Source organism: Sinorhizobium kostiense, assembly GCF_017874595.1.
Lineage (GTDB): Bacteria > Pseudomonadota > Alphaproteobacteria > Rhizobiales > Rhizobiaceae > Sinorhizobium > Sinorhizobium kostiense.
The window spans coordinates 564261-621141 of sequence record NZ_JAGILA010000001.1 but is presented as its reverse complement, the minus strand read 5'-3'; the positions used below and the strand labels follow the sequence as shown (position 1 = coordinate 621141).

49 protein-coding genes (1 of these 49 running past the window's edge) are annotated in these 56881 nt (G+C 63.2%); 32 read left to right on the top strand and 17 right to left on the bottom strand.

The window, feature by feature from the left end; translation table 11 throughout:
• The 7 genes from J2Z31_RS02780 to J2Z31_RS02750 form a co-directional block, all read left to right on the top strand.
• Positions 1-767, top strand: the 3' portion of a protein-coding gene (locus J2Z31_RS02780; protein WP_209600352.1) for an AraC family transcriptional regulator. It extends 169 nt beyond the left edge of the window; only the last 767 of its 936 coding nucleotides appear in the window; its start codon lies beyond the left edge, outside the window; it ends in the stop codon at positions 765-767.
• Between the two features lie 69 nt (positions 768-836).
• Positions 837-1898: a LacI family DNA-binding transcriptional regulator gene (locus J2Z31_RS02775; RefSeq protein ID WP_209600351.1), complete on the top strand. Its 1062-nt coding sequence runs from the start codon at positions 837-839 to the stop codon at positions 1896-1898.
• A gap of 89 nt (positions 1899-1987) precedes the next feature.
• Positions 1988-3262 carry an ABC transporter substrate-binding protein gene (locus J2Z31_RS02770; protein ID WP_209600350.1) on the top strand — a complete coding sequence of 425 codons (1275 nt, stop codon included), beginning with the start codon at positions 1988-1990 and terminating at the stop codon, positions 3260-3262.
• A 73-nt stretch (positions 3263-3335) separates the two neighbouring features.
• Entirely contained in the window at positions 3336-4235 is a 900-nt protein-coding gene (locus J2Z31_RS02765) for a carbohydrate ABC transporter permease (protein ID WP_209600349.1), read from the top strand.
• Positions 4232-5050: a carbohydrate ABC transporter permease gene (locus J2Z31_RS02760; protein WP_209600348.1), complete on the top strand. Its 819-nt coding sequence runs from the start codon at positions 4232-4234 to the stop codon at positions 5048-5050. Before J2Z31_RS02765 ends, J2Z31_RS02760 begins: the two co-directional genes overlap by 4 nt.
• Before the next feature lie 8 nt (positions 5051-5058).
• On the top strand, positions 5059-7317 hold the full coding sequence (locus J2Z31_RS02755; protein ID WP_209600347.1) for a glycoside hydrolase family 2 protein: 2259 nt from the start codon (positions 5059-5061) through the stop codon (positions 7315-7317).
• On the top strand, positions 7314-8387 hold the full coding sequence (locus tag J2Z31_RS02750; RefSeq protein WP_209600346.1) for an ABC transporter ATP-binding protein: 1074 nt from the start codon (positions 7314-7316) through the stop codon (positions 8385-8387). The genes J2Z31_RS02755 and J2Z31_RS02750 overlap by 4 nt, the downstream gene beginning before the upstream one ends.
• Positions 8388-9127: 740 nt before the next feature.
• Here the strand turns inward: J2Z31_RS02750 and J2Z31_RS02745 are convergent.
• Together J2Z31_RS02745 and J2Z31_RS02740 are read right to left on the bottom strand one after the other, a co-directional pair.
• On the bottom strand, positions 9128-9979 hold the full coding sequence (locus J2Z31_RS02745) for an EAL domain-containing protein (protein ID WP_209600345.1): 852 nt from the start codon (positions 9977-9979) through the stop codon (positions 9128-9130).
• A gap of 60 nt (positions 9980-10039) precedes the next feature.
• Positions 10040-10732, bottom strand: a complete 693-nt coding sequence (locus J2Z31_RS02740) for a hypothetical protein (protein ID WP_209600344.1) — start codon at positions 10730-10732, stop codon at positions 10040-10042.
• A gap of 273 nt (positions 10733-11005) precedes the next feature.
• Between J2Z31_RS02740 and J2Z31_RS02735 the strand changes: the two genes are divergently transcribed.
• Positions 11006-12406, top strand: a complete 1401-nt coding sequence (locus J2Z31_RS02735; protein ID WP_209600343.1) for a sensor histidine kinase — start codon at positions 11006-11008, stop codon at positions 12404-12406.
• Positions 12403-13059, top strand: a complete 657-nt coding sequence (locus tag J2Z31_RS02730; protein ID WP_209600342.1) for a response regulator — start codon at positions 12403-12405, stop codon at positions 13057-13059. The genes J2Z31_RS02735 and J2Z31_RS02730 overlap by 4 nt, the downstream gene beginning before the upstream one ends.
• A 38-nt stretch (positions 13060-13097) precedes the next feature.
• On the opposite strand, the gene J2Z31_RS02725 is transcribed toward J2Z31_RS02730, so the two are convergent.
• Positions 13098-13559: a hypothetical protein gene (locus J2Z31_RS02725; RefSeq protein ID WP_209600341.1), complete on the bottom strand. Its 462-nt coding sequence runs from the start codon at positions 13557-13559 to the stop codon at positions 13098-13100.
• Positions 13560-13956: 397 nt separating this feature from the next.
• Between J2Z31_RS02725 and J2Z31_RS02720 the strand changes: the two genes are divergently transcribed.
• Both J2Z31_RS02720 and J2Z31_RS02715 read left to right on the top strand, forming a co-directional pair.
• Entirely contained in the window at positions 13957-14520 is a 564-nt protein-coding gene (locus J2Z31_RS02720; protein ID WP_209600340.1) for a hypothetical protein, read from the top strand.
• Positions 14521-14880: 360 nt separating this feature from the next.
• A complete protein-coding gene (locus J2Z31_RS02715) occupies positions 14881-15399 on the top strand; it encodes an OsmC family protein (RefSeq protein ID WP_209600339.1) in 519 nt (172 codons plus the stop codon).
• 25 nt (positions 15400-15424) lie between these two features.
• Here J2Z31_RS02715 and J2Z31_RS02710 read toward each other — a convergent pair whose 3' ends face one another.
• Together J2Z31_RS02710 and J2Z31_RS02705 are read right to left on the bottom strand one after the other, a co-directional pair.
• Positions 15425-15745, bottom strand: coding sequence for a c-type cytochrome (locus tag J2Z31_RS02710; RefSeq protein ID WP_209600338.1), 321 nt, complete (start codon positions 15743-15745; stop codon positions 15425-15427).
• A gap of 283 nt (positions 15746-16028) precedes the next feature.
• On the bottom strand, positions 16029-17102 hold the full coding sequence (locus J2Z31_RS02705) for a class I SAM-dependent methyltransferase (protein ID WP_209600337.1): 1074 nt from the start codon (positions 17100-17102) through the stop codon (positions 16029-16031).
• A gap of 301 nt (positions 17103-17403) precedes the next feature.
• On the opposite strand from J2Z31_RS02705, the gene J2Z31_RS02700 reads away from it, so the two are divergent.
• From J2Z31_RS02700 to J2Z31_RS02690, 3 genes are all read left to right on the top strand, one after another.
• Complete coding sequence (locus J2Z31_RS02700) at positions 17404-18444, top strand: GlxA family transcriptional regulator (RefSeq protein ID WP_209600336.1); 1041 nt, start codon at positions 17404-17406, stop codon at positions 18442-18444.
• A 237-nt stretch (positions 18445-18681) separates the two neighbouring features.
• Entirely contained in the window at positions 18682-19773 is a 1092-nt protein-coding gene (locus J2Z31_RS02695) for a branched-chain amino acid ABC transporter substrate-binding protein (protein ID WP_209600335.1), read from the top strand.
• A gap of 191 nt (positions 19774-19964) precedes the next feature.
• Complete coding sequence (locus J2Z31_RS02690) at positions 19965-22418, top strand: PAS-domain containing protein (RefSeq protein ID WP_209600334.1); 2454 nt, start codon at positions 19965-19967, stop codon at positions 22416-22418.
• A 66-nt stretch (positions 22419-22484) separates the two neighbouring features.
• Here J2Z31_RS02690 and J2Z31_RS02685 read toward each other — a convergent pair whose 3' ends face one another.
• From J2Z31_RS02685 to J2Z31_RS02670, 4 genes are all read right to left on the bottom strand, one after another.
• Positions 22485-24719 carry a xanthine dehydrogenase family protein molybdopterin-binding subunit gene (locus J2Z31_RS02685; RefSeq protein ID WP_209600333.1) on the bottom strand — a complete coding sequence of 745 codons (2235 nt, stop codon included), beginning with the start codon at positions 24717-24719 and terminating at the stop codon, positions 22485-22487.
• Positions 24716-25693 (bottom strand): FAD binding domain-containing protein, encoded by a 978-nt coding sequence (locus tag J2Z31_RS02680; protein WP_209600332.1) that lies wholly within the window; start codon positions 25691-25693, stop codon positions 24716-24718. The genes J2Z31_RS02685 and J2Z31_RS02680 overlap by 4 nt, the downstream gene beginning before the upstream one ends.
• Before the next feature lie 63 nt (positions 25694-25756).
• Positions 25757-26380 carry a (2Fe-2S)-binding protein gene (locus tag J2Z31_RS02675; protein ID WP_209600331.1) on the bottom strand — a complete coding sequence of 208 codons (624 nt, stop codon included), beginning with the start codon at positions 26378-26380 and terminating at the stop codon, positions 25757-25759.
• A 277-nt stretch (positions 26381-26657) separates the two neighbouring features.
• On the bottom strand, positions 26658-27563 hold the full coding sequence (locus J2Z31_RS02670; RefSeq protein ID WP_209600330.1) for a helix-turn-helix domain-containing protein: 906 nt from the start codon (positions 27561-27563) through the stop codon (positions 26658-26660).
• A gap of 348 nt (positions 27564-27911) precedes the next feature.
• On the opposite strand from J2Z31_RS02670, the gene J2Z31_RS02665 reads away from it, so the two are divergent.
• The 4 genes from J2Z31_RS02665 to J2Z31_RS02650 all read left to right on the top strand — a co-directional run bounded on the left by J2Z31_RS02665 (position 27912) and on the right by J2Z31_RS02650 (position 32008).
• On the top strand, positions 27912-28697 hold the full coding sequence (locus tag J2Z31_RS02665; protein ID WP_408022016.1) for a pseudouridine synthase: 786 nt from the start codon (positions 27912-27914) through the stop codon (positions 28695-28697).
• Positions 28698-28855: 158 nt separating this feature from the next.
• Positions 28856-29833, top strand: coding sequence for a tripartite tricarboxylate transporter substrate binding protein BugD (locus tag J2Z31_RS02660; RefSeq protein WP_209600328.1), 978 nt, complete (start codon positions 28856-28858; stop codon positions 29831-29833).
• 197 nt (positions 29834-30030) lie between these two features.
• Positions 30031-30492: a tripartite tricarboxylate transporter TctB family protein gene (locus tag J2Z31_RS02655; protein ID WP_209601042.1), complete on the top strand. Its 462-nt coding sequence runs from the start codon at positions 30031-30033 to the stop codon at positions 30490-30492.
• A 10-nt stretch (positions 30493-30502) separates the two neighbouring features.
• Positions 30503-32008, top strand: coding sequence for a tripartite tricarboxylate transporter permease (locus tag J2Z31_RS02650; RefSeq protein WP_209600327.1), 1506 nt, complete (start codon positions 30503-30505; stop codon positions 32006-32008).
• 85 nt (positions 32009-32093) lie between these two features.
• On the opposite strand, the gene J2Z31_RS02645 is transcribed toward J2Z31_RS02650, so the two are convergent.
• A complete protein-coding gene (locus J2Z31_RS02645) occupies positions 32094-33440 on the bottom strand; it encodes an aminotransferase-like domain-containing protein (protein ID WP_209601041.1) in 1347 nt (448 codons plus the stop codon).
• A gap of 154 nt (positions 33441-33594) precedes the next feature.
• On the opposite strand from J2Z31_RS02645, the gene J2Z31_RS02640 reads away from it, so the two are divergent.
• The 3 genes from J2Z31_RS02640 to J2Z31_RS02630 all read left to right on the top strand — a co-directional run bounded on the left by J2Z31_RS02640 (position 33595) and on the right by J2Z31_RS02630 (position 35556).
• Positions 33595-34455, top strand: a complete 861-nt coding sequence (locus J2Z31_RS02640) for a DMT family transporter (RefSeq protein ID WP_209600326.1) — start codon at positions 33595-33597, stop codon at positions 34453-34455.
• 344 nt (positions 34456-34799) lie between these two features.
• Positions 34800-35300 (top strand): hypothetical protein, encoded by a 501-nt coding sequence (locus J2Z31_RS02635; protein ID WP_209600325.1) that lies wholly within the window; start codon positions 34800-34802, stop codon positions 35298-35300.
• 70 nt (positions 35301-35370) lie between these two features.
• A complete protein-coding gene (locus tag J2Z31_RS02630) occupies positions 35371-35556 on the top strand; it encodes a hypothetical protein (protein WP_209600324.1) in 186 nt (61 codons plus the stop codon).
• A 46-nt stretch (positions 35557-35602) separates the two neighbouring features.
• On the opposite strand, the gene J2Z31_RS02625 is transcribed toward J2Z31_RS02630, so the two are convergent.
• Complete coding sequence (locus J2Z31_RS02625; RefSeq protein WP_209600323.1) at positions 35603-36274, bottom strand: GntR family transcriptional regulator; 672 nt, start codon at positions 36272-36274, stop codon at positions 35603-35605.
• A gap of 475 nt (positions 36275-36749) precedes the next feature.
• Between J2Z31_RS02625 and J2Z31_RS02620 the strand changes: the two genes are divergently transcribed.
• The 5 genes from J2Z31_RS02620 to J2Z31_RS02600 are packed head-to-tail and all read left to right on the top strand — an operon-like array spanning position 36750 to position 42897.
• Entirely contained in the window at positions 36750-37913 is a 1164-nt protein-coding gene (locus tag J2Z31_RS02620; protein WP_234939297.1) for an NRAMP family divalent metal transporter, read from the top strand.
• 11 nt (positions 37914-37924) lie between these two features.
• Positions 37925-38692, top strand: coding sequence for a LamB/YcsF family protein (locus J2Z31_RS02615; RefSeq protein ID WP_209600321.1), 768 nt, complete (start codon positions 37925-37927; stop codon positions 38690-38692).
• Between the two features lie 15 nt (positions 38693-38707).
• On the top strand, positions 38708-39505 hold the full coding sequence (locus J2Z31_RS02610) for a putative hydro-lyase (protein WP_209600320.1): 798 nt from the start codon (positions 38708-38710) through the stop codon (positions 39503-39505).
• A gap of 8 nt (positions 39506-39513) precedes the next feature.
• Positions 39514-41154 (top strand): 5-oxoprolinase subunit B/C family protein, encoded by a 1641-nt coding sequence (locus J2Z31_RS02605; RefSeq protein WP_209600319.1) that lies wholly within the window; start codon positions 39514-39516, stop codon positions 41152-41154.
• A gap of 18 nt (positions 41155-41172) precedes the next feature.
• Positions 41173-42897 (top strand): acetyl/propionyl/methylcrotonyl-CoA carboxylase subunit alpha, encoded by a 1725-nt coding sequence (locus J2Z31_RS02600; protein ID WP_209600318.1) that lies wholly within the window; start codon positions 41173-41175, stop codon positions 42895-42897.
• Positions 42898-43210: 313 nt separating this feature from the next.
• Here J2Z31_RS02600 and J2Z31_RS02595 read toward each other — a convergent pair whose 3' ends face one another.
• The gene (locus J2Z31_RS02595; protein WP_209600317.1) at positions 43211-44488 is read right to left on the bottom strand and encodes an ABC transporter substrate-binding protein; all 1278 of its coding nucleotides are present in this window, start codon (positions 44486-44488) and stop codon (positions 43211-43213) included.
• Between the two features lie 269 nt (positions 44489-44757).
• Here J2Z31_RS02595 and J2Z31_RS02590 point away from each other — a divergent pair, with 269 nt between their 5' ends.
• Positions 44758-44961 (top strand): hypothetical protein, encoded by a 204-nt coding sequence (locus tag J2Z31_RS02590; protein WP_209600316.1) that lies wholly within the window; start codon positions 44758-44760, stop codon positions 44959-44961.
• Between the two features lie 169 nt (positions 44962-45130).
• On the opposite strand, the gene J2Z31_RS02585 is transcribed toward J2Z31_RS02590, so the two are convergent.
• Positions 45131-45718 carry an NAD(P)H-dependent oxidoreductase gene (locus tag J2Z31_RS02585; protein ID WP_209600315.1) on the bottom strand — a complete coding sequence of 196 codons (588 nt, stop codon included), beginning with the start codon at positions 45716-45718 and terminating at the stop codon, positions 45131-45133.
• On the opposite strand from J2Z31_RS02585, the gene J2Z31_RS02580 reads away from it, so the two are divergent.
• The 3 genes from J2Z31_RS02580 to J2Z31_RS02570 all read left to right on the top strand — a co-directional run bounded on the left by J2Z31_RS02580 (position 45717) and on the right by J2Z31_RS02570 (position 48859).
• Positions 45717-45887, top strand: a complete 171-nt coding sequence (locus tag J2Z31_RS02580) for a hypothetical protein (RefSeq protein ID WP_209600314.1) — start codon at positions 45717-45719, stop codon at positions 45885-45887. The two genes, J2Z31_RS02585 and J2Z31_RS02580, sit on opposite strands and share 2 nt — an antisense overlap.
• Positions 45888-46180: 293 nt before the next feature.
• Positions 46181-46639, top strand: coding sequence for a (2Fe-2S)-binding protein (locus tag J2Z31_RS02575; protein WP_209600313.1), 459 nt, complete (start codon positions 46181-46183; stop codon positions 46637-46639).
• A 3-nt stretch (positions 46640-46642) separates the two neighbouring features.
• Positions 46643-48859, top strand: a complete 2217-nt coding sequence (locus tag J2Z31_RS02570; protein WP_209600312.1) for a xanthine dehydrogenase family protein molybdopterin-binding subunit — start codon at positions 46643-46645, stop codon at positions 48857-48859.
• A gap of 62 nt (positions 48860-48921) precedes the next feature.
• Here J2Z31_RS02570 and J2Z31_RS02565 read toward each other — a convergent pair whose 3' ends face one another.
• On the bottom strand, positions 48922-50064 hold the full coding sequence (locus J2Z31_RS02565; RefSeq protein WP_209600311.1) for an RHE_PE00001 family protein: 1143 nt from the start codon (positions 50062-50064) through the stop codon (positions 48922-48924).
• Between the two features lie 507 nt (positions 50065-50571).
• Between J2Z31_RS02565 and J2Z31_RS02560 the strand changes: the two genes are divergently transcribed.
• On the top strand, positions 50572-51408 hold the full coding sequence (locus J2Z31_RS02560) for a glycosyl transferase (protein ID WP_209600310.1): 837 nt from the start codon (positions 50572-50574) through the stop codon (positions 51406-51408).
• A 562-nt stretch (positions 51409-51970) separates the two neighbouring features.
• Here J2Z31_RS02560 and repC read toward each other — a convergent pair.
• From repC to repA, 3 genes are all read right to left on the bottom strand, one after another.
• Positions 51971-53266, bottom strand: coding sequence for a plasmid replication protein RepC (repC, locus tag J2Z31_RS02555; RefSeq protein ID WP_209600309.1), 1296 nt, complete (start codon positions 53264-53266; stop codon positions 51971-51973).
• Positions 53267-53422: 156 nt separating this feature from the next.
• Positions 53423-54424 (bottom strand): plasmid partitioning protein RepB, encoded by a 1002-nt coding sequence (repB, locus tag J2Z31_RS02550; RefSeq protein ID WP_209600308.1) that lies wholly within the window; start codon positions 54422-54424, stop codon positions 53423-53425.
• Positions 54425-54427: 3 nt separating this feature from the next.
• Positions 54428-55621: a plasmid partitioning protein RepA gene (gene repA / locus J2Z31_RS02545; RefSeq protein ID WP_408022015.1), complete on the bottom strand. Its 1194-nt coding sequence runs from the start codon at positions 55619-55621 to the stop codon at positions 54428-54430.
• 492 nt (positions 55622-56113) lie between these two features.
• On the opposite strand from repA, the gene hutC reads away from it, so the two are divergent.
• Positions 56114-56821, top strand: coding sequence for a histidine utilization repressor (gene hutC, locus J2Z31_RS02540; RefSeq protein WP_234939228.1), 708 nt, complete (start codon positions 56114-56116; stop codon positions 56819-56821).
• Positions 56822-56881 lie beyond the last annotated feature (60 nt).

The window sequence follows — 56881 nt, the reverse complement described above, 5'->3', positions numbered from 1 at the left end:
TTACCGTGCTGCAACACACGATCGGCGGCGCCGGAAACTTGCGTTACGAAAACCGCAGCTATCGCATTCGGGCGGGCGACACGTTGCTTCTCCTCGTGCCCCACAATCATCGCTATTGGCTCGAGGAAGACGGTCGCTGGGAATTCTTCTGGATCTCGATGAACGGCGAGGAGGCGCTGCGCATTCACCGTGCCATTCTCGCCGTCACCGGTCCAATCCTGAAGCTGCAGCCGGAAACCATCGAGCATCTCGCCGACTGCAGCCTGCGGCTGATCAGCGGCGGCGAGACCCCGGGCCGCGCTTCGGCGATCGCTTACGAGGCGGCGATGGCGCTTTATGACGACGTCTTCGGTTCGCATCCGGTTCTCAGCGAGGAATATCGACGCATGCAGCATGTCATCGACCACATCCTTGCAAATCTGGAAAAACCCTTGCCCGTCGAGGAACTGGCCGGTGTCTCGGGCCTGAGCCGCGCCCATTTCTCCCGCATCTTCGCCGCGAGTGAAGGCATGCCTCCGGCGGAATTTGTGCTGCAGAAGCGGCTGCAACGGGCGGTGAAGCTCCTGACCAAAACCGCGGACCTGCCGGTAAAGGAAGTCGCGATCATGTCGGGATTCGAAGATCCCAACTACTTCGCCAAGGTCTTTCGCCGCGTCTTCGGCGCGAGCCCGACCGAGTTCCGCACGACCGGCATGTATGCAAGCGTCGCCGCAAACGGACACAGGCCGAGTGAATCCGTCACCACCTTGGCGGCGGCCTGTGATTGAAAAAGCTGCAATAAAATTTTACTAAACGAAAAAGACAATGCAGGCGAGCTTGCAGGCGGGAACGCAGGAATGGTGACAATCAAGGAAATCGCAGCGGCAGTCGGCGTCTCGTCGGCGACCGTCTCGCGTGTCCTCAACTATGATCCGACGCTTTCGATCTCGACCAGAAAACGCCAGGCGATCATCGAAACCGCAGAGGCGCTGAATTATGCGACCCCGCGCAACCGCAGCCGTGCCGCGGCTCAAGGCGCAGGCACCGGGCTCAAGGTCGCGCTTGTGCATTTCCTGGAGCCGGCCCAGGAACTCGCCGATCCCTACTATGTCGGCGTCAGGCTTGGCATCGAAAGCCGCTGCCAGGCTTTGAAGAGCGAGGTCGTCAAGGTGTTCCTCACCGGAAGCGCACCGGAAGCGACGATCCTGGAGGGCGCCTCGGGCGTGGTTGCCGTCGGCCATTATTATGGGGACGAGCTTGACTGGCTGCGCCGTCACAGCCGCCACCTGGTCTTTGCCGATTACGCACCGGCCGGAGATGCGGATGACAGCGTGCTGAGCGATGTCGGGCTGGCGATGATCCGCCTCCTGGAGGCCGTGCACGCCATGGGCTACCGCGACATGGGCTTCATCGGCTGGATCGATCCCTTTTACGGACCGGACAATATCCACTCGGAGCGCCGCTGCCGCGCATTCATCGACTGGATGACGAAGGCCGGACTTTACCGTCCGGATCTGTGCATGGTCGAGAGGATGACGCCCGACAGCGGCTACCGGCTTGCCACGGCAATGCTGTCGAAGTCCGATCGACCGAAGGTCCTGATCACCTGCAACGACAACCTGGCGCTCGGCGCCTACCGGGCGATTCACGAGATGGGCCTCAAAGTTCCCGAGGACGTGGCGGTCGCAAGCTTCAACGACATCCCCGTTGCGCAGTTCCTGGCCCCGCCGCTTTCCACCGTGAAAATTCCCGCCGAACTAATCGGCGAGACCGCCGTCGACCTCCTGCTCGAGCGCCTTTCCGGGCGCGAAGTCGTCAAGAAGGTGATCCTCGGAACCGAGATCGTCTGGCGCGGCAGCACGCCTCAGCCAAACGGACAACCGCTTTCAATCGCGGACAAGGAAGTAAAAATTTACTGAAAATATTGCGTCCCCCGAAATTTTGGGAAATACTCCGATCCCGAGACGGCGAGGACCGTCTTGAAGGAACGAGCTTTTGGGAGGAAAGCATGGACAAACTGGTGCGCACCCACCTGCCGCGGATCGCCGGCCTTGCCTTGGCGAGTGCGAGCTTCTTGGCGGTCACCGCCGCGGAAGCCAAGGAAATCACCATCTGGTGCTGGGATCCGAATTTTAACGTCGCCATTATGAAGGAGGCCGGCGCCCGCTATACGAAGGCGCATCCCGATGTCACTTTCAACGTCGTCGATTTCGCCAAGACCGACGTCGAACAGAAGCTGCAGACGGGTCTCGCTTCCGGTACGGCCGACGCGCTCCCGAACATCGTGCTCATCGAGGACTACGGCGCGCAGAAATACCTCCAATCCTTTCCCGGCGCCTTCGCGCCACTTTCCGGCACCGTCGATCATTCCGGCTTCGCTCCCTACAAGGTCGAGTTGATGACCCTCGAGGGTCAGGTCTATGGCATGCCCTTCGATTCCGGCGTCACCGGTCTCTACTACCGCAAGGACTATCTCGAGCAGGCCGGCTTCAAGCCGGACGACATGCAGAACATCACCTGGGACCGCTTCATCGAGATTGGGCAGCAAGTCGAGGCGAAGACCGGCAAGAAGATGATGGGCCTCGACCCGAACGACGCCGGCATCGTCCGCATCATGATGCAGTCGGCCGGCCAATGGTATTTCGACAAGGAGGGCAAGCCCAACATCACCGGCAATCCGGCACTGAAGGCGGCACTCGAAACGGTCGGCAAGATCATGTCCGCCAATATCTACAAGCCGGCGAACGGCTGGTCGGACTGGGTCGGCACCTTCACCTCCGGCGATGTCGCCTCGGTCGTGACCGGTGTCTGGATCACCGGCACCGTCAAGGCGCAGCCCGACCAGGCCGGCAAATGGGGCGTGGCGCCGATCCCGGCGCTTTCCATCGAAGGCGCCACCCATGCCTCCAATCTCGGCGGCTCGAGCTGGTACGTGCTCGAAAGCTCAGAGGAAAAGGCCGAGGCGATCGACTTCCTCAACGAGATCTATGGCAAGGACATCGACTTCTACCAGACGATCCTGCAGGAGCGCGGCGCCGTCGGGTCGCTGCTTGCCGCCCGCGGCGGCGCAGCCTACGAAGCCGCCGACCGGTTCTTCGGCGGCCAGAAGGTCTGGCAGAACTTCTCAGACTGGCTGGCGAAGGTGCCGGCGGTGAATTACGGCATCTTCACCAACGAGGCGGATCTCGCGGTCACGGCCCAGCTGCCGGCGCTCACCCAGGGAACGCCGGTCGATGAGGTGCTGAAAGCGATCGACGCCGAAATCAGCGGTCAGATCCAGTAACGAAAAGCTGTCCATCAAACGTGCCGTGGCGTTTGCCGCCACGGCCATCCGTCCCTGTTGCTTGAGGTTGACGATGGTTCTCGCACGCCGCGGCGGCATCGGCCGATATTATGATGTCAATGGCTGGCTGTTCGTCGCGCCGGCCCTCGGTCTGATCGCACTGTTCATGGTCTATCCGATCCTCTGGTCGCTCTGGATGTCCTTCCAGTCCGGCCGCGGGATGATGATGAAATTCGCCGGCTTCGCCAACATCGTCCGCCTCTGGAACGACCCGGTCTTCATCAAGGCGCTGACCAACACGATGACCTATTTCGTCGTGCAGGTGCCGATCATGATCCTGCTGGCGCTGGTCCTGGCGTCGCTCCTCAACAACCCGCGGCTCGTCGGCCGGGGCCTCTTCCGCACCGCGATCTTCTTGCCCTGCGTCACCTCGCTCGTCGCCTATTCCGTGCTGTTCAAGGGGATGTTCGCGCCCGACGGCATCGTCAATTCGACGCTGCAGGCGATCGGCCTCATTGCCTCGCCCATCCCGTGGCTCACCCACCCCTTCTGGGCGAAGACCCTCGTCATCATCGCGATCACCTGGCGTTGGACCGGCTACAACATGATCTTCTACCTTGCGGCGATGCAGAACATCGACAGGTCGATCTACGAGGTGGCGCGCATCGACGGCGTGCCGGCCTGGGCCCGCTTCACCCACATCACCATTCCGCTTCTGAAGCCGGTCATCCTGTTCACGACGGTGATTTCGACGATCGGCACGCTGCAGCTCTTCGACGAGGTCTATAACCTGACCGAAGGCAAGGGCGGACCTTCCAACGCGACGCTGACGCTTTCGCTCTATATCTACAATCTCACCTTCCGCTTCATGCCGAATTTCGGCTATGCGGCGACGGTCTCCTACGTCATCGTCGTGCTCGTCGCATTGCTTGCCGTCCTGCAGTTCTATCTGGCAAGGGAGCGCGACCGATGAAAAACCCCGCACGCGCCGCATCGGCTGTCCTGACCTATGGCTTCGTCGGGCTGATGGCCTTCCTCTCCGTCTTCCCCTTTATCTGGATGGTGCTCGGCGCGACCAATTCCTCGATCGATATCATCAAGGGCAGGCTCGCGCCCGGCGAGACACTCGCAGTCAACGTCGCCAAGTTCTTCACCCAGGTGAATGTGCCGCTCGTCTTCTGGAATTCGGCGAAGATCGCGATCCTGGCGACCCTGCTTACCCTCGCCGTCTCTTCGCTCGCGGGTTACGGCTTCGAGATGTTCCGCTCGCGCCGGCGCGACGGCCTCTACCGCGCCATGCTCTTGACGCTGATGATCCCGTTTGCGGCGTTGATGATCCCGCTCTTCATCATGATGGGCAAGGCGGGACTCATCAATACGCATATCGCCGTGGTGCTGCCGACGATCGGCTCGGCCTTCATCGTCTTCTACTTCCGCCAGAGCACCAAGGCTTTCCCGTCCGAATTGCGCGACGCGGCGAAGGTCGACGGCCTCAAGGAGTGGCAGATCTTTCTTTATATCTATGTGCCGGTGATGCGCTCGACCTATGCGGCGGCCTTCATCATCGTCTTCATGACCGCCTGGAACAACTATCTCTGGCCGCTGATCGTCCTGCAGTCGAACGAGACCAAGACGATCACGCTGGTCATCTCGTCGCTCGCCTCCGCCTATTACCCCGACTACGGCGTGGTGATGGTCGGCACCATTCTTGCGACGCTCCCGACGCTCGCCGTCTTCTTCTTCATGCAACGCCAGTTCGTCCAGGGCATGCTGGGCTCAGTCAAATAGGAACGATGATGCGCTCTGTTACTTCCTTCAACGATTCATGGGTCTTTTCCGAAGGCTTCGCCGATGCCGCGACGCTCGGGAGCGGACAGCCGGTAAGCCTGCCGCACAACGCCGTCGAGCTGCCCTTCAACTATTTCGACGAGACGTGTTACCAGCGCGCCTTCACCTACCAGAAGGTCATCGCCTGGAGCCCCGAATTTCAGGGCCGCGAGATCTCGCTCGTCTTCGATGCGGCGATGGCCGATGCCGTCGTTTATCTCAACGGCGAGGAGATCGTCGCCCATAGGGATGGCTACACGCCCTTCGAGGCGCGCCTTACCGGCAAGCTTCGCCAGGGCGACAATCTGATCACGGTCAAGATCGACGGCAGCGAAAATCCGGAAATCCCGCCCTTCGGCGGCCGCATCGACTATCTTACCTATGCCGGCATCTATCGCGACGTCTGGCTGAAGATCGCCGACCCAGTGTCGATCGGCAATCTCAAGATCGAAACGCGCGACGTGCTGAGCGACACCAAGGCCGTTTCCGTCCGCTGCGATCTCGCCAATCCGCAGGGCCTTGCCGTTACCGGCACCGTAACGGCGCTCCTCAGAAACGCGGATGGCGAGCTGATCGCCGAGGCAATCGGCGAGACCCGCGGCGAAAGCGTCACCCTCGAGATGACCGGTCTTAAGGGCATCGCGCTCTGGGATATCGACAATCCGGTGCTCTACCAGATGGAAGTCCAGCTCCGGACCGACCGGGGCCGCGACATCTGCAGCTCGCATTTCGGCTTCCGCACCGCGGAATTCACTGAGGAAGGCTTCCGCCTCAATGGCCGCCCGCTCAAGATACGCGGCCTCAACCGGCACCAGGCATTCCCTTATGTCGGCTATGCCATGGGACGCACGGCGCAGGAGCGCGATGCGGAGATCCTGAAGCATACGCTTCACTGCAATCTCGTTCGCACGTCGCATTATCCGCAGTCGAAATGGTTCCTCGACCATTGCGACCGCATCGGCCTGCTCGTCTTCGAGGAAATCCCCGGCTGGCAGCATATCGGCGGAGAGGAATGGAAACAGGAAGCGATCCGGAACGTCCGGCGCATGATCGAGCGCGACTGGAATCACCCCGCGATCGTCATCTGGGGCGTGCGCATCAATGAATCGCAGGACTCGCACGACTTCTACGTCGAGACCAACCGCCTGGCCCGCGAGCTCGACCCGACCCGGCAGACGGGCGGCGTGCGCTACATAACCGAGAGCGAATTCCTTGAAGACGTCTATACAATGAACGACTTCATCCTCGGCAATGAAGAGCTGCCCGGCTCGAACCGTCCACGCACGCCGCTTCGCGCTCAGCAGGAATGCACCGGGCTTTCCCGCAAGGTGCCCTACCTCATCACCGAATTCGGCGGCCACATGTATCCGACGAAGATCTACGACCAGGAGCAGCGGCAAGCCGAGCATGTAAGGCGGCATCTCGAGGTGCTCAACGCCGCCCATGGCGACCCGAGCATTTCCGGCGCGATCGGCTGGTGCATGTTCGACTACAACACCCACAAGGATTTCGGCTCCGGCGACCGGATCTGCTACCACGGCGTGATGGACATGTTCCGTGAACCGAAATTCGCCGCTTACGTCTATGCCAGCCAGTGCGACCCATCGGAAGAAGTGGTGATGAAGCCTGTCACCTTCTGGGCGCGCGGCGAGCGCAACATCGGCGGCGTGCTGCCCTTGATCGTGCTCACCAACTGCGACGAGGTCGAGCTGAAATACGGCTCGCTCACGAAACGCGTCGGCCCGGACCGCGAGAACTTCCCGCACCTGCCGCATCCGCCCATCGTCATCGACCACCGCCACTTCACCAAGGACGAGCTCGGCGTCTGGGGCATGAAGTGGGAGAGTGCGGAATTCACCGGCTTCATCGCCGGCAAGCCGGTTGCCAACCTGCGAATGGTCGCCGATCCCGTGCCGATGACGCTGAAACTCGAGGCCGACAGCGGCTCGATCCGCGCCGAGGGGCGGGACAGCGTGCGCGTTATCGTCCGCGCGCTCGACCAGGTCGGCAATATGCTGCCCTTCCTCAATGAGGCCGTCGATGTCACAGTCCAGGGGCCGGCGCGCCTCATCGGGCCTTCGCGCCTCGTCTTCCAAGGTGGTTCGACAGGCTTCTGGCTGGAATCGACCGGCACTGCCGGTGACATTCTCGTCTCCGTGGCCTCTTCGCGCCTCGGGACGACGAGGCTCAAGCTTTCCGCCGTTTCCGAAGGAGCGGTAACGGCATGAGCGAATTGCAACTCACCGACGTCCGCAAGTCCTATGGCGGCCTGGAAGTTATCAAGGGAGTCGATCTCGACATCAAATCGGGCGAGTTCGTGGTTTTCGTCGGGCCGTCCGGCTGCGGTAAGTCGACCCTGCTCCGGATGATCGCCGGCCTCGAGGAAATCACTTCCGGCGACCTCACGATCGACGATCTCCGGATGAACGATGTCGATCCCTCCAGGCGCGGCATCGCCATGGTCTTCCAATCCTATGCGCTCTATCCGCACATGACGGTGCGGGAGAACATGGGCTTTGCCCTGCGCTTTGCCGGTGTCCCCAAGCCCGAGATCGAGAAGCGGGTGACGGAAGCCGCCAACATCCTCGAACTCGGAGCGCTGCTCGACCGGAAGCCGAAGCAGCTTTCCGGCGGGCAGCGCCAGCGCGTGGCGATCGGCCGCGCGATCGTCCGCCACCCGAAGATCTTCCTCTTCGACGAGCCGCTGTCGAACCTCGATGCGGAACTGCGCGTGCACATGCGCATCGAGATCGCCCGGCTGCATAAGCAGCTTGCCGCCACCATCGTCTACGTGACCCACGACCAGGTCGAGGCGATGACGCTGGCGGACAAGATCGTCGTCTTGCGGGCCGGCGTCGTCGAACAGATCGGCTCGCCGCTCGAGCTCTATGACGATCCGGCCAATCTCTTCGTTGCCGGCTTCATCGGTTCGCCGAAGATGAACTTCCTCAAAGGAGTGATCGAGAACGCCCACGAGCAGCTTCATGTACGGCTGCCGGACTATGGCGAGGCGACCATTCCGGTGAGCCTCGCCGGAGCCGTGCCGGGAACCACGGTGACGATAGGCATCCGTCCCGAGCATTTCAATGAACAGGGGCCGGCCAGCCTCGATCTCACCGTCGACATGCTCGAGCATCTCGGCGGCGAGACCTTCGCCTATGCCCGCCACGGCAATGGCGAAGTCGTCGTGATCGAAACGAAGAATGGACGCGGCCTCAAATCCGGTGACAGCATCGTCGCTCGCTTCGATCCGGCCTGCGCTCTGGTCTTCGACGAGAGTGGCAAGCGCTTACGGTAAGCGGTAGCCGCGATGCAGCGTCCGGTGTTTGCGCGTCATGGAGTAGGGACCAGAAAAAACCCCGGAGCTTGCCCGGAAAGGGACGGACGGGGCGTGGCTCCGGGGTTCGCGCGGACCGGTCAGCGACGGCGATCTCTTGCCCGCGTGCCTCTTTTCGCAAGCTCGCCCGGGCGATTATTGTTGGCAGCTGACAATCGCCGCAGCCGCCTGGTCGCAACCGGGCCGTGCCGGCGCTCTCGAACTTTCATCAGCCTCGCCGGCGGATCGAGAAGGGTTACCGCCATGAAGCAAACGGGCACGAGCACGTAAGCCGGAATGCCTGTCTGCGCACTCGCGAGAAAAGCAATTGCCACCGCAAAGGCAATGTAGACTCCGAACGTGAACGGGCTGGTGAGCAGTCGAAAGGCGAAGTCGGAAACGCGACCTTTTCTTTCAGTGAACGAGAATACCATTGGGGACTCCAGACCTCGGTTCATCCTCGCCGTTGCCCCCTCGGCGCTGACCGGACAATATGCATCCTGGGATCCGTTGGCAACGAGCCTGGGACCTTTGGCTTCGAGTATAAGACTAAGGTCCTACACGTTTTGGTTGCTCAGCGAGCTATTCGTCGGGATTGGCACAGTTAGGCATGTCGGCATCCGACAAAGGCGCAGAATTATACACGCTGTTTTTGATTCAGCGGCTTCGGAGGCGCTGCAGAAAGGATGCTGGAATGACGCACGATCGTTCAGGCGATGCGGCTATTTTCCTAGATCGAGATGAGCGGCGCAAAGCCCTTGAGCTTGCACCGAAACCACGGAACGCTGCAACCGGCGGTCCGAGTGACGCTCTCTTCGCAGATCCCTGCCTTCTGCGAATGAGGTGAAGCGTTGGGAGAAGACGGGCGGCAGGGTTGGCTCGGACAAAAGAAACCCCTGCAGATGAGTGGCTCCGGCGACCTTTGCTGCTTCCAGCTGCGCGTATGTTTCGATGCCCTCGATCACCACGACCGGTGCCGCGCGGGATGCGCGCGCGACGACGGGACCGAGCTTGGCCGCGCCATGTAGTGCCATCGACCCGTCGATCTTAACGATGTCGACGGGCGTGGATAAGAGGGAGCAAGCGGTCGCGTGGCCGGGTCCGAACGCTTCCATGGCAATCCTGTATCCCAGCGCGCGAGCGCCCTTGAGCAGGGCGGCCGAATGCGCATTCGCCGCAAGGCTGCCCGTCACTTCGAGCACCATGCGCCGCGCCACTGCGCTGTGCTTCAACAGCAGGTCGTATAAGGCCGCTGAGGTTCGTTGATCGGCTAGTGTCGCAGCCGAGATCTTGCAGCCCAGCGCATGCGACGGATGACTTGGCAGCCATTCCAGCGCCAGCTCAAAGAGATGCCGGTCCAAATCCGGAGCGATCCCCGAAGCCCCGGGGATGGCCAGGAGCTCTTCGCTGGTTCGGATCGTGCCGTCCGGCTCGATGAGCCTGCCGAGGCACTCCGAATAAAGGACCTCGGCATGATCGTCGACGGCGTTGATCTGCTGCAGGGAAAACCCGATCCGTCCGTGTTTCGCCTGCCGGGCCCCGCGTGCAAGGTCGAGTTTCTCAACGTCTATCAAGTCGCACTCTTTCGTTCAGAACCACCGACGGCTGCCGTGGTTGGCGAATTGTGCTCAGGATCACTCCGACACTTCGAGCTCGGTGTCGGTCGGTTCGGGAAGCGTCTCGCGTATCTGGTCGATCTTGCCTACTGCCGGTCCGACGCCAAGAATGTCCTTGGCTTCGAGAAGTGCCTCGTCGGTCACGGCGCCTCCCTTGGTGAAACTTTCCAGCGCTTCCCGGAGTGCTTCGTCGCTGAGCGCCGGATCGGTCGGTACGGCGTCGGGGCCGAACTCGGCCTCGAACTCGGCATAGGCGATTGCATAGGCCGAGATCGCCGCCATGCGCGGATCGCTGGAGTTGAGGTAAGCGTGATAATTCCTGTTCAGCGAACTCAGCCCGGCGGTGCCGGCATCAGCGCTCTTAGGTTTGACCGCGGCGACACTTCCGGTCTTCGGGGCCTTCGCCGACTTGATCGTCTTTTTGGTGTTGGTGCCGCGGGTGAAAAGGGATTTCAGGAGATCGCCGCCGCCTCGATTGCTCTTGCTGGCCTTATCCTGCTTGCCGCTTTGGGAATGGCCCTTGCCGTGGCCCCCTCCATTGCCGTTTCCGCCGCCGTTGCCATGACCGCCACCGTTACCACCGCCGTTGCCGCCGCCATTGCCCCCCTTGGCAAAAGCAACCTCCGCAGTGCCGAAGGTGACGCTTGCCACGGGAGCAAGCGCAATGGCCAACGCGACGACGCTACGTCCGATCTTCTTGGAAACTGGCATGCAGACCTCCTCTTAGGAATCACGTGCCTCGCCGTGGAGGCACCGGCAAATTTGTTGAGCGCCACGGTAGCTTGCGGAGTTCCAAGGCGCCATGGCGTTCGGACCATTGAGTTAACGGATAGGACTTAGGTCGAATCGCGCGTCCAGAAAAAGTCCGATCCACCACGCAGGAAATGCCACGCCATTGACCCCATTACTGACGGCGATAGTTTACGCCTTCGACTGAACCTCAGTGCCGCCAGCGAATCGAGCGGGCGATCCCGAGTATTTGTAGTGCGCACCAAGGACCTGATCACAGGCTGGAATGAGCAAGCGCTGGCGAAGCAGTTCCTGCTGGCCGGCGGCATCGTCGCGACTGCGGCGATGCTCGTGGTCGGCGCCTTCGTCACCAGCCTCATTGAGGAGGCCGTCACGCGAAATTCTGCAGCGACGACCGCGCTCTACGTCGACAGCGTCATTGCGCCCCTCCTGCCTGACATGCAGACCACCGAAGTTCTCGACGATACAGTTGCGCGGGCGCTCGACGAGACCCTGGGCCATGGCGCGCTCGGAAATCGCTTGCTGGAATTCCGCCTCTGGCGCGCCGACGGAACCGTGCTCTATTCGAATGAGGGGAACATTGTCGGACAGCGTTTTACGCTCAGCCCTGAGCTTCAGACGGCGTTGTCCGGCAAAATGGTGGCTCAATTGCAGTCACAGGACGGCTTTCGGGATGAGACCGGCCGGTCGGCAGACAAGCCGTTCCTCGCAATTTACAACCCCGTGCTGCAGCCCTGGTCCGGCGAGGTCGTCGCCGTTTCCGAGTTCCACGAAGTGGCCCACGATTTCCAGCTCAGCTTGCGCCGGGCGCGGTTCCTCACGTGGCTCGCCGTCGCGGGCTTTACGCTCGCCTTTTTCATCATGCTTTCGGCAATCGTCATGCGGGGAAGCAAAACCATCGAGAACCAACGTACGGCACTCAAGCAGCGCGTCGACGAGCTCTCCGCACTCCTGTCTCAGAACGAGATCCTGCGCGGACGCCTGCAACAGGCCTCCCAGCGAGCAACGGCGCTGAACGAGAAGCTGCTGCGGCGCATCGGAGCGGATCTCCATGACGGTCCGGCACAGCTGCTGGCCTTCGCCTCGCTGCGCCTGGACAGCGATATGTTGATGAGCCCTTCCACTCCGAACGAGAAACGCGACCGCGAGCTTGCCGCGATCAAGGCGAGTCTCGACGAGGCGATGCATGAAATCAGGACCCTGTGCAACGGCCTGGTGCTGCCGCAGATCGAAACCGCCAGTCTGCCCGAGATCCTCGAGCGCTGCGTTCAGGCGCACAGGCAACGGACCGGTTCGGCTGTAGATCTATCGCTCTCCGACCCGCCAGGCGGGCTTTCCCCGTCTGCGAAAATATGCATATACCGCTTCGTGCAGGAAGCGCTCAACAATGCATATCGCCACGGTGGCGGCATCGACCAGCGCGTCATCCAGAGCTTTGACGGCGAAAGGATCCGGATAGAGGTGAAGGATGGGGGGCCTGGCTTCAATCCCAATGAAATAAATTCCACGAGCCTCGGGCTTGCCGGCCTGAGGGAACGCGTGGAGAGTCTCGGGGGAACATTTGAACTGAACGCAGCCGCGCCGGGCACCGTTGTCCGGATGTGGCTCGACATCAGGGAGATTGGGCAGATATGACGGCTGCAATTCGCGTTGCTGTGATCGACGACCACCCTCTGTTCAGAGAGGGTGTTACGAGGAGCCTATCGGAGATCGAGGGGTTCGAAGTCGTTGCCGAGGGCGGTTCACACGAGGACGCGCTGCGGATCGCCGAAAACCTCAGCCCCGACGTGATGCTTCTCGATATTTCCATGCCGGGTGGGGGATTGGCCGCCGTCCCGCTTATCCTGGAGATCGCACCGTCGCAGAAGATCGTCATGCTCACGGTGTCGGAGGCCGGTGACGATGTTACGACCGCTCTGCAGAGTGGCGCCAAGGGCTATGTCCTGAAGGGCGTCGGGTCGAGAGCTCTGGCGGATATCATCCGGACCGTCGCATCTGGCGAAAGCTACGTGGCACCGACGCTCTCGGCCAAGCTCCTGACCAGCCGCGCATCCGAGCCTGCGCGCAAGTCCGACCTGATCAGCGACCTGACCATCCGCGAGAAGGAGGTCCTCAATCTCGTCGCCTCCGGCATGAGCAACAAGCAGGTCGCAAGGCAGCTCAACCTGCACGAAAAGACCGTCAAGCACCATATGACGCAGATCATGGCGAAGCTCGACGTCGCCAACCGGACGGAGGCCGCGATGGTGCTGCGCGACGCGATTGACCGCCCGCTTGGCACGGGATGAGGAGCGTGGCCTAGAGCCCGCTTTAACCCGGAAAGGCGCTAGTCAATGAAGGACAACAGGCGTTCCTGATCATCCTTTGTCGCGCGACGGTTGACGATCGTGCGGCCGTGGGCATCTTTCATGATGTAACGCCCGTCTTTGATCTCTTCGCTTATTCCTTTGGCGTGGCGCACTCTCAAAGCCGAACCGCGGTTTCCGACGCTTGCGCCTCGCGCGCTCGCCCCGCCCGAACTGCCGCCCGCCCGGCTCCCGCTTGAACTGTCGCGGCCTTTGCCGCTGCCGCCTTCGTTGCCGCCTCCCCGGCCGCTGCCGCCGCCATTGCCGCGCCCGCCGCCATTTCCGTTGCCCTCATTCTTGGCCAGGGCGGCCTGCGGCTCGACCTCAAGCGTCGAGCCTGAAATGGTCGCTTTGTAGGGAAGCGCGACGAAGCCGATCGACGCAGCGAACAGGACCGCGATGGTCTTCCGCCGCGTCGTTTTCGTCTTCCTGTGGAACGTCATTGGCGCAAGCTCAACGTGATCTCGACAAAAATCCAACTCTCGCGAATGCACGCAAGATCTTGAGCTTAACCTTGCTCACGCCCCGCCAGATCGTCAAGCCAAGCCTGCCGCGACCGGCGCTCTTAAGACCTTTCTCTCGATGAGATCAGACTTTCGCCCAGGACCAAGGTCCTAGTTTCCGCAACCAGACCAGAAGGGACTGAAGCGGTCACCATCGGTGCGCGCACCCTTCGCGCAACGGCCGATCGGACCTTCTCTTATGAGACCAAAGCCCCAGACGAAAAGGCAATGGTCTGACCGGCTGTTGCGAACGGAACAACCGCTGCTACGCCGAATTGCAGAAACTGCCGGACGCGATCCTCCATTCTAATCCACGAAGACATGAAAGGATGCGAACATGAAAAGAATAGCCGCGACTTTAGCCGCCACAGTTCTCGCCTGCGCGAGTGTGGCCGCACCCGCCTTTGGCGGTAACGGCGATGAAAACGGCAATGGCAAGGGAGGCGGCAGCGAGAACAGCGCGGCCGACAGGGCTCCCGGGCATACAAAGGACGAAGGCAAAAGCGCCAGAGATTCTGCACCCGGTCAACTAAAGGGCGACGGCGAAAGCGCCAAGGCTTTCGCGCCCGGGCAAACCAAGCGGTCCGACGATGACGACAACGACGGGACCGGCAGCGTGGGCAAGAGGAATCTCGGCACGCTGATCTCCACCATTCGAGCCGGCAAATCTGATTTGAGCGGGGTCGCGGACGATATCGACGTCACCGTGATCGACATCGATGATTTCAGGGTCAATCGTACCGCGCTCGACAACGCCCTCGAGGCTCGCGAGACAGAGATTGCTCGACTGCGCGAGGACCTGGCGGCCCTCGACCTTGACGACCTGACCGATGCGCAGATCGAGGCAGCGGTTGCGGTGCGTGTCGAGGCCGACGGCACGCTCACCGTATTCGTCGATTGAGCGGCAACCCGGTCGAGCTTGGAAGGGTCGCCGCCCTCCAATGCGCAGATCGAAAGAGTTACAGCGCCCTTGCGCGTCCGACGCGGGCGCTGTAATCGCGCTGACGCAGCGGCACGATGAAGCGCGGCATCTACTGCGCCGCGCGTCTTATCACGCGCAAAGGTCGCTGTAGCACTTTGAAATGCTGCATGTCTTTGTCCTTAAATCGCGGTCGATTTAAGGAGACATCCAGTAGCTCTCGAGCTCGGCTGACCTCTCTTCCAATGGCGCCACACCGCCTGTCGTCGTGCGTGGCCGTTTCTCGGCGCCGCGGTTTCCGGTAGGTTTGCGGGATGCACACCGAAGAGGAGGAGAATGTCGATGGATGCCGCCAAGCTGCGCGCCATACAGGCGCCGATCAAGGACCGCTACAGATCCAATCCCGAGGCGGCATCCATAACGCTTCGCGCAAATGGCACGCTCGACGACGAGAGCATCGCCTGCAAGGTGGAAACCGGGCGCGCGCTCGCGGTGGCGGGCCTGCATCCGGCGACCGGCGGCAGCGGTCTCGAGCTCTGCTCGGGCGACATGCTTCTGGAGGCGCTCGTGGCCTGCGCCGGGGTCACGCTCAAGGCTGTCGCGACCGCGCTCGAAATACCGCTCAACTCCGGCACCGTCTCGGTCGAAGGCGACCTCGATTTTCGCGGCACGCTGGGCGTCGCCAAGGACGTACCGGTCGGCTTCGCTGAAATCCGCCTTGCCTTCGACCTCGAAACGGACGCGCCACAGGAGAAGCTGGACCAGCTCCTCAAGCTCACGGAACGCTATTGCGTGGTTTACCAGACGATCCGCAACGGCGCACCGGTCAAGGTGAGCCTGAGCCGAACCGATAGCTGCTGACGCCGCCACCACATGGATCCGGAGCTCACGGTCTTTGCCCTTGGATATAGGCAACCACGTCGGCAATCTCAGAACGCGTTAGAGACAGCGGCGGCATGCGTGAATGCGTGGGGTCGGCCAGAAACGCCCTCAATGCCCCCTCGTCCAGGCGTTCGGCGCTGCCGATCTCGGCAAATGTCGGAACCTGATCCGAGCCGCGACTTTGGCCGGGCGATACCACGTGGCAGCCGGCGCACCAGCGCTCGGCGATCCGCCGACCGTTCGCCCGATCGGCCGCGGCACCTTGCCCAGCCAACGCCGGGACCAGCACCAGAGCGACGGCGAAACATATAAAACGCCTCTGCATGACCCTTCCCATCAGGTTCGCCGGTAAAAGACTGCTTCGAGATGACGATGATTTTAGGTCAGATCGATTGATCAGGAACGGGCGCGGGCGGAAAACCCGCACACTTTTGCTCATTGCGCGCGACGGGGCGGCTTGAACAGGAATGCTCGTGGTGCAAGCATCAGCGAGAGCGGGCGTTCCGCTGCGCTGATGCTCAACATGCTCCTTCCAGGGCGCCATGCGGTAATTCGTTGACCTGCCCTTCGAGCTTTCCGAAGATCGGTTCCGAGTTCCGGCCGATGCGCTAGAGCCGTGCCTCCAGGATCAGGTTGAACGGCGTCGCCAATGCCTGCCGGAAATGACTGAATCCTGCCTTGCGGAAGACATCCGCGAGCCGCGCTTCGCCCGCCTGGGCGCCGAGCACCATACGGCCGCCATCGGAGATCGCATGCGCGCAGCAGATCGTTGTCGAGGCCGAATAGTAGATCCGGGCGACCGGAGAGACATTGTCTTCGACATGGTCGTTGGCAAAGGGCTCGACCAGCATCACCGTTCCGCCCGGCGCGATCGCCCGCGCCGCATGCATGGCGGCGGCAACCGGATCTCCCATGTCGTGCAGGCAATCGAAGAAGCAGATCAGGTCGTAACCCGCACCGGGGTAATCATTCGCCCGGGCAGTTGCAAAATGCGTCCGTCCCGAGACACCCGCTCGCGCCGCTATGGTTCGCGCCTCAGCGACGGACTGCGGATGCGTGTCGAAACCGCGAAACTCGGAAGCGGGGAATGCCTCCGCCATGAGCACGGTGGAGTGGCCGTGACCGCAGCCGACATCCGCCACCAGCGCGCCGGCCTGAAGCTTTTCGACGACGCCGTCAAGCGCCGGCAGCCATTCGGCAACGAGGCTCGCCCTGTAGGCATTGCGGTAGAAGGCGGCGACCCCGCAAAAGAGCCGCCCGTCATGGTCGCCCCAGGCGATGCCCTTGCCGGTGCGGAACGCTTCCACCGCTTTGTCCTCGTCCGACCACATCGATGCAGGGACGGCCCAGGCATTGGGGATGAAGTAGGGGCTGTCCTCATCGGCGAGGACCAGCGCCTGTTCCGGCGTCAGTTCATAGGTGTCGCTGATCGCATGATAGGCGACGTAGCCGCCCGCGACCTGTGAGCCGAGCCATTCGCGCACATAGCGTTCGGCGCAGCCGGTGCGGCTCGCAAGTTCCCGCGAGCTGAGCGGACCGGCCCCCGCCAAACCCCGGTAGAGGCCGAGGCGATGGCCGAGGCTCACCATGACGCCGCCGTAGCCAGCCGAAAGGTCTCCTATCGCGCGCGTGACGATCGCATCGAGTTTCGTCTGATCGACTGTTTTGCTTATCTGATCCATATCCGGCTCCTTGCCGTTCACTGTGCCTTCGACCCTGCGGAGGATCGCAGCCCCCGTCGGCAAAAGGCAGAGCCGAACGGACCAATATCGGGCCGATTGCGCCACACCACCGCATCGGCACCGAAAATCGGAACCGGTTTTCGGAAAACGCGATGCGTGGATTCAAAGGTCACGGCGTCCTTTGTGTGTGTCCTGAAGGACGCACGGCGCTGTACGTGCCCGATCGAGAAAAGCACCATTGATCTGTCGAGGCGGATTCGGCAGGCTTCGCGGGTCGCCCAACCGTCGCCGGGGAAGTTGAATGCCACGCCAAGGAGCCCAGACCGGTTCGCAACCGCTTCATGTGAGCCTCGTTGCCATTCCCGAGGCCGTGCTCTCCACGCTGACCGGCATTTTTGACGTGATGAATGCCTTCACCATCCTGCCGGCGCCCGGGATCAAAGAACCACCATTCAAGGTCGAAATCGTCGGCCTTCAGCAGGGTCCGCTTGAGCTCGCGAGCCGCGTGCCCGTCACCGTTCAGCGCAGCATCGCCTCGCTCGAGACGACGGATATCGTTATCGTGCCGTCCCTTCTCGTCGGACCGGAGGGCTGGCGGAAGGACCGCTATCCGGAACTCGTCCAATGGCTGGCCGCCATGCATCGCCGCGGTGCGCTTCTCTGCTCGGCCTGCTCCGGCCTCTTTCTGCTTGCGGAAACCGGACTCTTCGACGGAGTGGATACGACGGTGCACTTCGGCTACGCGCGCATTTTCAAGGCGTCTTATCCGCAGGTGCCGACGGAGCCCGAGCGCGCACTCGTCGTTTCCGGCCCGCGCGAGGAATTGATTACATCCGGCGCCTCGATGACCTGGCATGACCTGGTGCTCTACCTGATCGCCCGCCATGCCGGCGCAACCGCTGCGCAGGCCGTCGCCCGGTTCTTCGCTTTGCAGTGGCACCAGGACGGGTTGGCGCCTTACATCGTCTTCGAGGGGCGCAAGGATCATGGCGACCGCGCCATCAGTGCGGCGCAGGATTGGGTTGCGTCGCATTTCTCGGTCGCCAATCCCTTGGAGGAGATGATCCGCAGCACCGGGCTTGCCGAACGCACCTTCAAGCGCCGATTCACCGGCGCGACGGGCTTAAGCCCGATCGCCTACGTGCAGCGCCTCAGGATCGAGGAAGCCAAGCGCCGGCTCGAGCGAACGGAAGCCCCGGTCGATGAAATCAGTTGGCAGGTCGGCTACGAGGAGCCCGCCTTCTTCCGCCGCCTGTTCAAACGCATGACCGGCCTCACGCCCGGCAGCTATCGCCGGCGCTTCCGCATCCCCGATTACGCACAGCCGCGGCGGGAAAGGTGAGCTCCTACGCTCACGCGGCGGGATTCGCGCTCGCGCGGTCGATCTATTCATCACGATTTGCAGGCGATCAAGTCGGGCAGAGTGGCGGTCCCCCTTCGCAGGGAGTAAAATCGTCGCGAGATCACGTGGATTTTGGGTGGGATTGGCTTGAACGTGATCGATTCTTAAAAGCTTGCGCGGGACGCGGGCGGAGAACCGCCCGCGGTTTCCTCATTCCGCGCTGGGGAGGGTGCCTCGATGCGCCGTCTGTTCGCAGCCGTTGCTCTTGCACTTGCGCTGGCTTTCCCGGCCCAGGGGGAGGTTCTGATCGGGGTCGCAGGCCCGATGACCGGCAAGCTCGCCTGGACCGGCAACCAGTTGAAGCGCGGAGCCGAAATGGCCGTTGCACACATCAATGCCGCCGGCGGCGTGCTCGGGCAGCAGGTTCGACTGACCGTCGCCGACGATTTCTGCGACCCACAGCAGGCGATTGCCGCAGCAGAGAAGCTGATTTCGGACGGTGTGGTCTTCGTCATCGGACATTATTGTTCCGGAGCGTCGATACCCGCTTCGAGGATATATGCGAAAGCTGGCGTTCTGCAGATTTCGCCGTCGTCGACGAATCCAACCTTGACCGAGCAGGGTCTTGCCAATGTCTTCCGCGTATGCAGTCGCGACGACGCCCAGGGCCTTGAGGCGGGCAATTATCTCGCCGATCACTGGGGCGATAAGAAGATCGCGCTTTTTCACGACGACACGACCTATGGCAAGGGGCTGGCCGACGAGACCAAGAAGCAGTTAAACAGACGCGGTGTCACCGAGGCAATCTACCAAAGCTACACGCCCGGGAAGGACGACTACTCGGCCGAGATCGCAGCCTTGCAGGCGGCGGACATCGCCGTGCTTTATCTCGGCGGCTATCATACCGAAGCAGCACTCATGGTCCGCGCGGCGCGTGATCGCGCCTATCCGGTGCAACTGATCTCGGGCGACGACACGGCAACCGAAGCCTTCGGCCTGATTGCCGGGCCGGCCGCGGAGGGGACGCTCTTCACCTTCGTCGCCGACCCGCGTCGAAATCCTGAAGCGGCTGAGGTCGTCAAGCGCTTCCGGGCGGAAAATTTCGAGCCGGACTCCTGGACCCTGCACAGCTACGGCGCTGGCGAGGTATGGGCGCAAGCGGTTGCAAAGGCCGGATCGCTGGAGCCCGAGGAAGTCATAGCGGCGCTGCGAAAATATCAGTTCGACACGGTGCTGGGGCGGATCGACTTCGACGAGAAGGGCGATCTCACCGTCCAGGGCTGGGTGTGGTATGTTTGGAAGGATGGCGAATACGTGCCGCTGGATTAGATCTGCCCGGCGGCAACCCGGGCGGCTCGCGATTGAGAAGATATCCGCGGTGACGATTTTCAGTGCAAGGTGAGGAAAAGTGTGCGCGGTTCTCCGCTGCATACGATGTCAACTTTGAAGCGATCACGTTCATGATTTAGTCGATCCGACCTGACATCATCGTGATCTGGCCGGAGCGAAGGGTTGCCACGATGTTTGAGCGACTCGGCATCCGCGGCCATTTGCTGCTCGCATTCTTCGGCATCAGCGCCTTCGCGGTGCTTGCCACCGCCGGCGCGTTGTATGCCTTCTTGCAACTCGTCCAGGTGGTCGAACGGGTAACGGAGCACCGGGTCCCCTCCGCACTCGCCTCGCTCGAACTTTCCCGCCATGCCGAGCGGGTTGCCGCCACTGCCCCGGCGGTCCTCGCCTCGACCAGCAAGGCTCGACATGCGGAGGTGTCGGCCGCGATCACCAACGAGATGGAGCGCCTCGAGGAGCTCCTCGGTGCCTTGAAGAGCGCGACCCTGAACCCGGTGGTCGTCGAGATCGAGGACGCGGCCGTCCGCCTCAGACGCAACCTGAACGCCCTTGACGGCCTCGTCACCGACCGGCTCGCCGTGGTCGCGCGCAAGGAGGAGCTGTTGCGCCGCCTGTCGGCGACAACGAATGCCAGTCAGCGGCTAGTCGCGCCCGGTATTCTCGTCATGTACTCGAAGGTACCGCAATGGCGAGCAGCGACAGCTCAATCGGTGACGCCCGAGGCACGAGCCGCGGCCACGACGGACCTGGCGCGCGCGATCGCCGACTATATCCCACAGCAGACGGCGCAGCGGGAAATCGCCGCGATCAACGACACGCTGCTGCAGGTTGCCGCGGTACCGACACCGGGCGACCTGGCGCTACTTTCCTTTCCGCTGCGCCGCTCGGTCGGCACACTGGAGGCCTTAACGCCTGAGTTCGACGAGCAATTGCGCAAGCGCTTCCGTCAGCTCGTGACCGAATTCGACACGCTGATCGACGGTCCCGGGAGCATCCCCGCGGTCCGCGGCGAAGAACTTGCGACACTCGCAGAAGGCAGGAAGCTGGTTGCGGAGAACGAAGAGCTGTCGCGCAGGCTTGCACTTGCCGTCGACCGCCTCGTGGCGGCGGCCAAAGGCGATATCGTCGATGCCAGCGGCGAAGCAGCGAGGGTGCGGAGCTACGGCACCGCAGTCGTGCTCGGCTCCGCACTCCTGAGCCTGCTGAGTTCGATCCTGATTGTCTGGCTCTATGTCGACCGGAATCTGCTCGCCCGCCTTAAAGGACTGAGCCAAAGCATGCTCGCGATCGCAGCAGGCAATCTTCGGGTACCACTGCCGGAGACTGGCCGCGATGAGATCGGCCGCATGACCAGGGCTCTTCGCGTATTCCGCGACACGGCGATCGAGGTCGAGGAGCAGAACCTGCGCGAGGTCGCCGAGGCCCGGCAGCGCCTGATCGACGCGATCGAAAGCATTTCCGAGGGCTTCGCCCTGTACGACCGGGAAGACCGGCTGCTCCTCTGCAATAGCCGATATCGCGAGATTCTTTACCCTGGCATCGATGATGCCGTCGTCTCCGGCACGCGCTTCGAAGACATCATCCGGGCCGCGGCGGGGCGTGGCCTGATCGAGGATGCGGTCGGTCGCGAGGAGGAGTGGATCGCCGAGCGGCTGGAGGCGCACCGCAATCCGGCCGGAACGATCCTCCAGCAGCGCGGTCCTGATCGCTGGATCCAGATCAGCGAGCGGCGGATTTCAGGCGGCGGCACCGTCGCCGTCTATTCGGACATCACCGAGCTCAAGCGCCGCGAACAGGATCTTTCGGAGAAAACGGCGGCGCTCGAGGCACTCTCCGCCAAACTCGCCAAATATCTTGCGCCGCAGGTTTACAGCTCGATCTTCAGCGGACGGCAGGACGTCAGGATCGAAAGCCGGCGAAAGAAGCTGACGATCTGTTTTTCGGACATTGCCGCTTTCACGGAAGCGACCGACAAGATGGAATCGGAGGAGCTGACGCAGCTCCTCAATCAATATCTGACCGAGATGTCGAAGATCGCCCTCGCCTTCGGCGCAACCGTCGACAAATATGTCGGCGACGCCATCCTGATGTTCTTCGGCGATCCGGAGACGCGCGGCGTCAGGGAGGATGCGATCGCCTGTGTCTCGATGGCGCTCGCCATGCAGAACCGCATGGCCGAACTCGGCGATGCCTGGCGCAGCATTGGCATTGAGACGCCGTTGCGATCAAGGATCGGGATTCACACCGACTACTGCACGGTCGGCAATTTCGGCAGCGAAGACCGGATGGACTACACGATCATCGGCGGCGCGGTAAATCTTGCCGCACGTCTCGAGCGAGAGGCGACGCCCGGATCCGTGCTCATATCCTATGAGACATATGCCCAGGTGAAGGACCTGATCCACTGCGAGGAAATGGGTCACATCCGCGTCAGGGGGATAGCATATCCGGTAGCGACCTACCGCGTCGTCGACTTCAAGTCCAATTTGACGAATGCTTCCGACGCAATTCGAACCGAGCTGCCACATCTCAAGCTCGAAGCGGAACCCGAACTCATGTCGACTGTCGAGCGTGAAGCGGCCGTCAGCGCTCTGCGCCAGACGCTCGACCGGCTCCGTCGTTGACGCGCAATGCGGCGCCAGGCCGTCTGCGAGACCCGCCCAGGATGAGAGGCACGGCGCCGGAGCGCATCAAACGCTCAGTACATCCTCGATCCGGATCGGCAGGGTGCGCACGCGCTTGCCGGTCGCATGGAAGACCGCATTGGCGATGGCGGGAGCCATGCCGACGAGGGCGATTTCGCCGAGTCCCTTGACGCCGAGCGGGTTCACATGCGGGTCCACCTCCTCGACGAAATGCGCCTCGAGCATTGGGATATCGAGATTGACCGGCACAAGGTAATCCGCCATGTGGGCGTTGACCGGCCGCCCGTCACGCGGGTCGAGGACGGTGCGTTCCATCAGGGCCATGCCGATGCCGCCGATCATGCCGCCGGTGCACTGGCTTCTCGCGAGGCGCGGATTGACGACACGGCCGATGCCGTAGGCGCCGACGGCACGGCGTACCCGGATCGTACCGACGTCCGGGTCGACCGCGACTTCGGCAAAGACTGCTCCGAAGGCGTGCATCGAATAGCGCTTGGCAATTTCGGGATCGCGTCCGGAGGAGGCTTCCGCCTCGATCGGCGCTCCGGCAATCGTGACGAGCTCGCCATAGGATGGACCCGGCGCAGCATCGCCGCGCCGCCTTGCCCGACCGTCGACCCATTCGACCTCCTCATGCGCCACGCCGAAAACGGGCGAGCGCTCGTCGACGACGGCGCGCCGTGCCGCTTCCGTCTTGACCGCAAGACAGGCGGCACGGATTGCGGAACCGACCGAGGCCATCGTCCAGGAGCCGCCATGGGAAGGCGCCGGGGGATAGTCGGAGCGGCCGAGGCGGAAGTGGACCTGCTCCAAGGTCAAGCCAAGCATTTCGGCTGCGACCTGGGTCATCGACGTATAGGTTCCCGGCCCCATGTCGCTTGCCGCGACCTCGACTTCCGCGCTCCCGTCGGCGCGAAGGCGTACTCGCGCGCTCGCGGGCGCTTGGTAGGCCGGATAGCTCGCCGATGCGACTCCCATGCCGATCAGGAGCCGCCCGTCGCGCATGGAACGCGGCTCGTAGGTCCTGTTCGCCCAACCGAAGCGATCGGAGCCTACATCGTAGCATTTCATCAGCGAGCGGCTGGAGAAAGGCTTGTTTTCGGCCTCGTCGATTGCAGGCTCGTTTCGCCGCCGCAATTCGACCGGATCGATTGCGAGCGCGTAGGCGAGTTCGTCCATGGCGCATTCAAGAGCGAAGATGCCGCTTGCCTCGCCCGGACCACGCATGTGGTTCGGCGTGCCGATATCGAGCGGCCGCAGCCGGTATTCCGTACGCACGTTCGGGCAGGAATACATGTAGCCGCTGGCGTTGGTTAGGGCTTCGATGAACTCTTCGTAACGGCTGGTTTCGCCCGAACCCTCATGGATGAGGCTTACGAGCTTGCCGTCGGGCGCAGCGCCGAGAGCGACGCGCTGCAGGGTGCGTGGTCGATGGCCGGTGGTGAAGAACATCTGCTTGCGCGTGAGCACGAGCTTGACCGCCCGCCCGACCTGACGCGCCGCCATGGCCGCGAGCGTCACATGCGGCCATGTCCTGAGCGACGTGCCGAACGCGCCGCCGATGAAGGGGCAGATCACCTGCACGTTCGCGACGGGAATGCCGAATATCGCGGCGATCTCCGCCTGTTCGTTAACCACGAACTGGCTCTTGCTCCAGAGCGTCAGGCGATCGCCGGCCCAGGCCGCGACCGTCGCGTGCGGCTCCATCGGATTGTGGTTTTCTCGCGCGATATCATACGCCTCGTCGAGCTTGGCCGGCGCGCTCGCGAGCGCCCCGTCGGGATCGCCGCGAGAACTATCTGCATGGACCCAGGAGCCCTCCCGCGTGGCGGCTTCCGGCACGATCGGCTCAACGTTCCGTTCCAATGGATCGACGATCGGTCTCTCCGCCTCATAGGCGATGTTCAGCGCCGCCGCGGCGCGCTCGGCTCGGTCCAACGTGTCGGCGACGACGATCGCCACCGGCTGACCATAAAACCGCACGCGGTCGTCTTGCAGCACATGCAGCCTCTCCCCGACTGCGGGATCGATGTAACTCTTGTGCTCGTCGTAGGCCAGGCGCGGCGCATTGCGGTGCGTGATGACGGCGATGATGCCGGGCATCACTTCAATCGCCGTACTGTCGATGTCGGTCACACGGCCAAGACCGACCGTAGCGCTGACGATCACCGCGTAGACCTGGCCCGGTTGGTTGAAATCGGCAGCGTAACGCGCGCTGCCGCTCACCTTGGCGCGGCCATCGACCCGGGGCAGCGGTTTTCCGATCACACCTGTCGTCATGCGACCTCTCCCGTCATTTCAAGCGCGCGGACGATCGTCCGGGGCAGGAGCTCGAGCTTGTAGTGATTGTGCGGCAGCGGTCGAGCCTCGCGCACCGCCAGTTGGGCGGCCGCTTCGAAGACCTGGCGATCCGGCGCCTTGCCGATCAAGGCCTCCTCGACGGGACGCAGCCGCCAGGGTCGCGTCCCGACGCCACCGGCGGCCAGTCGCGCCTGACGGATCACTCGCCCTTCCATCGAGAGCGCCGCCGCCACGGAGACGAGCGCAAATTCGTAAGACGCGCGGTCGCGCACCTTCAAGTAGCGGGCGCGCCGGCTAGAGCCCCCGGCCGGAACGCGCACCTCCATGATAAGCTCGCCGGGCAAGAGCGTGTGCTCGAGGTGGGGCGTATCGCCCGGCAACCGGAAGAGATCGTCCACCGCGAAACTGCGTTCGCCTTGCGGACCACTCACCCGCATCGTCGCGTCGAGGGCGACGAGCGCGACCGCGAGGTCCGACGGATGCGTCGCAATGCAATGATTGCTCGTGCCGAGGATGGCATGGCCGGCATGGAGGCCGTCTATGGCCGCGCAGCCCGATCCCGGCTCGTGCTTGTTGCAGGGAGCGTCGAGCATACGGAAATAGGGACATCGGACGCGCTGCAGCAGGTTGCCGCCGATCGTGGCCATGTTCCTGAGCTGCGGCGAGGCACCCTCAATCAGGCTCTCGGCGATCAGCGGCTGGATGCGCTGCACGTCGGGATGAGCCGCGACATCGGACATCCGCGCGAGCGCGCCGAGAACGAGCACGTCACCCTCGACGCGGATGTCGGCCAGCGGCAGCGCGTTGATGTCGACGAGCCGCTCCGGCCGCTCCACCTCTTCGCGCATGAGATCAACGAGCGTCGTGCCGCCGGCGATGAAGCGCGCACCCGCAGCCGCGGCCGCAATCGCCTCTTCGGCGGTCTTTGCTTTTTCGAGAACGAAGGGAAGCATGGGGTTACCTCCTCCTGGACAATGAGTGTGAGCGGGTGCGCGCAGAAAACCGCACATTCTTCCTCATCCCGCCCCGGCGGCCTCCGCCATCGCCGCGACGATGCCAGGATAGGCGCCGCAACGGCAGATGTTGCCGCTCATCCAAAATTGGATTTCTTCGGGCGAACCCGCGTGCCCCTCCGCGATGCAGGCCACGCCGGACATGATCTGTCCGGGGGTGCAGAAGCCGCATTGCAGGCCCTCGTGCTCGATGAAGGCCGACTGGAGGGGGTGGAGTTCCTCTCCTTCTGCCAAGCCTTCGATGGTGACGATCTCGGCCCCATCATGCATCGCGGCCAGGGTCAGGCAGGAGACGACGCGACGGCCGTTGAGAAGGACGGTGCAGGCGCCGCAGGCGCCCTGATTGCATCCCTTCTTGGTGCCGGTGAGATCAAGTGTTTCCCGCAAGAGGTCGAGCAGCGATTGGCGCGGATCGAGCTCGAGTTCCCGCGCCTCCCCATTGACGATGAGCCGCACCCGCTGCAGCACCTTTCCCGGATCGCCCGGCGCGGGGGCCGGCTGAGCGGAAACGCCGGGGATTACAGCGAATGAAGCGCTGCCTCCGGCCAATTGAAGGACCGTCCGGCGTGAGATCGCCGAGGGCGGGAGGGGATGCGAACTTCCTGCAATATGCTCTCGGTCAGTCATCGGATCCTCCGTAGGCGGCACCTTCCTGCATTGCAGCTGAGGGTCGGAGCCGTGTAAGGACTAAGCCATGTAGTAATTCAAAGCATTACGGTGAGATTCATGCGTCTGATGAAGCCGTGGCGCTCTGCCGGCGAGCGTCCTTGGCTTCCGAGATGGAACGCTAACCGTTCTTCGTCTGACCGCCAGTGATCAGAGTGCCGTTTTTTGTACGAGAGTGCTGTCCTCAAGCTGCGACGGACGCCGCCGATCTTGCAAGAGAACTTGAGTTCAATGGCGTCTAGGAGCGACGCAGGCGCCGCCACTGGCCGGGCGTCACATTCATGGCGCTGAGGAAGCTTCGGGTGAGATGGCTTTGATCCGAAAAGCCGCAGTGACTTGCGATCTGGTCGATTGGCAGATTGGAATTCAGGAGCAGCTCCTGCGCGCGCTCCAGGCGCCTGGCGAGCAGCCACCGCAGAGGAGAGGTTCCGGTCGTCACCTTGAAAGCGCGGGCGAAATGGCTGCGTGAGAGCCGACAGGCGCGGGCAAGTTCATCGAGCCCCGTCTTTCCGTCCATATTAGCTAGCAGCATCTCCTTCGCCCGCCGTTCCTGCCACGGAGCCAACCCTCCCGCCACCGGGCGAACGACGGCGGGCTTATCTGCGTAGAAGGTCGTGAGATGCGTGAGCAGCGCCAGAGCGACATAGTCGACAAAAAGGCCGCTGGCGGCTTCCGGGCGCTCGAATGCAGGAACCAGGGCTTCCCCAAGACTTCTGATGATGTGATCGCTGAATGCCACGCCATTTGCCGTTCTGAGCGATCCGACGGGTTTCAGGTCGTGCTCCTGCTCAAACTGCTGCACCGCATCTCGCGGTGTGTACATCGAAACGCAGTCCACAGGGCCCCGCGTCAATGAGGCATGCTCCTCGTTCAGATCGAGAAAGAGAAACTGCCCGCGATTAAGCGGCATCATGGCGACAGGCTTGCCGTTCACCCAATAAGGGATGGCTTGCAAGTCGCGCCGCTGGAGGCAAAGCAGATAGCCGTCGCTCGTATCCATCCGTACCGGAGTCGCGCACTCGGCTTCGTCCCAGCGTAGCCGGCTGCCTAGTATTTCCGCCACTTGTATGTAGCGGGTGGAGAGAGTGCGCGGCTCCTCCAGCCCCACGAAGCGACCCAGGCGCTGCCCAAGCTTTCCACTCATTCGCGCCCCCTTCGCGATACGATCTGCAGGCGAACTATACTTTGCCGGTTGTAAAATTGGAACGCTTCCCCAATGCGGCCGCAGATACTGAGCTGTCTCGACTTCGGCTCACGGGCGCTCTCGACCTGGACACCCGCCGGCGTTGCGAGATTCCTCAGCGGCTTTTCCGGGGCGCGGCTGTCGCTGCGAGCCTCTGGGCAAAACGACCGGAGACGCGCCTTTCAGTGACTTCCGGCCCATTCGATTGGAGACGGCGCTTTTTCAGATGCATCGGCGCGATTCATCTCTGGTCCGCCGCCGCGGATTGTGCCAGAGGGACGACTATGCATGCTTGCTGAGACTGAGCGGTTGAAAGAGCGGCGCCCAAAACCAACTAAACGAGATCCGAAGGCGCAGGATGGCGCTCGGACCGGCAAGCGCGTGACGCTTGCGCGCGCGCTGTCGAAGCTCGGCTATTGCTCCCGCACGCAGGCCGAAAGGCTGATCGTCGAGGGCCGCGTCAGCGTCGGCGGGCGCAAGACGACCGATCTTTCCGATTGGGTGGACATCGAGAAAGACAGGATCGCCGTCGACGGCGTCGCAATCGCGGCTGAGGCGAAGATCTATCTGATGCTGAACAAGCCGCGCGGGGTCGTGACGACGCGGGACGATCCGGAGGGACGGCCGACCGTATACGACTGTCTCGGCGCGATCGATGCTCGCTTCCTCTCCCCGGTTGGCCGACTCGACAAGGCGAGCGAGGGGCTTCTCCTCTTCACCAACGACACGGTTCTTGCGCAGCGCCTGCTCGACCCCGAGACCCATCTCGGCAAGGTGTACCACGTGCAGGTGGGCGGCCAGTTCGACGAGGTCTCGGCGAAGGCCATGACCGAAGGCGTGTTCGAGGCTGGCGAATTGCTGAGAGCCGCACGGGTCCGGCCCTTGAGGAGCGGCGATCGCAACAGCTGGATCGAGGTCGAGCTGCAGGAAGGACGCAACCGACAGATCCGCCGCATGCTCGACGCACTCGGCTTCGAATGCCTGCGCCTCTTGCGCGTCTCGATTGGCGAGATCGTCCTCGGCGATTTGCCGAAGGGAGCAAGCCGCCCGCTGACCGACGCGGAAATCCGATATCTCAGACGCCGTACCGGCTAGTGATGCCGGAGCGTGCCGGCCATCCCACTTTGAAAAATACGAAACCGCCGCACACAGCGGTTGTCTGTGCTAAGATCGCGTTTGCTGCTGGATGCCAGCGAGAGCCGGCATGGGAGGTATCTTGACCGGCTGGTAACAACGTCATCCTGGAGGAGAAAATGACGATTCTGAAAGCGCTTCTGGGCGCCGTCGCCGCCGTTTCCCTGTTTTCCGCTCCGGCCAGCGCCCAAACCTATCCGGAGCGCACGATTACCGTGATAGTGCCCTTCTCGGCCGGCGGCCCCACCGACACGGTTACGCGCCTCGTCGCCGAATCCATGTCGAAGGATCTCGGCCAGCAGGTCATTGTCGAGAACGTCGGTGGTGCCGGCGGCACGCTCGGGGCCGGCCGCGTCGCCCAGGCCGAGCCTGACGGCTACACGCTGCTACTCTACCATATCGGGATGGCGACCAGCGCCACGCTCTATCGCAACCTTGCCTATGATACGTTGAACGCATTCGAATATGTCGGCCTCGTCACAGAGGTTCCGATGACCATCGTCGCGCGCAAGGACTTCGAACCGAACGATCTCAAGGGGCTGATCGAATATGTGAAGGCCAACAAGGATACGGTGACGGTCGCCAATGCCGGCATCGGCGCCGCCTCACATCTCTGCGGCATGATGTTCATGAATGCCATCGGCACGCAGCTCACGACAGTACCCTACAAGGGCACCGGACCGGCGATGACCGACCTGCTCGGCGGCCAGGTCGACATCATGTGCGATCAGACGACGAACACGACGAAGCAGATCCAGGGCGGCACGATCAAGGCCTATGCGGTGACCTCGCCGAAGCGCCTCAAGATTTTCCCCGACCTGCCGACGGCGAGCGAAGCCGGCCTGCCCGGCTTCGAAGTGGGGATCTGGCACGGCCTCTACGCGCCGAAAGGCACGCCGCCGGAGGTCACCGACCGCCTGTCCAAGTCGCTGCAGAAGGCGCTCAAGGACGAGAACGTCATCGCCCGCTTTGCCGAGCTCGGCACGGAACCTTCGAGCGAAGCCGATGCGACCCCGGCGGCGCTGAAAGCCAAGCTTGAAAGCGAAATCGCCCGCTGGAAGCCGGTGATCGAGGCTGCCGGCGAGTATGCGGACTGATCCGATTTGCACACCTTCGCGCGTCTGTTCAGACGCGCGAAGGTCGCTGTAGCGCTTTTAAGGGATATGCGGTAGGCGGCGGTTGACAGCTGTCAACCGACGCCTAATGCCGGAGACTCGGGACCGGATATCCGCGCGAGGACCATTCTCTGAGAACCGGCACGCGGGCGGCGGCCGAAAGCAAGATGGGGAACATGATGAAATCCATCTCCTTTGACACGACCAACGCGCTATGCGGCGGCCTCCTCACGGCCGTTGGTCTTTTCTTTGCCTGGCAATCCTTCGGACTCGAACTCGGCACCGCCTTCCGCATGGGCCCTGGCTATTTCCCGCTGGTGCTCTCCGGCGTGTTGACGCTCCTCGGCGTCGTCATCCTGGTGCAGTCGGCCCGGGTGCATGGCGAGCCGATGGGGCCGATCGCGATCCGCGGCATGCTCTTCATCCTGCCGGCGCCGATCTTCTTCGGCTTGACCGTGCGGGGCCTCGGTTTCGTGCCGGCGCTCTTCTTCACGGCGCTGATCGCCTGTTTCGCCTCGCACCGGATGCGTCCGCTCTGGGCGGTCGCGCTTTCGCTGGCCTTGACCGTGTTCTCCGTCCTCGTCTTCAGCTACGGACTGCAACTGCCTTACCAGCGCTTCGGCCCCTGGGTCCGGTTCTAGGAGGTGGACGATGGATCTCGTCAGCAATCTCGCCCTCGGCTTTGCCACCGCCGCCTCGCCCGCGAACCTGCTGTTCTGCCTGATCGGCGTGCTGCTCGGCACGCTCATCGGCGTGCTTCCCGGCATCGGCGCCACCGCTACGATCGCCATGCTGCTGCCGATCACCTTCCAGCTGGAGCCGGTCTCCTCGCTGATCATGCTCGCTGGCATCTATTACGGCGCCCAATATGGCGGCTCGACCACGGCGATCCTGATCAACATGCCGGGTGAATCGTCCTCCGCCGTGACTGCGATTGACGGCTACCAGATGGCACGCAACGGCCGGGCCGGCGCGGCGCTCGCCATCGCCGCGCTCGGGTCCTTCTTCGCCGGCACAGTCGCAACCTTCCTGGTTGCGATCTTCGCGCCGCCGCTCACCGCGATTGCGCTCGAATTCGGCGCCGCGGAATATTTCTCGCTGATGATCGTCGGCCTCGTCTCCTCGGTCGCTCTCGCGCACGGCTCGATCGTCAAGGCGCTTGCCATGGTCGCGCTCGGCCTGCTGCTCGGTCTTGTGGGTACCGACATCTATACCGGCACGCCCCGCTTCACCCTCGGCATTCGCGAATATGCAGACGGGCTGAATTTCGTCGGGCTCGCCGTCGGCGTCTTCGGCATCGCCGAGATCCTGCGCAACCTCGAAAGCGAGAAGACGCGCGAAGTGCTGATGGCCAGGGTCACGGACCTGATGCCGAGCCGCGACGACTTCAAGCGTATGCTCGCGCCGATCCTGCGCGGGACCGTGATCGGCTCGGCGCTCGGCATCCTGCCAGGCGGCGGCGCGATTCTCGCCGCCTTCGCCTCCTATACGGTGGAAAAGCGCATTTCCGATCGTCCGCAGGATTTCGGCCGCGGGGCAGTGGCCGGTGTCGCGGGGCCGGAAAGCGCCAACAATGCCGGGGCTCAGACCTCCTTCATTCCGCTGCTTACCCTCGGCATTCCGGCAAACCCGGTCATGGCGCTGATGATCGGCGCGATGATCATCCAGGGCATTGTGCCCGGCCCGAACGTGGCGGCGGAACAGCCGCGGCTCTTCTGGGGTATCATCGCCTCCATGTGGATCGGCAACCTGATGCTCGTCGTGCTCAACCTGCCGCTCATCGGCCTCTGGGTGAAACTGCTGAAGGTCCCCTATTTCATCCTCTTCCCGATCATCATGGCCTTCTCCTCAGTCGGCGTTTACAGCGTCAATGCCAACGTCTACGACCTTTATGCCGTCGCCTTCTTCGGCCTCGTCGGCTACCTGCTCCTGAAATTGCGCTGCGAACCGGCACCCCTGCTCCTCGGCTTCGTGCTCGGGCCGCTGCTCGAGGAAAACCTGCGCCGCGCCATGATCCTCTCGCGCGGCGACCCGACGACCTTCTTCACGCGGCCGATCAGCGCCACCCTGCTTGCGATCGCGGCCGTCGTGCTCGTCGTCGTCTTCCTGCCAGCCGTCAAGGCCAAGCGCGAGGAGGTCTTTGTCGAAGAAGACTGATCAGGTCGCGCATTTGCGCCCGCTTCTCTAATCGGGCGCAAATGCCTCCCCGCGGCGAGCCTCATAAACTCCGCGGAGGGCTGCCTCAGGCGATAAGCAAGGCGAGTTCCCTGAACAGACGCTCGTCCTGGCACTGCGCGACATTGAAGCGGAGGAAGCCGCTGGCCGTCTGGGCGTGGCTGAAGGCGTTGCCAGGCGCAAGTACGATTTTTTTTGCAAGCGCCCTTCTCGCCAGATCCGCCGCGTCGACGCCGTCCGGCAGCTTGCACCAGAGGAACATTCCGCCCTGAGGCTCGAGCCAGGGCGTAATGCCAATTTGCGTGAGCTTCGTCGTCGTCTCCGCCATCGCCCGCGCCAGCCGCTGGCGCACGCCTTCCATGTGCTTGCGGTAGCTGCCGTCCTTCAATAGTGCGAGCATCAGCGCAGCGGAAAAGCCGGGCCCACCGAAGCTCGTGGCGATCTTGAGGTCCGCCAGCGGTTCGATCCAGGCGCGCGGCGCCACGATGAAGCCGCAGCGCACAGCTGCCGAGAGCGACTTCGAGAAGCTGCCGATATGCACGACCCGCTCGAGCCCGTCGAAGGCGGCGAGCCGCGGCGCCGGCGTCTCCTCGAAATCGGCAAAGATATCATCCTCGATGATCGTCAGGCCCGCCTTGTCCGCGAGCTTCAGCAGGCGATGGGCGACGAGCGGCGAGAGCGTAGCGCCGGTCGGGTTCTGAAGCGCCGAATTGGTGATGTAGAGACGCGGTCGGTGAATTTCGACCGCATCTGCGAAGGCAGCGATATCAGGTCCCGTCTGCGTGTAGGGGATGCCGACGATCTCTGCCTGATGCGCCCGCAACAGCGCATGGAAGTTGAAATAGCAGGGATCGTCGACGAGCACCGTATCACCGGGCTTCAGGAGGAAACGGCAGAGGAGATCGATCGCCTGCGTACCGGATTCGGTCAGCATGATCTGCTCCGGCGAGACTTCGATGCCACGCAGCCCGATGCGGCGCGCAAGAAGCGTGCGCAGGGCCGGGAGCCCGAGAAGCGGGCCGTAATCGACGAGGGTCGAGGCGTTGCCGCGGGCAAGCGCTCGGAGCGCGCGTCGCAACCCCTCCTCCTGCATCCAGCTTGGCGGCAGCCAGCCGCAGCCCGGCTTCAGGACATCGTCACCGCTCTCCAGCGCCTGCCGCGAGATCCAGAGCGGATCGACCTGCCGGTCCAATTTCGGACCGAGATCGGCAAGCGACAAAGGTGCGAGCGGTGCTGCCACGAAGAAACCGGAGCCCGGGCGAGAGCGGATCAGGCCCTCAGCAGCGAGCCTGTCATAGGCCTCCACCACGGTCGATTTCGACACCTTCAGGTTCGTGGAAAAGGAACGTATGGACGGAAGCTTGGCGCCCGGCGTAAGGGCGCGGCTGGCGATCCGGCTCCTGACCGTCGACATGACCTTGGCGATCAGAGTCTCACCCTCGGTGCCCGTGGTCTCCGGTATCAATCTGTACCGCCCTTCTTCCCATGACAGTTTGGCGAAACTGTATCGCACCGTATCTGGAAGCGCCAGCCGCTTCGTCCGATACCGCAGGGAAAAGGAGGATCGCATGGATCGGTCGACGAGCGGATTTGTAAACGGGCTGGTGGGCGTGCTGATCTTCAGCGGCTCATTGCCGGCGACGCGATTGGCAGTGATGGAACTGGATCCGGTGTTCCTGACCGTCGCACGCGCGGCGATTGCCGGCGCACTCGCCTCATGCCTACTCATCTTCTTCCGCGAGCGGCGGCCGGACCGCAGCGATCTCCTGTCGCTCTGCCTCGTCTCACTGGGCGTCGTCGTCGGCTTTCCGTTGCTGACGGCGCTCGCGCTCAAGCAGGTGACTTCCGCCCATTCGATCGTCTTCGTCGGACTGCTGCCGCTCGCGACAGCGCTCTTCGGGGTGATCCGCGTCGGCGAAAGGCCGCGTCCGGTCTTTTGGCTGTTTTCCGGCCTCGGCAGCGCAGTGGTCGTCGGCTTTGCTCTAAGCCAAGGATTTTCGGCCTCGCTCACGGGCGATCTCCTGATGCTTGCAGCGATCCTCGTCTGCGGGTTCGGCTATGCCGAGGGTGCGAGCCTGTCGCGCAAGCTCGGCGGCTGGCAGGTAATCTCCTGGGCGCTCGTCCTCTCGCTTCCGGTGATGATCGTCCTCCTCATCGTCACCATGCCGGCGACGATTGCGCATTCGAGCGCGGCCTCATGGCTCAGCCTCGGTTATGTCTCCGTCTTCAGCATGCTGGTCGGCTTCGTCTTCTGGTATCGCGGCCTGGCCGAGGGCGGCATCGTCGCCGTAGGGCAATTGCAATTGCTGCAGCCCTTCTTCGGCCTCGCCCTAGCCGCGGCGCTGCTCGGAGAAAAGGTGAGCTGGACGATACTGGCGGCCACCTTCGCAATCGTCGCCTGCGTCGCCGGCGCCAGGAAATTCGCTTAGGACGTTAGCGCGGGATACGGGCGGAAAAACGCGCACACTTTTCCTGATCCCGCGCTAGCGCATCGCCCGAAAATCGGAACCGAAACCCAATGGGCAGATTCAAAGAGTTACAGCGACCTGCGCGTCTGAAAAGACGCGCGGCGCTGTAGCGCAACGAAGTTTCGGAACTTCCGGGAAGGCGCCGCGTTTGCCGGTGAGCGACCACGCCCGAAGGGGGCGCCTACTGCATGTCTCCCTAGATCGACTTCGACTTAGGACAAAGAAATGCAGCACATTCAAAGTTCTACAGCGACATTGCGCGTCTGATCAAGTCGCGGGGCTGTAGGTGGGGAAGGAACAGGCCGATGATCGGACGACTTCTGACAGCAGGCATGATCGTACTTGCGGCCGGGGCCGCTCAGGCCGACGAGCGGGCCTTTCTCGGCTCGCTGGAGGGCCAATGGGCGGGCCGCGGCATGGTGAAGATGCGCGCAGACGCAAGGCCCATCAACGTCTCGTGCAATTTCGATACCCAGTCGGCAGGCAGCGCGCTCTCGATGCGCGGGACATGTCGCGGACTTGTCGTCGTTTCCCGCTCGATCGGGGCAGATCTTCAGTCCAACGGCGAGAACTATAGAGGCATCTATACCGGCCCGATGGGCGGCCGATCCGGCCTCGTCGGCAAGCGGCGCGGCGACGCGATCAATCTCACCGTCCGTTGGGCCAAGGAGGTGAACGGCGATCACCGTGCCAATATGACGCTCAGAAAGGTGGGCGAGAACGGGATGAGACTCACGACGATCGACGTCGATCCCAGTTCGGGCAAACGCGTGGTCACGAGCGACATCAACCTGCAGCGGAGATAACGAAACCTTTCGCGGGCAGGAACATTCGCCACCTCACCGGGTTAGCCGTCAACTAAGAGGAGTACCGACCATGACACCCGACCCGCTCAGCCCCGGACCCGGACCGGGACCCGGACCGGGCATAATTCCTCCCAATCCGGTCCCGCCGCTCGGCATTCCCGACCCGCCCACCAAAGAACCACAACCGGACAAATTCCCGGACGAGGAGCCCGTCGCGCCGCCAGAAGAGGAGGAGGAACCTCCGCGTGCGGGCTGATAGATGAGCTGATATCCTGACCACGTGAGGAGCCCCGGGGCGGGGATTATCCTCTTCTCTCTCCCTCACCGATGCGGGCAAAAGCCGCCAATACGGTGCGCTCGGAGCGCTCGAGATAGGTTTCGAGCGCGCCTGCGGCCTCTTGCGCCTTTCCCGCCTTGAGATCCTCGAGAATGGCAGCGTTCAAATCGACATAAGGAGCATGCAGGAATTCCGGGTTCTCGAGCAGTCCGAAGCTCAAGCGCAGTTCGGCAGCGATCTGTGCATAGAAGGCGTTCAGCCTCGCGCTGTCGGCGAGGTCGACGATCGCCGCGTGGAAAGCCATGTTGGCGCTTCCCACGCCGACCCAGTCACCGGCGGCCCGGCATTTCAGCGCCGTGTCGACTGCCCGTTGCATGCGTGCGACCGCAGGATGCTGCGGATAGGCCTGTTCCAGCGCCCGGCACTCGATCATGCGCCGCACCCGGTAGATGTCGATGATCGAGGCCATGCTCGGCGTGGCGACAAAGACACCCCGGTTGGGCTCGTGACGCAGCAGCCCCTCCTTGGTCAAAAGGCGGAATGCCTCCCGGAGCGAGTTTCGCGAGACATCCAGATCGCTGCTGAGCGTCGCTTCCGATAGTCGCTGTCCCGGCTTCAATTCACCCGCGATGAGGCGGCTGCGAATGGAATCGGCGAGCCGTTGCGCGAGCGTTAGTGCTGCATCCTGTGTCGTCATAGGTCTCTCTCGCCGCGCCCGAGCCTGCCGGACATTCGCGGGCGCCTGCTCCTGAAGTCTTTTACATGGGGTGGCGGCCCCGACAGCACCCGTTCGCGAGTCGCTTGACTGGGCAGGGATATCCTTCCGCCGTGCCTGCAGGCAAGGCTGGTGATCGAAACCGGGCACTTAATGGGCAGATGTGGGCGACGCGCTGCACATTTAGAGCGAGCTCGCTCAACGTTTTAGCAGAATGATAGATCGATGGAAATAAAATCGTTCAACAATCTTGACAGATTTGTGAAACGGAGAGACCCTGATATCGTATCCGAGCCAAACGGCTTGGGGGGAGACGTTTTGGTATAGGGAGATTCTCATGGAGCAGCATTCGCTTCCTGCCCGCAGCGCCGCACCGGCTGTCGGGGTTACGGCTTCGGCCTCGCCGTCCAATCCATCGAAGCATCGCCGGGCGTCGCTTACCGCGGCCATATTCCTGATGGCGACCTCGGCCATCGGCCCCGGCTTCATCACCCAGACGGCGACCTTTACCGCCAAGCTCGGGTCGGCCTTCGCCTTCGCGATCCTCGCCTCGATCCTGATCGACTTCGTCGTGCAGCTGAACATCTGGCGTATCGTCACGCTCACGCGGAAGCGTGCCTCCGACATCGCCAATGCCGCAATTCCCGGCAGCGGCTATGCCCTTGCCGTCCTCGTCATCGTCGGCGGCCTGTTCTTCAACATCGGCAATATTGGCGGCACCGGCCTCGGCCTCGACGCCATGATCGGCCTTGACCCCAAATGGGGAGGCGCGCTCAGCGCACTTATCGCCATCGCCATCTTCCTGTCGAAACGCGCCGGCATCGCCGTCGACCGGCTGATCGTCGCCGCCGGCCTGATTATGATCGCGCTTACCGTCTTCGTCGCCTATGTCTCCGGGCCGCCCGTCGGCGAGGCGCTTCGGCAAACGGTGCTACCCGACACGATCGATTTCGCCACCATCACCACCATCGTCGGCGGCACAGTCGGCGGCTACATCACCTATTCCGGCGCCCATCGCCTGCTCGACAAGGGCATGGTTGGCATCGACAACCTCGGCGCGGTCAACCGCGCTGCCCTGACCGGCATCGCCGTCACGGGGGTCATGCGCTACGTGCTTTTCCTGGCGGTCCTCGGCGTCGTTGCCGGCGGCGTGGCGATCGACGTTTCTGGCCAGGGCGCGAACCCTGCCGCCCAGGCTTTCCAGGCTGCAGCCGGCGAGATCGGCATGCGCATCTTCGGCGCCATCCTCTGGGCGGCGGCAATCACCAGCGTTATCGGTGCGGCCTATACGTCGGTATCCTTCCTCACCGCCTTCAAGCAGGACATGAGCGAACGCGCCCGCAATCTCGCGACCGTTGTCTTCATCGGCGTGTCACTGATCGCCTATCTCCTGATCACCACGCCGCCTGCGACCATGCTCGTCTTTGTCGGCGGCCTCAACGGCCTCATCCTGCCGATCGGCCTCACCCCGTTCGTCTATGCCGCCTGGGCGCGCTCCGATCTCATGGGCGGTTACCGCTATCCCCGCTGGCTGCTCGTGCTCGGCGGCGCCGTCTGTGCGCTGACCTGGTACATGGGCTACAAATCCGTCGGCCCGATCTTCGCAATGCTCAACCCGTGAGGAGAAACGTCATGACGGCGATCGATCTCAACAGCGATCTTGGCGAAAGCTATGGTGCCTGGCGGATGGGCGACGACGGGGCGATGCTCGCCATCGTATCAAGCGCCAATATCGCCTGCGGCTTCCATGCAGGCGACCCGGCCGGCATCCTGCAAACGGTGAAGAAGGCGGCGGCAAAAGGAGTTTCCGTCGGCGCGCACGTCTCCTACCCGGATCGCGTCGGCTTCGGCCGGCGCGACATGGACGTGACCAGCGCCGAACTCACTGCCGACGTCATCTACCAGATCGGCGCGCTTAAAGGCGTTGCAGCGGCGGCGGGCACGAGCGTCCGCTACGTCAAGCCGCATGGTGCACTTTACAACCGCATCGCCACCGACCCGAAACAGGGCGCCGCCGTGGTCGAGGCGATCAAGGCCGTCGACCCGACGCTGGTGCTGATGGGACTTGCCAACGCGCCGATCCTCGAGCTTGCCCGCAAGGCGGGCTTGAGCGTCGTCGCCGAGGCCTTTGCCGACCGCGCCTATACGCCCGAAGGACACCTCGTTTCCCGCCGCGAGGCGGGCGCCGTGCTCCATGATGCGCAGGCGATCGCAAGACGGATGCTACAGCTCGCGAAGGAGGGCACCATCGAGACCATTGACGGCAGCGTCATTCGCATCGACGCGCAGTCGATCTGCGTCCACGGCGACAGCCCCGGCGCCGTCGAGATCGCCCGTGAGATCCGCCGCAGCTTCGAGGCGGAAGGCGTGGTGGTGCGCTCCTTCCTGCCCGGCGCGTGACGTGAGGCAACGCTGATGGAACAGCTTCGTACCACATCTGTTGAATTGGCGCGGGCCGCGCGCGCCAGCTACCGCGCCGGCACCGTCGGCCCGACCTCCGGTGTCGCGCCCGGCCTCACCCAGGCCAACCTGATCGTGCTGCCGCGGGACTGGGCCTTCGACTTCCTGCTCTATGCCCAGCGAAACCCGAAACCCTGCCCCGTGCTCGACGTCAGCGATCCTGGCTCGCCCACCACCGTGCTTGCGCCGGACGCGGACCTGCGCACCGATCTGCCGCTCTATCGGATCTGGCGTGATGGCAGGCTCGTGGCGGAGGTGCCGGACGCCACTGCCGCCTGGACCGAGCACCACGACCTTGTCGCCTTTCTGATCGGCTGCAGCTTTACCTTCGAAGCGGCGCTTGTCGAAGCGGGCATCGAGGTCCGCCACATGGCGGACGGCCGCAACGTGCCCATGTATCTGATCGACCGACCCTGTCGACCAGCCGGGCGGCTCCACGGAAACATGGTCGTTTCCATGCGACCTATCCCCGCCGGCCGCGTCGCCGACGCCGCCACCATCTCCGGCCGGTTTCCGGCCGTCCATGGCGCGCCGGTCCATATCGGCGATCCGGAGCTGATCGGCATTCGCGACCTTTCGAGGCCCGACTTCGGCGATCCGGTGCGCATCGAACCCGGTGAGATTCCGGTCTTCTGGGCTTGCGGGGTGACGCCACAAGCTGCGGTCATGGCCTCCGGCGTGCCCTTCGCCATCACCCATGCGCCCGGCCACATGTTCATCACCGACGTTCCCGATTCCGCCTATCACGCTTGAGGACGAAGATGCGCTTTCTTCCCGTCAGCCTGAAAACCTTTCTCGTCGAGCTTGCCGATCTAGACGAGACGCTGGCGCTTTACGCCTCCCTTCAGGCCGTGCCGATCGATGCGATCGAGGAGATGGTGCCGGCCGCGCGCACGCTTATGATCCGCTTCCGGCCGGAACGGGCGACGGCGGCGGCTCTCGCGGGCGAGATCGCCGCCCGGGATCTCTCCGCCCGTGCGGCTCCCTCCGACCGGCTGGTGGAAATCCCCGTTCGCTATGACGGCGAGGACCTGGAGGAGGTTTCGCGACTGACGGGCCTCAGCGTCGATGAGGTGATCCAACGCCACACGGAAAGCGAATTTATCGTTGCCTTCTGTGGCTTCGCCCCCGGCTTCGGCTATCTCATCGGCGGCGATGCGTCGCTGCACGTGCCGCGCCGGCAGACGCCGCGCACGCGCATTCCGGCAGGCGCCGTTGCCCTTGCCGGCGCTTTCAGCGGCGTCTATCCGCAGGCAAGCCCCGGCGGCTGGCAGATCATCGGCGTGACGCCGCTCAAGATGTGGGATACGAGGCGCGATCCGCCGGCCCTCCTGCAGCCCGGCACGCGTGTGCGCTTCTATGACCTTGCCAAGCGGCCACAGGCCGCGACGCCGGCATCAAGCGAAGCCGATTCAATGGTCGAGGAGCCGGCCGACGAGGGCGACCGGACGACCCGCTTCACGGTGCTTGCCGCACCGATGCCCGCGCTGTTCCAGGATGGTGGTCGGATCGGCCAAACCGGCCAGGGCGTCTCCGCCTCCGGCGCGCTCGACCAGGAATCGCTGAAAACGGCAAACCGCGTCGTCGGCAATGCCGCGGAGACCGCCTGCCTTGAAATCACCCTCGGCGGCTTTTCCTTTGAAAGCTCCGGCCGCGCCACGATCGCGCTCGCCGGCGCCCCTTGCCCTGTGACGGTACGCGACCGTTTCGGAAGCAGCTTCGAAGCCGCTACCGGACAACCGATCCCGCTCGAAGCGGGTGACGTGGTGACGTTCGGCCATCCGACGAAGGGCATGCGCTGCTATTTCGCCGTTCGCGGCGGTTTCGAGGTGAAGCCGGTGCTCGGCAGCGCCGCAACCGACACGCTGGCCGTCGTCGGACCGCCGCCGGTCTCGGCGGGTACCGTTCTGACGATCAGCGAGCCGGCGGTGCCGATGGAGAGCGTCTCTCTTGACGAAATTCCAATGGCGGACCTGCCCGCGGCGGGCGATACCGTCACGCTCGACATCGTCATGGGACCGCGCACCGACTGGTTCACCGACGAGGCGCTCGATCAGCTTTGCAATCAGGATTGGCTGGTGACGCCGCAGTCCAACCGCGTCGGCATCCGTCTTGCCGGCGCAACCCCACTTGAACGCATCGACCGGACGGAGTTGCCGAGCGAAGCCACGGCGACGGGAGCGATCCAGGTGCCGCATAGCGGTCAGCCGGTGCTCTTCCTCGCCGATCACCCGCTGACGGGCGGCTATCCGGTTATCGCCACCGTTGCCGAACATCACCTGGATCTCGCCGGCCAGATTCCGGTGAACGCAACGATCCGCTTCCGGCCGATCACGCGCTTTGCCGAGATCAAGCCCGAGAAGCGACCTGCCCAAGGAACGGCTGGCGACGCCAAAAGATAAGAATGTGAGGAGACACCGATGAAGAAAGTGCTGATCGCCAACCGCGGCGAGATCGCGGTGCGGATCATCCGCGCCTGCCGTGATTATGGCGTTGGCTCCGTCGCAATCTATGCCGATCCGGACGTGGATGCGCTCTTCGTGCGGCTTGCCGACGAGGCTTACGGTCTCACTGGAAGCCGGCCGACGGAGACCTATCTCGACATTGCCAAGATCATCGACATCGCCCGCCGCAGCGGCGCGGACGCCGTCCATCCCGGCTACGGCTTCCTGTCCGAAAGGGCGGAATTCGCCCGCGCCGTGATCGAAGCCGGCCTCATCTGGATCGGCCCCGACCCGCATGTGATCGAAGCGCTCGGCGACAAGGTAGAGGCTCGCCGCATTGCCGAGAGCGTCGGCGCACCGCTCGTTGCCGGTAGCGACGGCCCGGTCACAGGTCCTGCCGAGGTCGTCGCCTTCGCGAAGGAGCACGGCCTTCCGGTCGCGATCAAGGCCGCCCATGGCGGCGGCGGACGCGGATTGAAGGTCGCGCGGCGCCTCGATGAGGTCGAGGAACTCTATCTCTCAGCCGTGCGCGAGGCGACGGCGGCCTTCGGCCGCGGCGAATGCTTCGTCGAACGGTTCCTCGATCGGCCGCGCCACGTCGAGGCGCAGGTGCTCGCCGACCGCCACGGCAGTGTCCTGGTGCTGGGCACCCGCGATTGCTCGCTGCAGCGGCGCAACCAGAAACTCGTCGAAGAAGCGCCAGCGCCGTTCCTCAGCAACGCTGAGCGCAACACCATCCATGAATCGTCCCGGGCGATCTGTGCCGCCGCCGGATACACGGGGGCGGGAACCGTGGAGTTCCTGCTCGGCGCCGATGGCACCATCTCCTTCCTCGAAGTCAACACGCGCCTGCAGGTCGAGCATCCGGTGACCGAGGAGACGACCGGCATCGACCTCGTGATCGAGCAGTTCCGCATTGCCGACGGCCTGCCGCTTCGCTTGACGAAATCGCCGGCGCCGCGTGGCCATTCGATCGAATTCCGCATCAACGCGGAGGATCCCGGTCGCGGTTTCCTGCCGACGCCCGGTCGGATCACCGCCTTCGAGCCGCCGGCCGGCCCCGGCATTCGCCTCGACAGCGGCGTCGAAAGCGGCTCGGCCATCCCCGGCGTCTTCGATTCGCTCGTGGCGAAGCTGATCGTCACCGGTGCCACGCGCGAGGAAGCGCTGAAGCGGGCCCGCCGGGCGCTCAGGGAGTTCCGCATCGAAGGTGTCGCGACCGTGCTTTCCTTCCATCGCGCAGCGATCGACGCCGCGGATTTCATCGGCGATGACGGCTTCAAGGTACATACGCGCTGGATTGAGACGGAATTCGCCGAAATGCCTGCAGCCGAAGCGCGTCCCGAACCCAGCGCCGATCCGTCCCTGATCCGCACCCATGTCGAAATCGATGGCAAGAGGCACGAGCTGGCCATCCCTGCGATGCTCTTTTCCGGGCTTTCCGCGCCCGCGCGGGTGGATGAAAAGGCCACCGCGTCAGCCGCCGATCCAACCGTCGTCGCGGCACCCATCGGCGGCACGCTCCAGTCCTGGAAGGTCGCCGACGGCGACAGCGTCCACGAGGGCGATCTCCTGGCTGTGATGGAGGCGATGAAGATGGAGACGCAGGTTCTCGCCGCCCGAGACGGGACGCTGCGCTACGTCGCAGCCGAAGGCAGCTATCTGGAGCCAGGTGCCGTACTCGCCCGCTATGGGGAGTAGGGGTCATAACTGAAATCCGCAATGGGGCGGCGCGGTTACCCCCCTCTGCCCTGCCGGGCATCTCCCCCACAAGGGTGGAGATTGGCAAGTAGCGAACTCTCGCTCCAGCGAGTCAGCTTTTCGTCTGATCAAGGGCATCGGCACCCGCGGGGTCTTGATGCCGGGCGGGGCCGTGCCTTCCGGACAATCTCCCCCCTTGTGGGGGAGATTGTCGGCAGGGCAGAGGGGGGTCCTTGCCATCCGGAGATGCGGCCACATCAAAAACGACGCGCCCGAACCGGGCGCGTCGTGCGACGGCAAGCTGGGAGAGGGCTTACTGCGTCGAAATCGCCTCGTTGATCTTGCGCACATCGTCTTCCAGGACTTCGTAGGTCTCGTCGAGCGACAGTTCCCCGACGATCAGCTGGCTCATGCGCTGCACGATCTGCTGGTAGAGGGCCGTGCCGCCCTTCTTGCGCTCGAACTCGCGCGCCGCCTCCGGCACGTTCTTCTTGTTGTCGAGGAAGACCGCCATCGATGCCTTGGCGTCCTCGCTTGAAAGCTTGTATTGCGGATTGTTGACATCGGCGCCGGTCAGGATGACGTAGTTTTCGGCGATCTCGCGCTGGATCTTTTCGGAGCCGAGAAACTCGATGAACTCGGCCACGACCTCCGGATGCTTCGTGCGCTTGAAGCCGACGATCGCGGTGCCGCCCGGCATGGCGAAGCAGCCGGCATCGGCGCAGGGCGCATTGATCGCCGTCCACTCGAAGGCATCGCCGATCTTGGTCTGGAAGGGGTTCACCATCCAGTTGCCGGCGAGATAGGTCACGACATTGCCGTTGACGAACTCGTCACCCATGTTCTTGTACTGCGAGCCACCGGCCGCGCCCCACATCTCCTTGGGGAAGCTGCCGTCCTCGGCCCAGGCATTGAGATCGGCGATGTACTTCTTCGCCGCCTCGTCCGGGAAGCTGAACTTGCCGTCCTTCACATAGGTCGCGCCATAGGAGAAGGCCGCGCCGGAAAAGCGATGGCCCGAGCGGTCCATGGTGAAGGGGATCTGCACGCCCGTTGCCTTGGCCACGCGCGCCGAGGCTTCGACGATTTCCTTCAGGGTCGCCTTCGGTCCTGGCAGAGGCTCGCCAGCCTCATCGAACAGGGTCTTGTTGACGAAGGGCAGGTTGAGCGTCTCAGACGCCACGTAGCCGTTGATCGAATTCGGATCGTTGACGCCCGGCAGGCGCAACTGCTCGAGGCTTTCGCCATGAAGCTTCAAGAAGGCGTCCGCGTCCTTCATGTAGGGACGCATGTCGAGGTAATAGGGCGCGAGCTGCCAATCGGAAATCTTGGCGACATCCGGCCCCTCGCCGACGGCGAGCTGTACCGGCAACTGCTTGACGACGGCGTCATAGCCGGACGAGACGAAATTCACCTTCACATCCGGATGCGCGGCCTCGAACTCCTTGCTGAGCGCCGCCATGCGTTCGACATAACCCTGGTCGTCATCGGTAAACAGGAATGTGATCGTCTTCGTCTCGGCCTTCGCCACGCCCGCAGCGACGAAACCGGCGAAGACCAGGGCACCCACGCCCGAAAAAAGCTTCGACATGCGCATCTTCCTCAATGAAAGTCTTTCATCAACCAGACCGGAACTCCTCTTCAGGTAGGTTGACCCAAGATCACCGTCACCGACTCCAAGGCGTTGGCGCGGGACCCGGGCGGAGAACCGCACATGCTTTCCTGGTCTGTGCTAAACCGTCACAAACCATAGCAGCGAGGCGCTGCGCAAGTATAAAGCGTCACGCGACGACCAAATCCGCCCGGTTGACAGAACGGTTTCCGAATGAGAACATAACGAGAACAAAAATGGAGGCATCCATGACCCGCACGGAGCAAGTCATCGAGCGCGCAATGGCAGCCGTGGCCGCAGCCCGCATTCAGCGGGAGCGCGACCAGGAGCGCCGCAGAGAGACTTTCGGTCGCATCCAGCTGAGCCCGCCTCTGCCATTGCCGAAGCGAGGGCTGCAGCTTTCGCTGCATTTGAACGGCAGGGTGCAGCGAGGGGGCACCCCCAACGGGTGACCGGAGCCAGCCTCGCCTCAAATGAAGACTGATTTCAGCCTTTGCGCGGATGCGCGCGGTCGTGCTATATTTCCAATGTTCGATCGAGGATGCCGGCACCTGACCCAAAGATCGTTCGCCTGAGCGCGCTTGGCCCAAACAAGCGCGCTTTCATATTTCCGGGGTGGCGTCACGAAGCCGAGGCGCCAAGCTTTTCCAGCTTGATAAGCCATTGCTCGCGCTTCGACGCACTGACCCCTTCGACCATCCCCAACAATGTTTCGCGAACCGGCCTGATACCGACGAAGTTCAGGATGCCTCGCCGCATTCCGGCTATGCCGTGCCCCAGATACCAGAGGCGATAGACGAAGGCCGGCATTCCCATCGTGACGATCACCCGCGCCGACCGCCCGTTCAGCAGCGTCTTCACGAAACGCTCGTTTCCGGTCGGATAATCGAACGCGGTGCCCGGTCGCATGATCTGCTCGAGAAACGCTTTCAAGAGCGCCGGCATCGTGCCGAGCCAAAGCGGAAAGATGAAGACGACATGCTCTGCCCAGAGGACCGCCTCACGCGCTTCCACGAGGCTTTGCGGAACGGCTCCCGCCTCGAACTCTTCGCGGCTACGCAGAAGCGGGACGTCGATCTCCGCAAGATCGATCCGCCGCACTTCATGACCAGCACCCCCGGCCCCTCGCCCATAGGCCTCGGCGAGCGCGCGACAAAACCGCCGCGGATCCGGGTCCGGGTGCCCGACTAGGATAAGGACGCGCGTCATGAAACTTCCTTCCCTTGTTGCTGAGGCAAGCATGGAAGACTTTGCGCGCGGCGCATTGACCGCGGTCAAGAAGAACTACGCCTTGGCCCTGCGTCGACCTGAGGGGGAAGCTGGGCCGGGATTGCGCGCCCTCGGCGTCCTCCACCGCGGCATATCAAAGCGCTGCTGAGGCCATCGATTAGCCCGGCACCGCCGGAGTCCCGGTCTATCACGATCGCGTGACATCGACAGGATTAGGCAATAATCCGGCAGGATTGAGTATACCGGCCGCAGGCATGGTCTTCTAAGCTGCCCCCGCGACTATAGCGCCCGCGCGCCCAATGAGACGCGCAAAGGTCGCTGTAGCACCCGGAATTGCGCATGTCTGCATCCTTGGATCGAGATCGATTTAAGGAGACGTGCAGAGCGCGGCGCGCGCTTTCAAAGCGCAAGCGGCAATCGGCATTACGCGAGGAGAGCACCATGGTGAAAGTTACAATAAACGGCGTCGAACATTCGGTCGATGCCGAAGCGGATATGCCACTTCTCTGGATGATCCGCGACCTTGTCGGGCTGACGGGCACGAAATTCGGCTGCGGCATGGCGCAATGCGGCGCCTGCACCGTCTATGTCGACGGTTCGCCGGTCAGGTCGTGCCAGACCTTCATCGGCGACATCGAAGGCGCGCAGGTGACGACGATCGAAGGCCTGAAGGGCAAGGTGGCCGAAACGGTCCAGGCGGTCTGGGCCGATCTCGACGTTCCGCAATGCGGCTACTGCCAATCCGGCCAGATCATGTCGGCGACGGACCTGCTGACGAACAACCGGAATCCCACCGATGCGGATATCGACGCCGCCATGTCCGGCAATCTCTGTCGGTGCGCCACCTATCACCGGATCCGCGCCGGTATCCACGAAGCCGCGAAGCGTCTGGAGGCCTGACCCATGCTGCCGAAACTGATGCAATCACTTGGTCTTCCCGCCCAGCGGATCGAGACTTCCCGGCGCCAGTTCCTCATCGGCGCGCTAGCCGCCGGCACCGGGATCGCGGTTGGCTACCGCCTGCTTGCCGCCGCCCCGGCCGTTGCGGGCGACGCGCCTGCCGAAAGCGGCTCGCACGCTTTTTCCCCGTATGTGACGATCGACGGCGACGGCAAGGTGACCGTCCTTTCCTCGCAGTTCGAGATGGGCCAAGGCTCCTATAACGGCATCGCCACGCTGGTGGCGGAAGAGCTCGATGCCGACTGGTCGACGATCGAGGTGAAGGGTGTTGCCGGCAATGTCCAGGCCTATGGCAATATCGCCTTCGGCGGCGCGATCCAGGGGACGGGCGGCTCGACCTCGATGTCCACGTCCTGGGAACGCTACCGCAAGGCCGGGGCGGCTGCCCGCGCGATGCTGGTAGCCGCGGCCGCCGAACAATGGAGCGTCGATGCTGCGGAAATAACCGTCGAGAACGGCCGTCTCTCCCATCCCTCCGGCAAGAGCGGCGGCTTCGGCGACTTCGCCTCCAAGGCTGCGACCATGCCGGTGCCTGCGGACGTACCGTTGAAACAGCCCGGCGACTGGAAGCTGATCGGCAATGAGGAGCTGAAGCGTTTCGACAGCGCCCGCAAGACGAACGGGACGGAGCAGTACACGATCGACGTCAAGCTGCCAGGCATGCTGACGGCGGTGATGATCCACCCGCCCTTCTTCGGAGCGAAGGTGAAGTCCTTCGACGCTTCGGCCGCAAAGGCTCTCAAGGGCATGGTCGACGTCGTCGAGACGCCGCGTGGCATCGCCGTTATCGGCGAGCACATGTGGGCGGCGATGAAGGGGCGCGAGGCGGTCACCGTCGAGTGGGACGACATGACGGCGGAAAAGCGCGGCACGGGCGAGCAGATGGCCACGTACCGCGAGCTGGCGAAGAAGCCGCCGGTGGCGACCGCCCGCAAGGATGGCGACACCGAAGCCGCTTTCGCGAGTGCCGCCAAGGTCATCGAAGCAAGCTTCGAGTTTCCATATCTCGCCCATGCGGCGATGGAGCCCCTGAATGCGGTTGCGCGCATGAACGAGGACGGTACGCTGGAGGTCTGGGGCGGTCACCAGTTCCCGGACATCTATCAGCGGCTCGCCGCAGAGATTGCAGGCATCGCTCCGGAAAAGGTGCGCCTCAACGTCATGAAGTCCGGCGGCAGCTTCGGACGGCGGGCCGTGTCGGACGGCGATGTTGTCGTCGAGTCCGTCTATGCGGCCAAGGCCATCGGTTTCCGTGCACCGGTGAAGGTGCAATGGACGCGCGAAGACGACATGCGCGCGGGCCGCTACCGGCCGGCCTATGTGCACAGCCTCAAGGCCGGTCTCGACGAGACCGGAAAGCTGGTCGCCTGGGACGATCACATCGTCGGCCAGTCGATCGTGGCGAGGACGGCGCTCGAGGGTATGATCCAGAACGGCGTCGACCCGACCTCTGTCGAGGGGGCGCATAACCTGCCCTACGCCATTCCGAATCAGACCGTCGGGTTGACGACGACGGAGTTCGGCGTTCCGGTCCTCTGGTGGCGTTCCGTGGGCTCGACCCACACCGCCTTCGCCGCCGAAACCCTCCTCGATGAGGTGGCCGAGGCGGCGGGCCGCGATCCGGTGGAGTACCGTCTGTCGATGCTCGAGCCCAACTCGCGCCATGCGACGGTCCTGAAGCTGGCGGCGGAAAAGGCCGGATGGGACAGGCCACCACCCGAGGGTCGCTTCCGCGGTGTCGCCCTTGCCGAGAGCTTCGGCTCGGTCGTCGCCGAGATCGCCGAGGTTTCGCCCGACGGCAATGGCGGGATCAAGGTCGAGCGTGTCGTGGCCGCCGTCGATTGTGGCCTGGTGATCAATCCCGACCAGGTCCGCGCTCAGGTGGAAGGCGGGATCGGCTTCGGGCTCGGCGCGATCCTCGGCGAGGAGGTCACGTTGACCGATGGTCAAGTCGACCAGGGCAACTTCGACCTTTACACGCCGCTGCGCATCGATGCCATGCCGAGCGTGGAGGTGCACATCGTCGCCTCCGCCAACCCGCCCTCCGGGATCGGCGAGCCGGGCGTGCCGCCGATCGGCCCGGCCGTTGCAAATGCCGCCTACAGGGCGCTCGGCAAGCGCATCCGCGTACTGCCCTTCGCCAAATCGCTGAACGCGTGATCCGCATGCCCGGCCGCGCCTCTCGCCGGCCGGGCCCCTCGCCGGCCTGGCATGCGTGCTTTCTAGAGCACACCCCAGCCGCGATAACGCCCCCTGCCCGTCATCTCGCGCAGGCCGAGCTCGCGCACGAGATTGAGGGCACCGCGCGGGGTGACGCCCAGCTGTCGGGAAATCAGGGCGCTCGAAACGATCGGCCGCGACAGCACAAGCTCGAGGAGCTTGGGGAGATTGCTGTTTGAGCGGCGGTCCCTGAGCCGGATTTCCATTTGCGTCCTTGCAAGCGACAGCCGGTCGAGTTCCTTGAGGCCGAGATCGGCCGTTGCCGAGATCGCCTCGAGAAAGGCATTGAGGCGCGTCAGCCGGTCCTTTGCGCGCCGCCGCTCATGGCGGATCGTCCGCAGCCCGGTATTGAAGGCCAGAACATGCGAAGCCACCTTGCCGCGGAAGCGAAGATAGTCGCCGACGAGAAGCGCGCCGAGCCAGTGCATGCGCCGTAGCGGCTCGATGCGCTCCCACGTGTCGAAGAGGATCGCGGCTCCGATCGACGCCGGCAATTGATCTGCGAGCGGTAGCACCGCGCGCCAGGCATCGAGCCGCGCCCGCTCGTCCCATTCCTCGTCGAAGAGCAGCCCCAGTTGCCCCATGGGTTCCTGTCTCTCCCTCGGCACCGGCGGGGGAGCTATCTCCGGATCGGCGAACGCCTCCCTGTGGCTATCGAGCAGCCGTTGCGAGCGCGCAAGCGCCGCGTCGAGTTCGGCGAACTCGCTCGCGAGCGGATTATCGTCGGTGTCCTCTCCGCCGAACCCCTGCCCGGCCGTATCGAAATGCGGAGGTGTAGGAGCTGGCAGCCCCTGCCCTGTCTGCTCTCCCCGCAGGACATCGAGACCGGCAGCCGAGAGTGCCCAGCCGGGTTCCGCCAGTTCCAACCTTCGCCGCGCCCGCAAGACGGCGTGCGCGATCGTCAGTTCGTGCGAAGGCGCGCGCGCATCCATGTGCGAATCGTGAAGCACCAGATCCTCGACGTGGACGAGCTCGCCGGCAACCCACAGCGCCGCGACGGCATCGAAGAACTGCCCGCGCTCGCGAAATCCTTCGGCGACCGCGTGCCGGGCGGCGCGCTCGTCAAGGCGAGCAAGGCCGTCTTCCGCCGCGATCAGGGCCGGAAGGAGCGTCGGATGCAGCGGATCGGGTAGCTCGTATCTCATTTGAAAGGCGATGCGTTGGCGGCGAAACGGAACGTAACATGCGATATGCTTCCGTCACAGGCGCCGGTTTGCTTTGCCCACTGGAAATGTCCCGGAGCTCTCGCGGCAAAGGAGTGCTCGCAATCCAAAGTTACAGGGAACCATCCGCCAAGCCGAGCGTTACGCAGCGTCGCTTATCCTTAAGCGGCTTCCGCAAAAGGGCAGGTCGGCTCTCCCTCCCATGGTGTCCCCGGTCGACCTGATCATCGGCAGCGCCCCTCTCTCCTCCCCCAAGGGGCGCTGCCAGCCAGATCAAACCTTGATCACCGCTCGCCGCTGCAGTTGACAGCTGTCAACTCTCCATCCTCCCTGTCAGCCTTGCCAGCCGGACGGAAATCCTGCTTTAAGGCATATCGGAGCAACCGAGACCTGCGCATCCTCCCGTTTATCATCACAGCATGAGCTGGGTGAGGGCAGCCCGCGGCATAGCGGCGCTTTGCAGGCAGAAGACGAAAGAAACAAGGGCCAATGGCAAGCGTTCTGGCGGCAAGCGGCGGCGTCAAACAGGTGATCTGCATCAACTGGGGCACGAAATACGGGCCGCCTTTCATCAATCGGCTTTACGCCATGGTGGCGCGCAACATCACGCCGCCTTTCACCTTCACCTGCTTCACCGACAACCGCGACGGGCTGCGCCCGGAAATCCGCTGCGAGGATCTGCCGCCGCTCGACGTCGTGATGCCGACGAACACCAAGGGGATCTGGCCTAAGGCGCGGCTGTGGGGACCGAAACTTGGCGACCTTCAAGGACCGGTGCTGTTTCTCGACCAGGACGTGGTGGTTGTCGGCTCGCTCGACAGTTTCTTCGAGGTCGGCGGGCCGGACGACGTGGTCCTTGCCAAGAACCAGACAACACCTTTCGAGAGGCTCGGCCAGACATCGGTGTTCCGCTTCCCGGTCGGCGGGCTGGTCGAGCTGCAGGAAAAGTTCCGTGCCGACCCACAAGGGATTGCGGACAAATACGAGTTCGAACAGAGGTTCGTGACGCGCAATGCTCCAGGCGGCGCGAAGTTCTTTCCACGGCGCCATGTGCTGCACTTCCGCCAGGACTGCCGCCGACCGTTCCCGCTCAACTACTGGCTCGCACCGCGGCTCCCCGCCGATGCGCGCGTCGTCCTTTTCCCGCGCGGGCTGCTGCCGCAGCACGCCATCGACGGGCAATACGGCAAGAAGGGCACGGGAGGAACGCCGATCGAGCACGTTCGCGGCCTGTTTTCGCCGGATCGACGCGAGAAGAACCCCTTCCGGTACTTGCGGCACTATATCCTGCCGGCTCCATGGGTTGCGGCGCACTGGCGCGAGTGATTGGTTGACAGCTGTCAACAGCATGGATCGAACAGCGGGTATCGGGTTTCGTCTATCGGCAATCGGTGAGGGCGCTACGATTGTTTCACCGCATCGAACGTCAGATGAGCCAGATGGCGATCGCCTTCAATGGCGCTTGAGCTTGACGGTTGACAGCTGTCAACACCTGCACTGCGAGGTGCACGTCCGCACCTGTGGACCAACGCCCTCTGATGCTGAAAATGCCGCTTGGAATGGCTCGATTGGCACCGTCCGAGTGACGGAAATTATCGCCGAGATAGCTTCCGCATTGTCGCCGAGCCGTCTGATTTGCCAGTAGGTTACGATTAGCGCGGAATAGTTAAGAAAGACGAACTGAATGGGGGCGTGGCGAATCCGTGTTGCAATGAAGTTTCCGACATTCGACGGCCCAACGCAACGCCGCGCTTGAACACGCCTCGTTTCTCCACAGCGTTTAGCGAGGCTCTCCATCGCAGGTAGCCTCCCCTGCCGACCGGCCCTAAGGCGCGGAAGTGCAGACGTTGTTGTGGTGCAATCGATGAGGTTGGATCGATGCGCTGCCTCAGCTTGTCATCTGCGGACTTGCCCTCCTGGCGCGGCTCAAGGCGCTGATCATCGGGGCGATCGAGAACGCCTGCTGTTTCGCGCGGCGGGTGAGGTCCCTCAGATAGGCTCCTGGCGAATTGATGTGGTCGGACCGTTCGAGGATGCAGGCGATGACGGTTGCGGCGTTTTCGTATCCAAGCACCGAGCAGGCGTCCTGATAAGCGTCCTGACTGACATTCAGCATGGTCCGGACGACGATCGCGGCCGTCATCAGGTCCTTCCAGTTCGATACGCGGCCCGCCGGTGCATAGTCGGCGATTTGCGGGCAGGCGCTGAGAACCGTCGGCAGCGGAATCTGGCGAGCGCAAGGAGCAGCGGGCCTCGCTGTCAGCCTTTCAATCGGCTGGGAAGGAGCTTGACGATAGTTCTCGAGGGGAACAGGCGGCGCTTCCGGTTCGACACCTCGCTCGCATGCGGGAGGCGTCCCCTCACCACGTCCCAAGCCCCGTTCAGATTCAGATGGGGAGTCTGGTTGTGAATTCTGTATGTGACATCCATTCTGGCGCTCACTGGCGTCCGTTTTTTGCGATTTCAATAATATTTCCAGCTGATTGGTCAGCTCGTCACGCAATGTCGCCAATTTGGCGAGCTGAGTTTCGATCAGCGCCGGCGTGGCTTTGCGCGGCAGGCTGGCGGCGAGCGCCTGGAAGCGCTCTTGGACCGGCTGCCAGCCAAGAGGCGAGGCAGTCTCGCGCAGGAGTTCGAGCAGTTTGAGAATATCGCGCCGGCAGAGGCTCAGGCGTTCTCGCATCAGCCGGAGATGCTGTTTCTCGGCAGCAAGCTCGGCTGCGGCCGCATTGAATTCCTCGGCCCTGGCCAGGAGCGGGGACAGATCGAAGCCGAAGGCCTCGCCGATCGTGCCGCTACGGTTCTTGCGGGCATAGCGCTTGCCGTTCGGGCTGTCGCGCCGGATGATCAGGCCGGCCTCGACCAGGCAGGCGAGATGGCGGCGCAGCGTCGTGCCGGCCATGCCGTGGGTGCGGAGCGCAAGCTGGGCGTTCGAAGGAAAGACGATGAGGCCGTTTTCCCGTGAAAGCTCGGCGCCTGGGGAAAAGCTCAAAAGCGCGTTCAGCACGGCAAGCGAGCGATCCGAGACGCCGATCACCGTCTTCGCTTCACAGATGCTGCGAAACAATTTCCATTTGTCGATCGACTGTTCCGGCCGAACCCGGCCGGCCGTGATCTGACTTGCGAGCATGCCAAACGTCATCGCCCGCCGCCCGAAGGGCGTCGTCACATTTCCACGTTCCATTTTTCTTCACCTTATCCAAGGCAAAAGAAATCCGTTCGCCGAGACGACGCCAAAAACGCTTGACAGTGATTCGCGGAAATGGGAATCTCAAGTTGCTACACGAGAGAAGGGTTTCCGCAGCGCTAGTCGTTCGGAAGCCTTTTTCTTTTGCTCTTCCTAGTCTCCTGTTTCCTGTTGATATTCGAGGTAGAGTGCCTGAAGCCTCTTCCTCACGAAATCACCGAAACCCGGCGCCGCCTTCTTGCTGAAGGCAAGCGTCGTCTCCGAATCGGTGTCGCGAATGCGGACCGCGCGGACGCGATCTGGGGCAAGCCAGGTTTCGATCTTTGCTCGCTCTTTGGCGACGCTCAGAAAATCGAAGAGCTTCTCGAAGCGCTGGTCGCTGTTCAGTGACGAAACCGCCTGCCGCATATGGCCAAGCGCCTTCATCCGATTGCCCTCGCGCTCGAGAAGATCGGCAAGTTCCATCCAGCGTCTGCGGCCGAAGCCAGGCGCGGCGCCTATGGCTTCGATGATCTCGACCGGCAGTCGCCGCACGACAGTGATCATCTTCGAGAGTGCGGCCTTGTCGACGCCGAGCGCCGACATGATGATTTCGCGCGAGAAGCCGCGATCCTCCAGCCGTGTCGCGAAGAGCGAACGCTCGATGAAGGAGAGATCGGTGCGCGCGTTGTTTTCCTGGCCTTGCGAAACGACGAGCTGTTCGTCGCTGAGATCGCGGATGACCGCCTTGACCTTGCCGCCGATCTCGCGGAGTGCGGCAAGCCGTCTGTGGCCATAGGCGACCTGGTAGCGGCCCTCGGCTGTCGGGTGCGGCCTGACGAGGATCGGCACCTGTTGTCCGTGGTCGCGAATCTGCTCGACAAGCGCAGCTTGGGTCTCGGGCGCGACACCGAGACGATCGGCGATGAAGGAGGCGTCGATCAGCGACGGGTCGAGATCGACGATCGCGTGACCTTCGGCCAGCTGCCGCTCAAGTTCCTCGGCGCGCTCGACCTTCTGGGTGATGTTCGACAACGATCTCGTGATGCCGCCGACGAGACCGTTTTGCCGCTGTATCGGCTGACGCCCTGCGATCGGCCGCTCGATAGCCTGGCGCTCACCATCGCCAGGGGCGACAGGACTGTCCGAGATGCCGATCAGGTTCTTGCGCGCCATCGGTTATTTCCTTCCCCAGACCTTGCGGATCATCTCTTCGATCTCCGCATTGACGAGCGAAAGGGATTCCATCGCGCGGTCATAGGTGCCGCGGATGAACTGCGAGCGTTCCACCTCATAAAGGGTCTGTTTGGTGACGCCGGCATCGGAAATGGCGGTCGATTTGACCATGGCGTTCTGCAGCATTCGGTTGCCGAAGATCGCCCGCATGAAGCCGGTCATCTGGCTCTGCGGACCGTCATTCGGTTCGAAGCGCGTAACGAGATAGCGCATCCAATCATAACTCGTGCGCCCGCCGGCCTTCTCGACCACGGCCATGAGCTCGCTCGTCATCGACAGGAACTGCGACATCGACATGACGTCCAGCATCTGCGGATGTACGGTGATGAGGACGGACGTCGCGGCGCAGAGCGCCGACATAGACAGAAAGCCCAGTTGCGGCGGACAATCGATGACGACGATATCGTAGAAGCTTTCGATCTCGGACAGCGCCTCGCCGATGCGCGCGAAGAATAGCGTCTCCGCCCGGCCGCCGATCATCGCCCTCGGCGTTTCGTGCTCGAATTCCATCAATTCGAGATTGCCCGGGATGAGATGGAGATTGGTCGTGTAGGTCGAGCGAACGATGTCCGCAATGGGGCGAGGGGCCTCGTAGCGGATGGCGCCGTAGAGCGTTTCCGCCTCGCCGACGTCCAGTTCCGGCTGATGTCCAAAGAGCGCAGAGAGCGATGCCTGGGGATCGAGATCGATCGCAAGGACGCGATAGCCGCGCAAGGCGAGATATTGCGAAAGATGCGCCGAGGTCGTCGTCTTGCCCGACCCGCCCTTGAAATTCATCACAGAGATGACCTGAAGCTTTTCGCCCGGCCTGCGATGCGGAATGTATTTCCCGGCCTTGCTGCCTTCGTCGAGGACGCGGCGGATGCGCTCGATGTCCTCGACGGCATACATGCGGCGGCCGTTTGACAGGGGCTCCGGCCCGTGGCCTTCTGACGCGATCTGGCGAAGATAGCCTTCACCGATTCCGATGAAGGAGGCGGCCTCCGCCGGGCTGAACAGCCGCATGGTTTTCTGTGCCGTCGGCGAGAAGATCTTCTTTTGATGTTCCTGAAGCTGATGCGCGAGTTCCTGGGCGTCGGCAGCCAGCAAGGAGGGCAAGTGCTCCTGCTCGTCGATACCCTGGATTTTCTGCTGCAACATCGTCATCTCCAAAAAACTGCGCAAAACTGGCCAATAGAGCACTATCTGCGCAGTTACACTATGCGCCGATTCGTTGCCAATTTACAAACGCTTAAGAAAAAACCCGATCTATGCTGCCGGCGCGGCGCGATTCTATGATTATTGCTGATCGGAAGTTGTCCGCGGACAACTTGTTCTGGGTGTTGTCCGCGGACAACTGCTTTCCGATTCGCCGAACTTCGACATTACTCCACCACGTGGAAAAGCGCGCAGCACGGCTGCTACAGCGCCGCGCGTCTGATAAGACGCGCAAAGGTCGCTGTAGCACTTTGAATTGCTGCATGTCTTTGTCCTTAAATCGAGGTCGATTCAAGGAGACATGCAGTAGGGCTGTCGTAATCGATAGAAATGGGTAAGCTGCGGCGTCGGTCGTCAAGCGAGGTACCCATCATTTCCAACGATCATCCCTCAGACGAGAAAGCCCGCCCCGAACCATCCCGCGAGCAACCCTTGTCGCTGCACCAGAAGATTCTTGGCGAGGTGGAGGCGCATATCCTGTCGGGCGACTGGCCGCCGGGCTATCGCATTCCCTTCGAGCACGAGCTGACGGAGCAATATGGCTGCTCGCGCATGACCGTGAACAAGGCGCTCTCCGAGCTCGTCAAGCGCGGGCTGATCGAGCGTCGGCGCAAGTCCGGGAGCTACGTGACCTTTCCGCAGGTCCAGTCGGCCGTCATGGAGATTCACGACGTCAAGCTTGAAGTCGAATCGCTCGGCCTCGACTACGCCTATTACCGCGACGCTCGCTCGGTGCGGCGGATCAACGCCGGCGACGGCGGGCGTATCGACCTGCCGACCGCCTCGCGGCTCATCGACATTACCTGTCGGCATTTTGCCGGCGGCCGGCCATTCTGCTTCGAGGAGCGGTTGATCAGCCTCTCGGCCGTGCCGGAGGCCGAGGGCGAGGCGTTCGACGCGGTCGCGCCGGGTTCATGGCTGCTGGGCAAGGTCCCCTGGAGCACCGCCGAGCACAGGATTCGCGCTGTGGCGGCGACCCGCCCGGCCGCGCAGGCCCTCGACATAGCCGTCGGCAGTCCCTGCCTCGTGATCGAACGCAGGACCTGGAGCGGCGGAGCGCCCGTCACCAGTGTGCGGCTGACCTATCCCGGCGACCGCCACGAGCTCGTTGCCGAATTTCAGCCGAGCGCAATCGTCTGAACCGCCCGCTATCAGAGGCCGAGACGCAGCCGCGTCGCCGTCCCGCGACGATGCCGGACT

Excerpts from the sequence above, each read along its gene's own strand:
- J2Z31_RS02775 (WP_209600351.1), top strand. The coding sequence starts at position 837 with ATGGTGACAATCAAGGAAATCGCAGCGGCAGTCGGCGTCTCGTCGGCG.
- J2Z31_RS02770 (WP_209600350.1), top strand. The coding sequence starts at position 1,988 with ATGGACAAACTGGTGCGCACCCACCTGCCGCGGATCGCCGGCCTTGCC.
- J2Z31_RS02765 (WP_209600349.1), top strand. The coding sequence starts at position 3,336 with ATGGTTCTCGCACGCCGCGGCGGCATCGGCCGATATTATGATGTCAAT.
- J2Z31_RS02760 (WP_209600348.1), top strand. The coding sequence starts at position 4,232 with ATGAAAAACCCCGCACGCGCCGCATCGGCTGTCCTGACCTATGGCTTC.
- J2Z31_RS02755 (WP_209600347.1), top strand. The coding sequence starts at position 5,059 with ATGCGCTCTGTTACTTCCTTCAACGATTCATGGGTCTTTTCCGAAGGC.
- J2Z31_RS02750 (WP_209600346.1), top strand. The coding sequence starts at position 7,314 with ATGAGCGAATTGCAACTCACCGACGTCCGCAAGTCCTATGGCGGCCTG.
- J2Z31_RS02740 (WP_209600344.1), bottom strand. The coding sequence starts at position 10,732 with ATGCCAGTTTCCAAGAAGATCGGACGTAGCGTCGTCGCGTTGGCCATT.
- J2Z31_RS02730 (WP_209600342.1), top strand. The coding sequence starts at position 12,403 with ATGACGGCTGCAATTCGCGTTGCTGTGATCGACGACCACCCTCTGTTC.
- J2Z31_RS02725 (WP_209600341.1), bottom strand. The coding sequence starts at position 13,559 with ATGACGTTCCACAGGAAGACGAAAACGACGCGGCGGAAGACCATCGCG.
- J2Z31_RS02720 (WP_209600340.1), top strand. The coding sequence starts at position 13,957 with ATGAAAAGAATAGCCGCGACTTTAGCCGCCACAGTTCTCGCCTGCGCG.
- J2Z31_RS02715 (WP_209600339.1), top strand. The coding sequence starts at position 14,881 with ATGGATGCCGCCAAGCTGCGCGCCATACAGGCGCCGATCAAGGACCGC.
- J2Z31_RS02710 (WP_209600338.1), bottom strand. The coding sequence starts at position 15,745 with ATGCAGAGGCGTTTTATATGTTTCGCCGTCGCTCTGGTGCTGGTCCCG.
- J2Z31_RS02705 (WP_209600337.1), bottom strand. The coding sequence starts at position 17,102 with ATGGATCAGATAAGCAAAACAGTCGATCAGACGAAACTCGATGCGATC.
- J2Z31_RS02700 (WP_209600336.1), top strand. The coding sequence starts at position 17,404 with ATGCCACGCCAAGGAGCCCAGACCGGTTCGCAACCGCTTCATGTGAGC.
- J2Z31_RS02695 (WP_209600335.1), top strand. The coding sequence starts at position 18,682 with ATGCGCCGTCTGTTCGCAGCCGTTGCTCTTGCACTTGCGCTGGCTTTC.
- J2Z31_RS02690 (WP_209600334.1), top strand. The coding sequence starts at position 19,965 with ATGTTTGAGCGACTCGGCATCCGCGGCCATTTGCTGCTCGCATTCTTC.
- J2Z31_RS02685 (WP_209600333.1), bottom strand. The coding sequence starts at position 24,719 with ATGACGACAGGTGTGATCGGAAAACCGCTGCCCCGGGTCGATGGCCGC.
- J2Z31_RS02680 (WP_209600332.1), bottom strand. The coding sequence starts at position 25,693 with ATGCTTCCCTTCGTTCTCGAAAAAGCAAAGACCGCCGAAGAGGCGATT.
- J2Z31_RS02675 (WP_209600331.1), bottom strand. The coding sequence starts at position 26,380 with ATGACTGACCGAGAGCATATTGCAGGAAGTTCGCATCCCCTCCCGCCC.
- J2Z31_RS02670 (WP_209600330.1), bottom strand. The coding sequence starts at position 27,563 with ATGAGTGGAAAGCTTGGGCAGCGCCTGGGTCGCTTCGTGGGGCTGGAG.
- J2Z31_RS02660 (WP_209600328.1), top strand. The coding sequence starts at position 28,856 with ATGACGATTCTGAAAGCGCTTCTGGGCGCCGTCGCCGCCGTTTCCCTG.
- J2Z31_RS02655 (WP_209601042.1), top strand. The coding sequence starts at position 30,031 with ATGAAATCCATCTCCTTTGACACGACCAACGCGCTATGCGGCGGCCTC.
- J2Z31_RS02650 (WP_209600327.1), top strand. The coding sequence starts at position 30,503 with ATGGATCTCGTCAGCAATCTCGCCCTCGGCTTTGCCACCGCCGCCTCG.
- J2Z31_RS02645 (WP_209601041.1), bottom strand. The coding sequence starts at position 33,440 with ATGTCGACGGTCAGGAGCCGGATCGCCAGCCGCGCCCTTACGCCGGGC.
- J2Z31_RS02640 (WP_209600326.1), top strand. The coding sequence starts at position 33,595 with ATGGATCGGTCGACGAGCGGATTTGTAAACGGGCTGGTGGGCGTGCTG.
- J2Z31_RS02635 (WP_209600325.1), top strand. The coding sequence starts at position 34,800 with ATGATCGGACGACTTCTGACAGCAGGCATGATCGTACTTGCGGCCGGG.
- J2Z31_RS02630 (WP_209600324.1), top strand. The coding sequence starts at position 35,371 with ATGACACCCGACCCGCTCAGCCCCGGACCCGGACCGGGACCCGGACCG.
- J2Z31_RS02625 (WP_209600323.1), bottom strand. The coding sequence starts at position 36,274 with ATGACGACACAGGATGCAGCACTAACGCTCGCGCAACGGCTCGCCGAT.
- J2Z31_RS02620 (WP_234939297.1), top strand. The coding sequence starts at position 36,750 with ATGGCGACCTCGGCCATCGGCCCCGGCTTCATCACCCAGACGGCGACC.
- J2Z31_RS02615 (WP_209600321.1), top strand. The coding sequence starts at position 37,925 with ATGACGGCGATCGATCTCAACAGCGATCTTGGCGAAAGCTATGGTGCC.
- J2Z31_RS02610 (WP_209600320.1), top strand. The coding sequence starts at position 38,708 with ATGGAACAGCTTCGTACCACATCTGTTGAATTGGCGCGGGCCGCGCGC.
- J2Z31_RS02605 (WP_209600319.1), top strand. The coding sequence starts at position 39,514 with ATGCGCTTTCTTCCCGTCAGCCTGAAAACCTTTCTCGTCGAGCTTGCC.
- J2Z31_RS02600 (WP_209600318.1), top strand. The coding sequence starts at position 41,173 with ATGAAGAAAGTGCTGATCGCCAACCGCGGCGAGATCGCGGTGCGGATC.
- J2Z31_RS02595 (WP_209600317.1), bottom strand. The coding sequence starts at position 44,488 with ATGTCGAAGCTTTTTTCGGGCGTGGGTGCCCTGGTCTTCGCCGGTTTC.
- J2Z31_RS02590 (WP_209600316.1), top strand. The coding sequence starts at position 44,758 with ATGACCCGCACGGAGCAAGTCATCGAGCGCGCAATGGCAGCCGTGGCC.
- J2Z31_RS02580 (WP_209600314.1), top strand. The coding sequence starts at position 45,717 with ATGAAACTTCCTTCCCTTGTTGCTGAGGCAAGCATGGAAGACTTTGCG.
- J2Z31_RS02585 (WP_209600315.1), bottom strand. The coding sequence starts at position 45,718 with ATGACGCGCGTCCTTATCCTAGTCGGGCACCCGGACCCGGATCCGCGG.
- J2Z31_RS02575 (WP_209600313.1), top strand. The coding sequence starts at position 46,181 with ATGGTGAAAGTTACAATAAACGGCGTCGAACATTCGGTCGATGCCGAA.
- J2Z31_RS02570 (WP_209600312.1), top strand. The coding sequence starts at position 46,643 with ATGCTGCCGAAACTGATGCAATCACTTGGTCTTCCCGCCCAGCGGATC.
- J2Z31_RS02565 (WP_209600311.1), bottom strand. The coding sequence starts at position 50,064 with ATGAGATACGAGCTACCCGATCCGCTGCATCCGACGCTCCTTCCGGCC.
- J2Z31_RS02560 (WP_209600310.1), top strand. The coding sequence starts at position 50,572 with ATGGCAAGCGTTCTGGCGGCAAGCGGCGGCGTCAAACAGGTGATCTGC.
- repC (WP_209600309.1), bottom strand. The coding sequence starts at position 53,266 with ATGGAACGTGGAAATGTGACGACGCCCTTCGGGCGGCGGGCGATGACG.
- repB (WP_209600308.1), bottom strand. The coding sequence starts at position 54,424 with ATGGCGCGCAAGAACCTGATCGGCATCTCGGACAGTCCTGTCGCCCCT.